The sequence below is a fragment of the Pseudomonas folii genome, assembly GCF_014357575.1.
Classification (GTDB): Bacteria; Pseudomonadota; Gammaproteobacteria; order Pseudomonadales; family Pseudomonadaceae; genus Aquipseudomonas; species Aquipseudomonas folii.
Genome location: NZ_JACONW010000042.1, coordinates 1 through 41,865, shown reverse-complemented (window position 1 = coordinate 41,865; position 41,865 = coordinate 1). Strand labels below are relative to the sequence as shown.

General features: G+C 58.4%; 41 protein-coding genes. 21 read left to right on the top strand and 20 right to left on the bottom strand.

Annotated elements, in window-relative coordinates; genetic code table 11:
* The 7 genes from H8S59_RS11360 to H8S59_RS11330 all read left to right on the top strand — a co-directional run.
* The coding region (locus H8S59_RS11360) for an insulinase family protein (RefSeq protein ID WP_187521464.1) at positions 1-1,310 on the top strand (1,310 nt) is incomplete at its 5' end.
* 153 nt (positions 1,311-1,463) lie between these two features.
* On the top strand, positions 1,464-1,535 hold the full coding sequence (gene pqqA / locus H8S59_RS11355; protein ID WP_008365141.1) for a pyrroloquinoline quinone precursor peptide PqqA: 72 nt from the start codon (positions 1,464-1,466) through the stop codon (positions 1,533-1,535).
* 102 nt (positions 1,536-1,637) lie between these two features.
* Positions 1,638-2,549: a pyrroloquinoline quinone biosynthesis protein PqqB gene (pqqB, locus tag H8S59_RS11350; protein ID WP_095101067.1), complete on the top strand. Its 912-nt coding sequence runs from the start codon at positions 1,638-1,640 to the stop codon at positions 2,547-2,549.
* A 165-nt stretch (positions 2,550-2,714) separates the two neighbouring features.
* The gene (pqqC, locus tag H8S59_RS11345) at positions 2,715-3,470 is read left to right on the top strand and encodes a pyrroloquinoline-quinone synthase PqqC (protein WP_187521463.1); all 756 of its coding nucleotides are present in this window, start codon (positions 2,715-2,717) and stop codon (positions 3,468-3,470) included.
* A complete protein-coding gene (gene pqqD, locus H8S59_RS11340; protein WP_027899483.1) occupies positions 3,467-3,742 on the top strand; it encodes a pyrroloquinoline quinone biosynthesis peptide chaperone PqqD in 276 nt (91 codons plus the stop codon). The genes pqqC and pqqD overlap by 4 nt, the downstream gene beginning before the upstream one ends.
* On the top strand, positions 3,714-4,901 hold the full coding sequence (gene pqqE, locus H8S59_RS11335) for a pyrroloquinoline quinone biosynthesis protein PqqE (RefSeq protein ID WP_176469980.1): 1,188 nt from the start codon (positions 3,714-3,716) through the stop codon (positions 4,899-4,901). The genes pqqD and pqqE overlap by 29 nt, the downstream gene beginning before the upstream one ends.
* Positions 4,867-6,714: an alpha/beta hydrolase family protein gene (locus H8S59_RS11330; RefSeq protein WP_187521462.1), complete on the top strand. Its 1,848-nt coding sequence runs from the start codon at positions 4,867-4,869 to the stop codon at positions 6,712-6,714. Before pqqE ends, H8S59_RS11330 begins: the two co-directional genes overlap by 35 nt.
* A gap of 132 nt (positions 6,715-6,846) precedes the next feature.
* On the opposite strand, the gene H8S59_RS11325 is transcribed toward H8S59_RS11330, so the two are convergent.
* The 9 genes from H8S59_RS11325 to H8S59_RS11285 all read right to left on the bottom strand — a co-directional run bounded on the left by H8S59_RS11325 (position 6,847) and on the right by H8S59_RS11285 (position 17,138).
* Entirely contained in the window at positions 6,847-7,476 is a 630-nt protein-coding gene (locus H8S59_RS11325) for a glutathione S-transferase (RefSeq protein WP_187521461.1), read from the bottom strand.
* A gap of 66 nt (positions 7,477-7,542) precedes the next feature.
* A complete protein-coding gene (locus tag H8S59_RS11320; protein ID WP_187521460.1) occupies positions 7,543-7,719 on the bottom strand; it encodes a hypothetical protein in 177 nt (58 codons plus the stop codon).
* The gene (locus tag H8S59_RS11315) at positions 7,716-8,849 is read right to left on the bottom strand and encodes a PepSY-associated TM helix domain-containing protein (RefSeq protein WP_187521459.1); all 1,134 of its coding nucleotides are present in this window, start codon (positions 8,847-8,849) and stop codon (positions 7,716-7,718) included. The genes H8S59_RS11320 and H8S59_RS11315 overlap by 4 nt, the downstream gene beginning before the upstream one ends.
* Before the next feature lie 312 nt (positions 8,850-9,161).
* Positions 9,162-9,968, bottom strand: a complete 807-nt coding sequence (gene etfB, locus H8S59_RS11310) for an electron transfer flavoprotein subunit beta (protein ID WP_187521458.1) — start codon at positions 9,966-9,968, stop codon at positions 9,162-9,164.
* Entirely contained in the window at positions 9,958-11,178 is a 1,221-nt protein-coding gene (gene etfA / locus H8S59_RS11305) for an electron transfer flavoprotein subunit alpha (RefSeq protein WP_187521457.1), read from the bottom strand. The genes etfB and etfA overlap by 11 nt, the downstream gene beginning before the upstream one ends.
* The gene (gene dgcB / locus H8S59_RS11300) at positions 11,178-13,124 is read right to left on the bottom strand and encodes a dimethylglycine demethylation protein DgcB (protein ID WP_187521456.1); all 1,947 of its coding nucleotides are present in this window, start codon (positions 13,122-13,124) and stop codon (positions 11,178-11,180) included. Before dgcB ends, etfA begins: the two co-directional genes overlap by 1 nt.
* A gap of 337 nt (positions 13,125-13,461) precedes the next feature.
* On the bottom strand, positions 13,462-15,522 hold the full coding sequence (dgcA, locus tag H8S59_RS11295) for a dimethylglycine demethylation protein DgcA (RefSeq protein ID WP_095101057.1): 2,061 nt from the start codon (positions 15,520-15,522) through the stop codon (positions 13,462-13,464).
* Between the two features lie 15 nt (positions 15,523-15,537).
* Entirely contained in the window at positions 15,538-16,068 is a 531-nt protein-coding gene (locus tag H8S59_RS11290) for a DUF5943 domain-containing protein (RefSeq protein ID WP_187521455.1), read from the bottom strand.
* Between the two features lie 92 nt (positions 16,069-16,160).
* Positions 16,161-17,138 carry a dipeptidase gene (locus H8S59_RS11285; protein ID WP_027899496.1) on the bottom strand — a complete coding sequence of 326 codons (978 nt, stop codon included), beginning with the start codon at positions 17,136-17,138 and terminating at the stop codon, positions 16,161-16,163.
* Between the two features lie 231 nt (positions 17,139-17,369).
* Here H8S59_RS11285 and H8S59_RS11280 point away from each other — a divergent pair, with 231 nt between their 5' ends.
* Entirely contained in the window at positions 17,370-17,780 is a 411-nt protein-coding gene (locus H8S59_RS11280; RefSeq protein WP_187521454.1) for a lysozyme inhibitor LprI family protein, read from the top strand.
* Between the two features lie 60 nt (positions 17,781-17,840).
* Entirely contained in the window at positions 17,841-18,260 is a 420-nt protein-coding gene (locus tag H8S59_RS11275; protein ID WP_099268500.1) for a DUF3010 family protein, read from the top strand.
* Between the two features lie 215 nt (positions 18,261-18,475).
* Here the strand turns inward: H8S59_RS11275 and gabP are convergent, their stop codons facing one another.
* Complete coding sequence (gene gabP, locus H8S59_RS11270) at positions 18,476-19,867, bottom strand: GABA permease (RefSeq protein WP_187521453.1); 1,392 nt, start codon at positions 19,865-19,867, stop codon at positions 18,476-18,478.
* Between the two features lie 639 nt (positions 19,868-20,506).
* Here gabP and H8S59_RS11265 point away from each other — a divergent pair.
* The 8 genes from H8S59_RS11265 to H8S59_RS11230 all read left to right on the top strand — a co-directional run bounded on the left by H8S59_RS11265 (position 20,507) and on the right by H8S59_RS11230 (position 27,731).
* The gene (locus H8S59_RS11265; protein WP_187521452.1) at positions 20,507-21,271 is read left to right on the top strand and encodes a transporter substrate-binding domain-containing protein; all 765 of its coding nucleotides are present in this window, start codon (positions 20,507-20,509) and stop codon (positions 21,269-21,271) included.
* Positions 21,272-21,418: 147 nt separating this feature from the next.
* Positions 21,419-22,636: a methyltransferase gene (locus H8S59_RS11260; protein WP_187521451.1), complete on the top strand. Its 1,218-nt coding sequence runs from the start codon at positions 21,419-21,421 to the stop codon at positions 22,634-22,636.
* Between the two features lie 625 nt (positions 22,637-23,261).
* Positions 23,262-24,401, top strand: coding sequence for a homoserine O-succinyltransferase MetX (gene metX, locus H8S59_RS11255; RefSeq protein WP_187521450.1), 1,140 nt, complete (start codon positions 23,262-23,264; stop codon positions 24,399-24,401).
* A 7-nt stretch (positions 24,402-24,408) separates the two neighbouring features.
* The gene (gene metW, locus H8S59_RS11250; protein WP_095101043.1) at positions 24,409-25,029 is read left to right on the top strand and encodes a methionine biosynthesis protein MetW; all 621 of its coding nucleotides are present in this window, start codon (positions 24,409-24,411) and stop codon (positions 25,027-25,029) included.
* Positions 25,030-25,159: 130 nt separating this feature from the next.
* Complete coding sequence (locus H8S59_RS11245) at positions 25,160-25,594, top strand: DUF4426 domain-containing protein (RefSeq protein ID WP_187521449.1); 435 nt, start codon at positions 25,160-25,162, stop codon at positions 25,592-25,594.
* Entirely contained in the window at positions 25,591-26,187 is a 597-nt protein-coding gene (rdgB, locus tag H8S59_RS11240; protein ID WP_187521448.1) for an RdgB/HAM1 family non-canonical purine NTP pyrophosphatase, read from the top strand. Before H8S59_RS11245 ends, rdgB begins: the two co-directional genes overlap by 4 nt.
* A complete protein-coding gene (gene hemW / locus H8S59_RS11235) occupies positions 26,184-27,398 on the top strand; it encodes a radical SAM family heme chaperone HemW (protein ID WP_187521447.1) in 1,215 nt (404 codons plus the stop codon). The genes rdgB and hemW overlap by 4 nt, the downstream gene beginning before the upstream one ends.
* A gap of 9 nt (positions 27,399-27,407) precedes the next feature.
* Positions 27,408-27,731, top strand: coding sequence for a DUF3392 family protein (locus H8S59_RS11230; RefSeq protein ID WP_187521446.1), 324 nt, complete (start codon positions 27,408-27,410; stop codon positions 27,729-27,731).
* A 106-nt stretch (positions 27,732-27,837) separates the two neighbouring features.
* On the opposite strand, the gene trmB is transcribed toward H8S59_RS11230, so the two are convergent.
* The 4 genes from trmB to H8S59_RS11210 form a co-directional block, all read right to left on the bottom strand.
* Positions 27,838-28,485, bottom strand: a complete 648-nt coding sequence (trmB, locus tag H8S59_RS11225) for a tRNA (guanosine(46)-N7)-methyltransferase TrmB (protein WP_214658295.1) — start codon at positions 28,483-28,485, stop codon at positions 27,838-27,840.
* Positions 28,486-28,716: 231 nt separating this feature from the next.
* Positions 28,717-29,511 (bottom strand): thiazole synthase, encoded by a 795-nt coding sequence (locus H8S59_RS11220; protein WP_187521445.1) that lies wholly within the window; start codon positions 29,509-29,511, stop codon positions 28,717-28,719.
* Between the two features lie 54 nt (positions 29,512-29,565).
* Positions 29,566-29,766 carry a sulfur carrier protein ThiS gene (gene thiS / locus H8S59_RS11215; RefSeq protein WP_187521444.1) on the bottom strand — a complete coding sequence of 67 codons (201 nt, stop codon included), beginning with the start codon at positions 29,764-29,766 and terminating at the stop codon, positions 29,566-29,568.
* Positions 29,767-29,964: 198 nt separating this feature from the next.
* Positions 29,965-30,342 carry a DUF423 domain-containing protein gene (locus H8S59_RS11210; protein WP_187521443.1) on the bottom strand — a complete coding sequence of 126 codons (378 nt, stop codon included), beginning with the start codon at positions 30,340-30,342 and terminating at the stop codon, positions 29,965-29,967.
* Between the two features lie 80 nt (positions 30,343-30,422).
* Here H8S59_RS11210 and mtgA point away from each other — a divergent pair, with 80 nt between their 5' ends.
* Complete coding sequence (gene mtgA, locus H8S59_RS11205) at positions 30,423-31,133, top strand: monofunctional biosynthetic peptidoglycan transglycosylase (RefSeq protein ID WP_095101030.1); 711 nt, start codon at positions 30,423-30,425, stop codon at positions 31,131-31,133.
* Between the two features lie 344 nt (positions 31,134-31,477).
* Here the strand turns inward: mtgA and H8S59_RS11200 are convergent, their stop codons facing one another.
* From H8S59_RS11200 to ftsY, 6 genes are all read right to left on the bottom strand, one after another.
* A complete protein-coding gene (locus H8S59_RS11200; RefSeq protein WP_095101028.1) occupies positions 31,478-32,257 on the bottom strand; it encodes a MetQ/NlpA family ABC transporter substrate-binding protein in 780 nt (259 codons plus the stop codon).
* 48 nt (positions 32,258-32,305) lie between these two features.
* A complete protein-coding gene (gene solA / locus H8S59_RS11195) occupies positions 32,306-33,481 on the bottom strand; it encodes an N-methyl-L-tryptophan oxidase (RefSeq protein WP_187521442.1) in 1,176 nt (391 codons plus the stop codon).
* A gap of 352 nt (positions 33,482-33,833) precedes the next feature.
* Positions 33,834-34,688, bottom strand: a complete 855-nt coding sequence (gene rpoH, locus H8S59_RS11190; RefSeq protein ID WP_027899700.1) for an RNA polymerase sigma factor RpoH — start codon at positions 34,686-34,688, stop codon at positions 33,834-33,836.
* A 109-nt stretch (positions 34,689-34,797) separates the two neighbouring features.
* On the bottom strand, positions 34,798-35,823 hold the full coding sequence (ftsX, locus tag H8S59_RS11185) for a permease-like cell division protein FtsX (protein ID WP_187521441.1): 1,026 nt from the start codon (positions 35,821-35,823) through the stop codon (positions 34,798-34,800).
* Complete coding sequence (ftsE, locus tag H8S59_RS11180; RefSeq protein WP_027899698.1) at positions 35,820-36,491, bottom strand: cell division ATP-binding protein FtsE; 672 nt, start codon at positions 36,489-36,491, stop codon at positions 35,820-35,822. The genes ftsX and ftsE overlap by 4 nt, the downstream gene beginning before the upstream one ends.
* Positions 36,488-38,011 carry a signal recognition particle-docking protein FtsY gene (gene ftsY / locus H8S59_RS11175; protein ID WP_187521440.1) on the bottom strand — a complete coding sequence of 508 codons (1,524 nt, stop codon included), beginning with the start codon at positions 38,009-38,011 and terminating at the stop codon, positions 36,488-36,490. The genes ftsE and ftsY overlap by 4 nt, the downstream gene beginning before the upstream one ends.
* 369 nt (positions 38,012-38,380) lie before the next feature.
* Here ftsY and H8S59_RS11170 point away from each other — a divergent pair, with 369 nt between their 5' ends.
* From H8S59_RS11170 to rsmD, 3 genes are read left to right on the top strand one after another with little or no spacing between them, the layout of a single operon-like run.
* Complete coding sequence (locus H8S59_RS11170; protein WP_087268492.1) at positions 38,381-39,733, top strand: M16 family metallopeptidase; 1,353 nt, start codon at positions 38,381-38,383, stop codon at positions 39,731-39,733.
* Entirely contained in the window at positions 39,730-41,208 is a 1,479-nt protein-coding gene (locus H8S59_RS11165; protein ID WP_187521439.1) for a M16 family metallopeptidase, read from the top strand. The genes H8S59_RS11170 and H8S59_RS11165 overlap by 4 nt, the downstream gene beginning before the upstream one ends.
* On the top strand, positions 41,208-41,792 hold the full coding sequence (gene rsmD / locus H8S59_RS11160) for a 16S rRNA (guanine(966)-N(2))-methyltransferase RsmD (RefSeq protein ID WP_087268486.1): 585 nt from the start codon (positions 41,208-41,210) through the stop codon (positions 41,790-41,792). Before H8S59_RS11165 ends, rsmD begins: the two co-directional genes overlap by 1 nt.
* Positions 41,793-41,865: the final 73 nt, after the last annotated feature.

Here is a 41,865-nt window from a genome sequence, read left to right as displayed (position 1 = left end):
CACTGACACAAAACCTCAAAACCCATTGGCCATCCCTGCACAACGACTACAACCGCCTTCAGCAACGGCACCTGGACGTCAGCTCCCCTCTTGAGCTAGCGCACTACCACGCCCGCAACCTGCCAAAAGGCTTATCCGAGCAAGGCTGCACAGCACTGATCGCAATGCTGGAGCAGATTCAACCGGACACACAACCTTCAGAAATCCATTGGCAGTTCCCGAAACCAAACCCTTTCCTGACCGTACCGAGTAACGGCCACGAAGGCGCGATTTTTCTGCGCTGGTCTCTGCCTTGCCCGCACCCCACGCTGTGGCAAATGTTTGATCAGAGCCTTAAACCTCTGGCGCGGGATGCGAAGCAAGCAGGCGTCAACCTTGAGTTCAATGCTTATGGCCATTTCTGGCAACTCAAGCTGACCGGCCTCGACGCCCCCATTCCTGAAATCCTGAAGCATGCGTTACAACAATTGAGTGCTCCAGACGATGCAGCCTTGGCGCGCCGGGGCCAGTCGAGCGATGAACCGGCCCTGATTCCAATCCGGCAGTTGCTCAAAGCACTGCCCGATTGCTATCTGAACGCAGCACCCGCCGGCGAAACCGGCGACGTTCAAGCCTTCTGGCCCACAACGCAGTGGATCAGCTTCATGTCAGGCCTTGCGCAGAAAACGATCACCACGCTGAACACCGTATTACTCAATACGCCGGGCCAGCGCGACGAGCAATCACTGCAAGCGCCAGCACTGGCATCCGGCAAACATTGGCAAGCTGCCGCGCCACACGCCTCGGAAAGCGCCGTGCTGCTGTTCTGCCCCGCGCCCTCTTCCTCCACCGCCGATGAAGCGGCCTGGCGATTACTGGCTCATCTGGCGCAAGGTCCGTTCTACCAGCGCCTGAGGGTTGAGCTGCAACTGGGTTATGCGGTGTTCAGCGGTTTGCGACAGATCGCCGGACGAACGGGAATACTCTTCGGTGTGCAGTCGCCTAACGCCTCAGGCCCGCAACTGGTCGAGCACATCGAACAGTTTCTGAACGATCTGCCTGACTGGATCAATGACGTTGACCTGAATGTTCAGACTGAAGCCTTGCGCGCGCAACTGGACATAAACGCCATGGAAGCCCCGCAAGCGGAGGAGCTACGCTGGCAAGCGCATCTTGCGGGCCAAGACGAGCGGTTTATGTCCGCGCTGGATGAAACATTACGAAACCTCGACAGGCACACTTTGTTGCAAGCCGCTGATAGCCTTCAACGGGCCACGGGCGGCTGGCTTTGCCTGACAAACAGCCCGCAAACACCATGGCGTGTTGCGTGATCATTACCAAAGCTGCAAAAGCTTTGTTCACGAATCCCACAGCCAGAATTTGTTAAATTAAGTAACATAGGTTCCTAATCATCGAACGTATGCCTTTGCAGGTGTACTAACGATTTACCATCCACCGCTGCAATCACCCAGAAGGAGTCTTTTATGTGGACTAAACCTGCTTACACTGATCTGCGTATCGGTTTCGAAGTCACGATGTACTTCGCAAGCCGTTGATGACAACGCGGTGCAAAGCCTCGGTTCGCCGGGGCTTTTTTTATTGGTAAGTCATTTTTTCTTTTTAGATCCTCTTTTCATGCCTCGCCCCAGGGAGCTGACATGCACATCCAGATTCTAGGTTCCGCTGCTGGCGGCGGCTTTCCCCAGTGGAACTGCAATTGCGCGAACTGCGCCGGTTTCCGCGACGGTAGCCTGCGGGCTCATGCCCGGACCCAATCGTCCATCGCGCTCTCTGACGATGGCATCAACTGGGTGTTGTGCAACGCCTCTCCAGACATTCGCGCACAGCTGGCCGGTTTCGGCCCGATGCAACCGGGCCGCGCCCTGCGCGACACCGGGATCAGCGCGATCATCCTGATGGACAGTCAGATCGACCACACCACCGGCCTGCTCAGCTTGCGCGAAGGTTGCCCGCATCAGGTCTGGTGTACCGACATGGTTCACGAAGACCTGAGTACCGGCTTTCCGTTGTTCAACATGCTCAAGCACTGGAACGGCGGTCTGGTCTGGAACCGCATTGAGCTGGAAGGCAGCTTTGTGATTCCTGCCTGTCCGAACCTGCGCTTCACGCCATTTCCGCTGCGCAGCGCCGCGCCGCCCTATTCGCCGCACCGCTTCGATCCGCATCCGGGTGACAACATCGGCCTGATGGTTGAAGACCTCAAGACCGGCGGCAAGCTGTTCTACGCGCCGGGGCTGGGCAAGGTTGATGATCCGCTGATGGAAAAAATGGTCGCTGCTGACTGCCTGCTGGTGGACGGGACTATGTGGGACGACGATGAAATGCAGCGTCGTGGGGTTGGCACGCGGACCGGTACTGAAATGGGCCATCTGGCACAAAACGGCCCTGGCGGCATGCTCGAAGTGCTTGAGCGCCTGCCGAAACAGCGCAAGGTGCTTATCCACATCAACAACACCAACCCGATCCTCGACGAAGACTCGCCCGAGCGTGCAGAGCTTGCTCGCCGTAACGTCGAAGTGGCGTTTGATGGGATGAGTATTGAGTTGTAAGAGGCGTGAACACTGACCTGTGGGAGCGGTGCTTGGTCTGGGCGGCATTCCGACGATAAAGACACCTCGATCTGAAGTGAACCGCGTCCAGCCTTATCGCGGGCAAGCACCGCTCCCACAGGTCCGAGTCATTCAGAAAGAGATGTGTTGTTCACAGGAGCCAACATGAGCGAAGCAACGCCGCTGTCCACCGCTGAATTCGAACAGGCCTTGCGTGCCAAAGGCGCGTATTACCATATCCATCACCCGTACCACGTGGCGATGTACGAAGGCCGTGCGACCCGCGAACAGATTCAGGGCTGGGTCGCCAACCGTTTCTACTATCAGGTCAACATCCCGCTCAAGGATGCCGCCATTCTTGCCAACTGCCCGGATCGTGAAATTCGTCGTGAGTGGATTCAGCGCCTGCTGGATCACGACGGTGCGCCCGGTGAAGACGGCGGTATTGAAGCCTGGCTGCGTTTGGGTCAGGCAGTTGGGCTGGACCCGGATCAACTGCGCTCTCAGGAACTGGTTCTGCCCGGCGTACGCTTCGCCGTGGATGCCTACGTCAACTTTGCCCGCCGCGCCAATTGGCAGGAAGCCGCCAGCAGCTCGCTGACAGAGCTGTTCGCCCCGCAGATCCACCAGTCACGTCTGGACAGTTGGCCGCAGCATTACCCGTGGATCGATCCAGCTGGCTACGAGTATTTCCGTACCCGGCTGGGCCAGGCGCGTCGCGATGTGGAGCACGGCCTGACGATCACCCTGCAGCACTACACGACTTATGAAGGCCAGCAGCGCATGCTGGAAATCCTGCAGTTCAAACTCGACATTTTGTGGAGCATGCTGGACGCCATGAGCATGGCCTACGAGCTGAACCGCCCGCCTTATCACAGCGTGACCGACCAACGGGTCTGGCATAAGGGGATTGCCCTATGAGCTTTGATCGACAACAAGTCCCGAGCTGGCGTCGAGGCTATCGCTATCAGTTTGAACCGGCGCAGAACGGCCACGTGCTGCTGTACCCGGAAGGCATGATCAAACTCAATGAAAGCGCCAGTGCCATTGGTGGCCTGATCGATGGCCAGCGCAGCGTAGCTGCCATCATTGAAGCCCTGAACGAGCAGTTCCCGGGCTTTCCCGAGCTCGGCAGCGATGTCGAGCAATTCATGGAGGTCGCCCGTGGCGAACACTGGATCGAACTTGCCTGAGTCGACCCCGGTTGAGTCAGCCATCAAGATTCCGCCCAAGCCCGCGGTCGGTTTGCCGCTGTGGCTGCTGGCCGAGCTGACGTATCGCTGCCCGCTGCAATGCCCGTATTGCTCCAATCCTTTGGACTTTGCCAAACAAGGCCAGGAGCTGACCACCGAGCAATGGTTCAAGGTCATGGCCGAGGCGCGGCAAATGGGGGCGGCGCAGATTGGTTTCTCTGGCGGTGAACCGCTGGTGCGTCAGGATCTGGCTGAGCTGATCCGCGAAGCCCGTCGGCTCGGTTATTACACCAACCTGATTACCTCGGGTATCGGTCTGACCGAACAGAAGATCATCGATTTCAAGGAAGCCGGGCTCGACCACATCCAGATCAGTTTCCAGGCCAGCGATGAGCAAGTGAACAACATGCTCGCAGGGTCAAAAAAAGCTTTTGCGCAGAAGCTGGAAATGGCCCGTGCGGTCAAGAAGCACGGCTACCCGATGGTGCTGAATTTCGTCACTCACCGGCACAACATCGACAAGATCGATAAAATTATCGAGCTTTGCATCGCCCTCGAAGCCGACTTCGTCGAGCTGGCGACGTGTCAGTTCTACGGCTGGGCGCACCTGAACCGCCAAGGCTTGCTGCCCACCAAGGATCAACTGGTTCGTGCCGAGCGGGTCACCAACGAATACCGCGACAAGCTCGCCGCCGAAAACCATCCCTGCAAGCTGATCTTCGTCACCCCGGATTACTACGAGGAACGTCCCAAAGCCTGCATGAACGGCTGGGGCAATATCTTCCTCACTGTAACCCCGGACGGCACCGCGCTGCCGTGCCATGGTGCGCGGCAAATGCCGGTGCAGTTTCCCAATGTTCGCGACCATACCATGCAGCACATCTGGTACGACTCGTTCGGTTTCAACCGCTTCCGTGGTTACGACTGGATGCCTGAACCGTGCCGCTCCTGCGATGAAAAAGAGAAGGATTTTGGCGGCTGCCGTTGCCAGGCTTTCATGCTCACCGGCGATGCCGCCAATGCCGATCCGGTATGCAGTAAATCACCTCATCACGGGATGATTGTGCAGGCTCGCAAAGAAGCCGAATATGCGACTCAAACCATTGAGCAGTTGGCCTTTCGCAATGACAGAAACTCGCGCCTCATCGCCAAATCCTGACACGTTCACCGCAGCCCAGGCAGTCGCCGCTGGCGTCGATTTCGCCGAGTTGGCGGTCAGCCCACTGGGGTTGTTCTGGAACGAATACCGGCCGGAGGATGGCGCGTGCCGCATCTGGCGCTGGTTTGAAGGCAACACGACCTGCCTGACGCCCGACGGCTTCAGCGTGCGCAGCCGGGTCTATGAATATGGCGGCGGGTCTTTCTGCCTGACCGACGATGGGTTGGTGTTCGTCAACGAAAGCGATCAGCAGCTCTATCGCCAGCCACTGGTGTTTGATGAGTTCGAGGGCGAAGGTCTGCCCGAAGCCATCACCACCGGTAAAAAGCGCTACGGTGATCTGGTATTTGCCAACGGGCAGATTCTGGCCGTCGAAGAAGACAAAGAATTCCATCAACTGGTCAGCATTGACGTCGCCAATGGCAAGCGTCTGGTGCTCGCGCGCGGGGCGGACTTCTACGCATCCCCCACCCTTAGCCCTGATGGCCAGCGTCTGGCCTGGATCGAATGGCAGAAGCCACACCAGCCCTGGACCAGCACATTGTTAATGAGCAGCAAACGTCAGGCGGCAGGCGGTTGGTCCGAGCCGCGTTGCCTGGCGGGCGACCGCGATCAGGAGTCCATTCAGCAAGCACGTTTCGACGCTAACGGGCGTTTGTATTGCCTGAGCGATCAGGGCGGTTTCTGGCAGCCTTGTGTGGAAGGCTCATTCGGCCTGACCCACCTCAAGGCGTCCGACGCCGACCATGCGCCAGCGCCCTGGCAACTGGGCGGCCGCAGTTGGTTGCCGTTACCTCATGGTGCTTACCTGGGTACCTGGTCGGAAAACGGCACAGGCGTGTTGGGGATGCGCGATTCCCACGGCACGCTGGAAGATTTCAGCGGCGAATACAGCCGCTTCCGCAGTCTGGCGCTCGACGATCAATACGTTTATTGCATCGCGGCTTCAGCCACCCGCCCTTCGGCGGTCCTCGCGATCAGTCGCAAAGATCACAGTGTTCAGGTGCTGGCCGGTGGTGTCGCGCCCCTGCCGCCGGAGCAAATCAGCCGCCCACAAACATTGCGCTACAAAAGCGGCGATGGCGAGGCGCACGGTTATTTCTACCCGGCCATGAATGCTGTTGGCACGCCGCCGCTGGTGGTGTTTGTCCACGGCGGACCGACCTCGGCCTGCTACCCGGTGCTTGATCCGAAAATCCAGTATTGGACCCAACGCGGCTTTGCCGTGGCCGACCTCAACTATCGCGGTAGCACCGGATACGGCCGGGAATATCGCCAGAGCCTGCACCTGAACTGGGGTGTGGCCGATGTGGAAGATGCTTGCGCGGTGGTTGCTCACCTGGCCGGACGCGGACTGATCAATCCGGAACAAGCGTTCATTCGCGGCGGCAGTGCCGGGGGTTATACGACCCTGTGCGCACTGGCCTTCAAGAAAGTCTTCCGCGCCGGTGCCAGCCTTTACGGTGTCAGCGACCCACTGGCACTGGCCAAAGCCACGCATAAATTTGAGAGCGATTATCTGGACTGGCTGATCGGCGATCCGGAAGAAGACATCGACCGCTATCACGCCCGTACGCCTCTGCTGCACGCCGCAGACATTCAGGTGCCGGTGATTTTCTTCCAGGGCGAGCTCGACGCCGTGGTCGTTCCTGAACAAACCCGCACCATGCTGATGGCCCTGAAGTCCCGAGGCGTTGTGGCTGAAGGGCATTTTTACGCCGACGAACACCACGGCTTCCGCAAGGCGGTCAATCAGGCGGATGCGTTGACGAAGGAGTGGGCGTTTTATCGGAAGGTGATTGATCAGGTGTGATAAATCGGGGATTTGTTGGAGCGAGGCTTGCCCGCGAAGAACGATCATGCGGTATGCCTGCTCCACCGCGGTGTCTCATTCGCGGGCAAGCCTCGCTCCAACAGGTTGCGCCGCGCCTAAATACCTATCAAATCACACCGAAGGCTGTGTCGCCTGCATCGACGGTCTCTGGCTGATTTCAAAATACCAGTTGGCCAGACGTGGATAGCGGTTGCGCCAGGCCAGGTCCGGCTGGCGGAAGTCGAGGTAGCCCAACGCTGCAGCGACGCTGATGGAGGCCACATCAAAAGCCGAGCTGAGCTCGGTAATCGCTTCCTGCTCGAAGTAAGCCAGGCTGCGCTCGACCTTTTCCTGCTGATTATCGAGCCAGAGGTCCCAGTGTTTTTCAACCGGGCGCAACGCTTGCTCATAACGAATCAACAAGGCCGCATCCAACAGCGCATCCGCCAGGGATGCCAGGGTCAGGCGTCGCCAGCGCGCTGAACCTTCACGAGGGATCAACGGGTTGCCGACATGCTGGCTGTCCAGGTAGTCAAGAATGACCCGGCTGTCATGAATGACGTTGCCGTCCGCCAGCCGCAGCGCGGGAAGCTTGCCAGCGGGGTTATCGTTGTTCAGTTCTTCAACCGGGGCGACAGGCGAAAGCGTGGTGGGCTGAAGCGTTACCCGGTCCAGCTGTCCCGTTTCATGCAGTGCCAGCATCACCTTGCGGGCAAACGGCGAAGCAGCGTTGTAGTACAACGTCATGGTCGGCGCAGACATGGAGGTTCCTCGAATAAGACAGTCCCTCAGACTAGCCAGCGCCACAGCGGTCCGCAATATTTGCTTTCAGGACTTGCGAGCCAGCAAGCCTCTGATGCTGAACACTGCTGCGACTCCCATGCCCAGCCAGGCCAGTGCATCCCACCAGCCATCCCCCAACAACGCAGCGAAAAGCCCCAGCCCGGTCAGCAAGGCAATCACTCCCGGCGCAGCAAAGGTCTTCCATAACGTAGAACGCTTCATTGCAGCGTCTCTTGCAGAGACACATCGATTGGACGTGCAACCCTTCTGCGAACCCACCACAAATACAGCCCGCTGCTCAGGACAATGATCGTCAGCACATCAAGCGCTGCCCACAGCACTTTCATCGGCATACCGCCGTAATCACCAAAGTGCAGCGGTTGGGACATGCCCAACGCATCCATGTACCAGGGCCGTTCGACCACCGCGGTGACGTTCAGAGTCTGCGCATCGATCAGCACCGGGGTCATCAAGTGCGCCGTTAAATGCGTATTCCCTTTCATGAACACCCCATAGTGGTGCTCGCTGGAGAAGCGCGTTCCGGGGAAGGCAATGAAGTCGATCTGCATACCGGGCGCTGCGGATTCAGCAATCTCGACCAGACGCGTTGCGGGGGCAAGTTGAGTCAGCGGCGGCGCACCGCGGTAAGGCTCGATCATGGCGGCCAGCGTGTCGTTGCGCCACGAGGCGATCAACAGGTCGGCGCAGGCGCTGATCACTCCGGTCACGCCCACCACCAATGCCCAGGTCAGGGTCACGACGCCGATCAGGTTGTGCAGATCAAGCCAGCGCATGCGCGTTGATTTGTCGGCGCGCACGGTGGCGAATTTGAGTTTGCGCATGAACGGCGCGTACAGCACCGTCCCGGAAATAATCGCCAGCACGAACATAAGGCCCATGAACGCCAGCAGTAACTTGCCCGGCAGGCCTGCATACATATCCACATGCAGGCGCAACATGACCATCATGAAACCGCCATTGGCAGACGGCGTTTCCAAGGCTTCCCCTGTGCGCGAATCGAGCATGAAAGAGTGCGAATCGTTGGGTTCGGTGCCCGCCGTTTTGGCCATGATCGCCCAGACACCGTTCGGCTCGTCGTCCTCCCAGCCGAAGTACTGCATGACCTCGCCAGGACGATGAGCTTCGGCAGCTTCGACCAGTTGCTGCAGGTTGAGGTGCGGCGTGTCGGCTGGCATTTCCTTGAACTCAGGTGAATTGCCCAGCAGGTGATCAATTTCGTGACTGAACACCAATGGAAGCCCGGTCAGCGCCAGCATCAACAAAAACAGGGTACAAATCAGGCTCGTCCAGGTATGGACGAAGGACCAGCGGCGCACGGTTTGGCTTTTCATGCTGTTCTTCTCGAAAACCTTTATCCAAAACAAAAAGGCCGCTGATCAGCAGCGGCCCTTTAGTACAAAATGAAATAACAAGAACGATTCGCGATTCTGTCAGAGCGTGGGATTACTGGCAAATGCTGGCTGTCGGATGGAATTCTTTGGTAAAACTTTGAGAGAGGTACGCCGTGTCGCTGACGCCGTGGAGCCGGCTTTAGCCGGGAAGACTGCATTACTGACGATGGATATGCAGCGGCTGTACCGGCCCTTTCCCGGCTAAAGCCGGTCCCACGTCAGATTGCAGATAAACATAGATCTCCCACTGGTTCACCTCACCACGCCTTCCTCAATCAACAACTTCAGTATTGCCTCTGCCCCCGCCTCTGGCGTCATGCCTTTGAGCACTTGCCCGCCGCCACCGCTGGCTTTGGCCGTTGCGGCTTTCATGCGGTCAGCACCGCTTTTGGCTTTGATGACTTTCAGGCGTTTGGGCCGGGGTTTGGCCGGTTGCAGGACCGAGCCGCCGAGCAGTTCATCGCTAATGATTTCCACCTGTTCGGCTGCAAGTGTGCCGCGTTGCGCGGGGCCGTAGGCGCTTTGCCGGGGCTTGGGCGCAGCGTTATCCACAGTCGCCAGAAACGGCAGCCGTACTTTCAAACGCCGACGCTGACCACGAGGTAATGCCTGAAGCACCAGAGCACTGCCATTATCCAGTGACTCCACTTCCGCCAAGCCCACTACGAGCGGCCAACCAAGCTTTTCTGCGAGCAAAAACGGCAACATGCCAGAGCCTTCTCCGGTTTCTGCCTGGCTTCCGGTAAGCACCACTTGCACGCCGGACTCTCGGATGTAGTCCGTCAACGCAGGCAATGCGTCAGCGTTTTCGGGTTGCTCCAGTACATGCAGCTCGTCCAGCCCCATGCCCAGATAAGCCCGCAACGCAGGCTCTTCGGCGCTACCCGCGTGCAGCACGTGCAAGTTATCCCCAGCCAGTTGCAGGCCCATTTCGACAGCGCGAGCGTCCTGCTCGGCACGACGTGCGCGGCCGGATGTCGGGTGCGCGCCGATTGAGACCAGGCTGATGACGTGCACGGCAGCGTTACCCACAGAGGAAGCAGTTGGCTCAGGCCGCATCTTGTTTTGCTCCATGGCGATGGGTTTCCACCGCGTCGATCAGCGCCGCGAGGATTGCTGCGCTGTCGCCGATCACAGAAAGGTCAGCGCGTTTGATCATGTCGCAACCCGGATCAAGGTTGATTGCCACGACCTTGTCGCACGCACCAATACCCTGCAGATGCTGGATCGCGCCGGAAATACCCACCGCCACGTAAACCCGCGCCGTGACCCAGGTGCCGCTCGCGCCGACCTGTCGATCACGGCCCATGAAACCGTCATCCACTGCCACGCGGGACGCACCTTCAGTCGCGCCAAGGGCCGCAGCGGTGCGGTGAAACAAATCCCAATCCTTGACGCCATTGCCGCCGGAGAAGATGAACTCCGCTTCCGCCATCGGAATCATGGCCGGGTCGACAGCGACAGCGCCGAGGTCTTCAATCCGCGGCAGGCTGCGCGCTACGCTTGTGGATAACTCAACCGGCAGCGCTTCATGACGGGTTTCGCTGACCGGTTCAGCACACTCCGCAGCAGCGAGGATCAAGCGTGCCAATGGTCTTGAGATATCTTCCTGGCCCGCACCGGCGCGACCGATGCATCGCTCATCCTTGACTTGCCAGACACGCGTGGCAGGACGCTCGCCCAAACTGGCCGCGAAGCGACGACCCAATTCGCCGCCACCGCTTCGACTGTCCGGCAGCAGCCAGTGACGGGGGTTGAACTGGTTATTCACAGCCCGCAGGCCCTGGACACGCTGCTCCGGTGAGTAACCGCTGAACTCGCTACCTTCCAGAACCAGCAAACGATCAACGCCCGCCGTCGTGAAAGCACTCTCTTTATGCTCGCCAAACACCACCGCGAGTACAGCGCCACTCTGACCGGCAAGTTGATGAGCCAGGCCGAGCAGATCACGGTCGTGGCTGCTCAAACGTCCACCGACCATGTCCGGCGCAACGCAAATATAGAAAGCCGGTTGCGGCACTTGATGCAGCGGCAACTGCACTTCGGCTGCGGCTGAGCGTTTCACCGCTCCGCCTTGCTGAGCGCCACTGCGGTCGATTCGTTTGATGCCGTTGGGACCGATAAAACCCACACCATGCACATTTCTGCGCATCAGTCCGTTAGGCCCCATCCAGCTGGATTGCGCCGGTTGCATGGCGGCGTGCAGTGGGTGCAGGCGGTTGCGGGCGATCCATTCAGCGCGAGGATCGCGACGGATAATGTCGCTCATCAGTGCACCTCCGCAGGTTCACGTTTTACTGGCGCAGGTTTGCTGGGGATAACTTCTTCCACCAATGCGTCAGCAACCAATTCAGCAATGTCTTTGATCATCGGTCGCGGCTCGACCACGCCTTCGAGCATCGCGGTGCATTGCGGGCAACCGACGGCTACCAGTTCGGCACCGGTTTCGCGGATGTCTTCCATGCGCATGTCAGGAATCCGTTGCTTGCCGGGAATATCCGTAATCGGCGCACCGCCGCCACCACCGCAGCAACGGGAGCGGAAGCCGGAACGCTGCATTTCCTTGACCTCGATGCCCAGCGCACGCAACACATCACGCGGCGCTTCGTATTCGCCGTTATAGCGGCCCAGATAACACGGGTCGTGATAGGTGACGCTGGAGCCTTTGTGCTGACCCAGATTCAGCGCGCCACCTTGAATCAACTCCGCCATGTAAGTGCTGTGGTGCTGCACGAGGTAATTGCCATCGAACGCGCCGTACTCGTTTTTCAGCACATGGAAGCTGTGCGGGTCGCAGGTGACGATGCGCTTGAAGCTGTATTTGCTCAGGGTCTGAATGTTGCGTCTGGCGAGCATCTGGAAAGTCGCTTCATCACCGAGACGCCGCGCCACGTCGCCGCTGTCACGCTCTTCAAGACCAAGCACGGCGAAGTCGACTTTGGCTGCTTTCAGGACTTTGACGAAGGCGCGCAAAGTACGTTGATTGCGCATGTCGAAAGCACCGTCGCCGACCCAGAACAGCACGTCGACGGCTTTTTTATCCGAGAGCAGATTGAGGTTCAAATCCGCCGCCCAGTTCATCCGCCCGCCCGGAGCGAAACCGCCGGGGTTATCGGTGGCGATCAGGTTTTCCAGTACTTCAGCGCCTTTGTTCGGCGTCGCGCCTTTTTCCAGGGTCAGGTGACGGCGCATGTCGACAATGGCGTCCACGTGCTCGATCATCATCGGGCATTCTTCGACACATGCCCGGCAGGTGGTGCAGGACCACAAGGTTTCAGGGTCTACCAGGCCGTTGACGATAGGTTGATGCGGATTGCCGCCGTGCAGACCGATCTCTTTGCCGGGATACGGGTTACCGGCAAATGTGGCGTCAGTGCCGCCGGCCAGACCCACGACCATGTCCTGAATCAGTTTTTTCGGGTTCAGCGGCTGCCCGGCTGCGAACGCCGGGCACGCGGCTTCGCACTTGCCGCATTGCACGCAGGCGTCAAAACCCAGCAGTTGGTTCCAGGTGAAATCCTTGGGTTTTTCTACGCCGAGTGGCGCGGTTTTGTCATTGAGGTCCAGGGGTTTGAGGCCGGTTGAGCGACCACCGCCAAAGCGTTCGGCGCGACGGTGCCAGGCCAGATGCAACGCACCGGCAAAGGCGTGCTTCATCGGGCCGCCCCAGGTCATGCCGAAGAACATTTCCGACACGCCCCACAGGCAACCCAAGCCCAGCAACGCGACCAGCACCCAGCCGCCAAAATCCTGCGGCAGGATGCCCGCCACTGGCAGCGTAACCAGAAAGAAACTGACGGAAAAAGCCATGAGGCTTTTCGGCAGGCGCATCCACGGGCCTTTTGACAGACGCGCGGGTGGATTGCGACGGCGCAGGAACATGAAGATCGCGCCGATGAACATCAGGGTCGAGGCCAGCAGCAGGGCATAACCGAGGATGCGGCTGTGCAGCCCAAAGCCGTGTACGACGATAGCGAGCAATGCCGACAGCACAAAGCCCAGCGCCGTCGCGACATGGGTGTTGGCGATGTATTTATCCCGAGCCACGACATGGTGAAGATCAACCATGTAACGCTTGGGCATGGCCAGCAGCCCGCCGAGCAGGTCGACTTTAGAGGCCCGCCCGTTGCGCCACATATTCACCCGCCGCACAGCCCCCAGGACAGCAAGGCCCAGAGCAGCGAACAGCAGGATGGGAAGCAGTGTGTTCAGCATGTGAAGCTCCTACGGCTCATGCGGCCCGTAGGAGCGCGCTTGCCCGCGATAATGACGATGCGGTGTATCAGGCGAACCGAGTCATCGTTTATCGCGGGCAAGCGCGCTCCTAAAGGGAAATTCGGTGTTTCCTGTGGGAGCGGTGCTTGCCCGCGATAAGGGCGCTGCGGTTCATCAGGACAACCGCGTCATCGTTCATCGCGAGCAAGCTCTGCTCCCACAGAGGTATTCGGTGCTTTTCCGTAGGAGCGCGCTTGCCCGCGATACAGACACTGCGGAGTGTCAGGCAAACCACGTTATCGTTCATCGCGGGCAAGCGCGCTCCTACGGGATCGACTTAGAAATCCTTACAAAGCCGCAAGCCGTCATAGATCGCCGCATGGGTATTACGCTGTGCCACGCAGTCACCAATGCGGAACAACAGGTACCCGTCACCCGGCTCGCTCAGACACGGTTGCGGCTGAATAGCGAACAGCGCTTCGATGTCGATCTGGCCTTTGTTACGCGAGTCGGCTTTAAGGGCGTAGTAGAGTTCTTCGTCCGGGCGCACGCCGTTTTCGACGACCACCTGATCCACCACCCGCTCTTCTTTCGCACCGGTGTATTCGTTCTCCAGCACCGCCACCAGCTTGTCGCCTTCGCGGTAGACCTTCTCCAGCATCATGTCGCCGGTCATGATCACTTCTTTCGGATACATGCTGCGGTAGTAAGTCGGGAACGATGTCCCGCCAATCGCCACGCCCGGTTTGATATCGTCAGTGACGATCTCCACCTGGCTGCCTTTGTCGGCCAGGAAGTCAGCCGTCGACATCCCGGTAAATTCACAGATGGTGTCGTAGACCAGCACGCTCTTGCCCGGCGCAACCTTGCCGTCGAGGATGTCCCAGCTGCTGACCACCAACCCTTCAGCCGCGCCCCAATGTTCGTTCTGCTCCAGAAACGGGTGACCGCCCACCGCAAGCACGACGATGTCCGGACGCAGATCCATGATGGTGGCCGGGTCAGCCGCCGTGCCCAGACGCAGATCGACTTTCAAACGCGCCAGCTCCAGTTGGAACCAGCGGGTGATGCCTGCAATCTGGTCACGCTGCGGCGCTTTCGAGGCAGTAGTGATCTGCCCGCCGATGAATTCTTTCTTCTCGAATAGCGTCACGTCATGGCCGCGCTCGGCCGAAACCCGGGCCGCTTCCATGCCCGCAGGGCCGGCACCGACAATCACCACCTTGCGTTTCGGCCCGGTGGATTTTTCGATGATGTGCGGCACGCCCATATATTCACGGGAGGTCGCGGCGTTCTGAATGCACAGAACATCAAGGCCCTGATATTGACGGTCGATGCAGTAGTTGGCGCCGACGCACTGTTTGATCTGGTCGATCTGGCCCATCTTGATCTTGGCGATCAGGTGCGGGTCGGCGATGTGCGCGCGAGTCATGCCGACCATATCGACGTAACCGCCTTCGAGAATCCGCGTGGCCTGGTTCGGATCCTTGATGTTCTGCGCGTGCAGCACCGGAGCCTTGACCACTTCCTTGATACCGGCCGCCAGATGCAAAAACGGCTCAGGTGGATAACTCATGTTCGGAATAACGTTGGCCAGGGTGTTGTGGGTGTCACAACCCGATCCGACGACGCCGATAAAGTCGATCATGCCGGTCTGATCGTAATACTTGGCGATCTCCTTCATGTCCTCGTGGCTGAGGCCGTCAGGGTGAAACTCATCACCGCAGATACGCAGGCCCACACAGAAATCCGGACCGACTTCCTTGCGCACAGCCTTGATGACTTCAAGGCCAAAACGCATGCGGTTTTCGAAGCTGCCGCCCCATTCGTCAGTGCGTTTGTTGACCCGCGGGCTCCAGAACTGGTCGATCATGTGCTGGTGCACAGCCGACAGTTCGACACCGTCCAGGCCACCGGCCTTGGCCCGCGCCGCAGCGCTGGCGTAGTTGCCGATCACGCGCCAGATTTCTTCCGGCTCGATGGTTTTACAGGTCGCGCGGTGTACTGGCTCGCGGATGCCCGAAGGCGACATCAGGGTCGGCCAGTGATCACCGTCCCAACGGGAGCGACGGCCCATGTGGGTAATCTGAATCATGATCTTGGCGCCGTGCTTGTGCATGGCGTCGGCAAGGTTCTGGAAGTGCGGGATGATCTTGTCGGTCGCCAGATTGACCGACTTCCACCAGCCTTGCGGGCTGTCGATAGCGACGCTGGAAGAACCGCCACAGATGGCCAGACCAATCCCGCCCTTGGCCTTTTCTTCGTAGTACTTCACGTAACGATCGGTGGTCATGCCGCCATCGGTGGCGTAGACCTCAGCGTGCGCAGTACTCAGTACGCGGTTGCGGATCGTGAGCTTGCCGATTTGAATCGGCTGAAACATCGCTTCGAAAGCCATAACACGATCCTCGACTTACAGCGGCTTGACGATGAACAGGCCGTCGTCGTGGCCTTCTTCCGAACCACCGTAAACCTGCTCGGCGACGGTACGAATCGGGCTGCCCGCTGCGGCGAGAATCTGGTCCATGGCACCGGCAAACCAACCCGTGAACATGTAATCCACCTTGCGGCCGACTTTGCCGTAGACGTACACAAAGCAGGAGTGCTCAAGCTTGACGCTGGCGGTACCCTTCTCCAGGTCGATGTCCTGAATCTTGAACAGACCCCAGCCACGCTGCGATAGACGCTTCATGTAATGCTCGAAAACCGCAACGCCTTCCAGACCGTGGCATTCGGCTTCTTTCTCACACCAGTGCCAGGCTGATTTGTAGCCCGCTTTGTAGAGGATTTCCGCATAGGCATCAGCACCCAGCACCTCTTCAATGCCCATGTGGTTGTTGACGAAAAAGTGGCGCGGCACGTACAGCATCGGCAATGCATCGGAGGTCCAGACGCCGGTTTCGCTGTCGACTTCGATAGGCAGTTGCGGGGCGATTTTAGCCATGGGGTCAAACTCCAGATGTTCGGGTTACGCCCACTGCGCGAAATGGCAGTGGGGTGATCAATTCAGTAAAGGTTTTGCTCGTGATCGGGGTGTTACTCGCCCCAGACATCCTTGAGCACGTTGACCCAGTTCTCGCCCATGATCTTGCGCACTACCCGCTCGGAGTGGCCGCGCTTGAGCAAGGTCTCGGTCAGGTTTGGGAACTCGCCAACCGTGCGGATACCCAGCGGGTTGATGATCTTGCCGAAGCTGGTCAGGCGGCGGGCGTAGCCCTTGTCGTGGGTCAGGTATTCGAAAAAGTCTTGGCCGTGACCCTGAGTGAAGTCGGTGCCGATACCGATGGCGTCTTCGCCGACGATGTTCATGGTGTATTCAATGGCTTCGGCGTAATCGTCAATGGTCGACTCAATGCCTTTGGCGAGGAACGGCGCAAACATGGTGACACCGACGAAACCGCCGTGATCGGCGATGAACTTGAGTTCTTCGTCGGACTTGTTGCGTGGGTGTTCTTTGAGGCCGGACGGCAGGCAGTGGGAGTAGCAGACTGGTTTTTTCGATTCCAGGATGACCTCTTCTGAAGTCTTGGAACCGACGTGGGACAAGTCGCACATGACGCCGACGCGGTTCATTTCAGCAACGATTTCGCGACCAAAACCCGACAGCCCGCCATCACGTTCATAGCAGCCGGTGCCCACCAGATTCTGGGTGTTGTAGCACATCTGCACGATGCCAACGCCCAGTTGCTTGAAGATCTCGACGTAGCCGATCTGGTCTTCATAAGCATGTGCGTTCTGAAAACCGAAGAGGATGCCGGTCTTGCCCAGCTCTTTCGCCTTGCGGATGTCGGCGGTGGTCCGTACTGGCATCACCAGGTCGCTGTTTTCGCGCATCAACTTCTGGCTTTTGCAGATGCTGTCGATAGTCGCCTGGAAACCTTCCCACACCGACACGGTGCAGTTGGCCATGGTCAGGCCACCTTTGCGCATGTCTTCAAACAGCTCACGGTTCCACTTGGCGATGATCAGCCCGTCAATAACGATGCTGTCGGCGTGTAATTCGGCTGGGCTCATCAGGCTGTCCCCTTATTAAGTGCTTGTGCGCCGAATCGTGTGCCGACGCTATTGAGGCCAGCATATGCCTGAGGGTCGGCCGAGCCGGGTGCAAAAACGACAGGGGGTTTGCCGAAAGCGTCAAGAAACGACAAAGGGCGACAGGACGCCGCCGACGTGCATCTCGCCAACCTGTTCTTTAGAGCGCGCTTAGGCCAGAATCCAGCTCATCAAATGGAGTGGAGAGACTCGATGAACAAGGTTTTCCTGGCTTTGGTTCTTTTAGCGACTGGCATCGCGGGCGCTCATGCAGCACCAAACCCTGATGTTTCGCCATGCGACGGCGTCGAAGAGGACCAGCAGACCCTCGAATGCTCCAAGTACAGCCGCGACACGGCTGAGGAATTGCTGAAAGAGAACTTCCAGAACCTGTTGCAGCGGGTCAATACCCAGTTCGGGGCGAACAAGTCGCAGGCCAACGCCTTTGCGGAAAAACTCAAGACTGCCCAGCTGGCCTGGGAAAAGCTTCGCGACGCCGATTGCGCCGTGGAGGTGTTCCCGGCAGCGGCTGGCAGTAAAGCGTTCAACATCGCCCAGAACGATTGCCTGGCGCGTACCAGCGATGAGCGCTCCGAGTATCTGGAGTCGATCGCGCAGGAATGAACACCTGAATGAGCTATGGTGTCTGCCTTTTAACCAAGGCTGTGACGTAAAGGCTCATTCATGATCATTTGTGGTGTAGAAATCAAAGGCAGCGAGGCTATTTTTGCATTGGCGACCCGCCAGCAAGGTGGCCTGGAGCACTTGCCGCTGGCGACCAAGAAGCTGGCCCTCGAAGATGACGACGAGTCTGCCAACGTCAAAACCTTCGCGACCCAGATCGCCAGCTTCGTGCGTGAGAACGGCATCAGTCATGTCGTCATCAAGAAGCGCAGCAAAAAAGGCGAGTTCGCAGGCGGCCCGACGACGTTCAAGATCGAAACGGTTTTCCAGTTGCTGCGCGATTGCGAAGTGACCCTGTTGTCGCCGCAAACCATCAACGCGCAGAACAAGAAACACAACTTCGACCTGCCTGCTTCGCTGAACAAGTATCAGCACGAGGCGTACAAGGCGGCGTGTTCTGGGTTGATGAAGAGTAAGTAGAACTACCGAGCTCCTGCCCCCGGCATTGCACAGGCTCAGGCTTACCGCGCTTAGCTTAAAGGTAGGAGCCAACTTGTTGGCGAGAGGGGCTGACGCGTTTCTTCAGGCACACCGCCTCGCGAACAAGTTCGCTCCTACCAAGCTTTTCAAAGCACAAACAAAACGGCCGCGATCATTGCTGATCGCGGCCGTTTTGGTTGCAGCGGGTCAATCGGTCAATTCAACACAGCCTTGCCAGCCCTTTCGCCCTTGCGACGACGGGAAACCAGGACGCCGGTGGCGATCACCAGAATACTCAGCAGGCCCGTCGCGATGATTTCTACGCGGTGCGACTCCTGGACCAGCATGATGCCCAGCACGCCGACGATGAACACGATCACCAACCAGGTCAGGTACGGGAACAGCCACATGCGGAACGACAGGGTTTCACCTGCAGCAATGCTCTTCTGGCGCATGCGCAGTTGGGAAACCGCGATCACCAGGTACACCAACAGTGCGATCGCACCGGAGCTGGCGAGCAGGAATTCGAACACGGCAGCCGGGGCTACGTAGTTGGCAAATACCGTCAGGAACGCGGCCGCTGTAGACAGGATCACCGCCCAGTAAGGGGTACCGCTTTTGCTGGTGCGAGTCGCAACCGCTGGCGCGTCGCCACGTTTACCCAGCGAGTAAAGCATGCGCGAGGCGGTGTACAGCGCCGAGTTCAGGCAGCTTGTGACTGCGATCAGTACCACGATATCCACAATCAGCTTGGCATTCGGAATACCCATCATGTCCAGCACGGTCTGATAGGAACCCACTTCAGCCAGACGCGGGTCATTCCACGGCACAAGCGAAACAACGATGAAGATCGACACCAGATAGAACAGGCAGATCCGCCAGATCACCGAATTGGTGGCCTTGGTGATCTGCTTTTCCGGATTCTTCGATTCAGACGCAGCGATGGTGACGATTTCGGTGCCCATGAACGAGAACATGGTGGTCAGCATCGCAGCCAGCACAGCGCCCATGCCATTCGGCAAAAAGCCTTGAGTATCGAACAAATGGCTGACGCCGCTGACCTGGCTGTTGGGCAGCAGACCAAAAATAGCTGCAACGCCCAGCACGACAAAGCCGATGATCGCCAGGACTTTGATCAACGCGAACCAGAACTCGAACTCGCCGTAGTTCTTCACACTGAACAGGTTGGTGATGGTGAGCAGCAACGTGATCACCAATGTGAACACCCAGATGGCGATGTTCGGGAACCAGGCATGCAGAATGGTTGCGGCGGCGTTGGCCTCCAGGGGAATTACCAGCACCCAGAACCACCAGTACAGCCAGCCGATGGTGAAACCGGCCCAATGCCCGATCGCGCGATCGGCATACGTCGAGAAAGACCCGGTATCCGGCGCCGCGACAGCCATTTCGGCCAACATGCGCATGACCAGAACCACCAACGTACCGGCAGCGGCGTAAGCCAGGAGTACCGCCGGGCCCGCTTCGGCAATCGCATGCCCGGAACCCACAAACAGACCGGCACCGATGACACCGGCAATGGACAACATCGTGATATGCCGAGGTTTGAGCCCCTGATCGAGCTCTGAAGCGTTAGGGATACTGCTCATTCAAAAACTACCTTTGCGTGGTAATCGACTGCCTGACCGTCTTCGTAAAAAGAAAAAAACGGGGCGTTTTTTATTCTTTACGCAAATTCTGCGCCAGAATGATTCAAAAACGACGTCGCTCACGGAAACGTTAGTGCTAGAGCTCTCGGATTAACGGCGAGAAGAATCGTTTCAGCGAAGAGGTGACATGTTTTGTTACCGATGTGCACAGCATTACACAAAGAAAACGCACCAAAAATACACAGAGCGTTTAAGTGCGCACTATTGGAGTGCTTTGGATGGGTGTATACGGAAAAGCACAAAGCTGCAGGACGAAACAGTGAGTTGATGGCTATCTTGCGACATGTACAGAAGTCCATGGCACCCCGCTATCGCGAAACAAACATCAGACCGGTGGGAGCTGCGGAAGGCTGCGATGGCGGTGTGTCAGTGCTTCGCAGCATTCGGCAGCGCCTACAGAACGTGTATTTCAATTCAGCATTCGTATGTTGTGCATTGATGCGCAAATGCTGAGCAACGCCGATACATGGCTTAACAAATGCTTCGGACGACCAGCGACATTTTGCGGTAATTCGTGTCCAACAGCAGTCGTCTTCACGCCAGCCCGATAAGTCCCGCAATTGCAACGGAGCAACACCCATGCAGATGTATAAAAAATTCCTGCTGGTCGCAGCCGCCACCCTGGCCTTTGCGACTGGTGCTTTTGCGGTGGAGAAGATGAAATTCGGCGTTGAGGGCGCTTACCCGCCATTCAATGGCAAGGATGCCAGCGGGCAGGCAGTGGGCTTTGATGTCGAAATCGGCCATGCACTGTGCGCAAAAATGAAAGTCGAGTGCGAAGTGGTCACCACCGAATGGGAAGGCATCATCCCGGCGCTCAATGACAACAAGTTCGACTTCCTGATCTCGTCCATGTCGATCACCAAAGAACGCGCCGAGCAGGTGGACTTCACCGAGCCGTACTACTCCAACAAATTGCAGTTTGTGGCCGCGAAAGGCAGCGAGCTCAAAACCGACAAGGCTTCCATTCGCGATTCGCTGCTGGGCAAGACCATCGGCGCACAGGCGTCGACGCTTTCCGCGTCGTGGCTGCAGGAGAATCTCGGGATGGACATCACCCTGAAGCTCTACGACACTCAGGAAAGCGCCTTCACCGATCTGGCCGAAGGCCACGTGGACGCGATCCTCGCCGACAAATACGCCAGCTACGAATGGCTCAAGGGCCAGCCCGGCGCAAGCTTCGAGTTCAAAGGCGATCCTGTCCTGGACAACGACAAGATCGGCATAGCCGTACGCCTGAACGACCCGCTGCGCGCGCGCCTCAACCTGGCGATCAAGGAAATCATCGAAGACGGCACGTACAAGAAGATCAACGACAAGTACTTCCCGTTCAGCATTCTGTGATCCAAAGCGCCCGAGTAACACTTACGTATTAATATTTTTATGAGCTCAGACGTCCTTTACGCGTAGACGCCCGATCAGGGCGCTGTTATGAAGAGGGCTGGCTTTCAACAGCCAGCCCTTTTACGCGTTTGAAACCGACAACTGACCATGGCCAACGACCCCGCTTTGCACGACGAACAGCTTCGCAGTCGATTCCGCGCCCTGGACAGCTTTCTGTTCGCCTGGCAGGGACTGTGGCGGCCGCGCCCCTTCACCCAGCTGCATTTACCCTGGGAGCAACAATACCCGGAACTGGCGGGCTGGTTACGCCAACGTTCGCTTGACCAGGCCGAAGCAGCCCACAACCACCCGGAGCAACTGACAGCACCGTTCCCCTTTCCACAGCTGGCGAGTGAGGCACAGGCGTTAAGCCAGGCGCATCCGCTGCCCGCCTTCGAGCTCACCTCTGTAGAGCCACGCATGAGTGTCGACGTGCCAGGCCGCAAATGGCAGCAGATCGAGGCGTTCGCCAGTTGCCTGAGTTTCGAGCACAAACCGGCTCACTGGCTGGACTGGTGTTCGGGCAAAGGCCATTTGGGGCGGCGTCTGCTTGAGCCCAGTCAGAATCTTACTTGCCTGGAACGCGAACCGGCCCTCGTCGAAGCAGGAAAGCAACTCAGCGCGCGCCTGAACGTCGAGGCCGCTCATGTGCAACAGGACGTCATGGCTGACGATGCATGGCGTCGGCTTCAAGCGCATCACACGCCTGTCGCCCTGCATGCCTGCGGGGATCTGCACGTGCAATTGATGCGGCTGGCCAGCCAGGTAGGCTGCTCTCAGTTGGCAATTGCGCCGTGCTGCTACAACCGCATCGAGACCGAGTACTACCAGCCGGTATCAAGTGAGGGACAAGCGTCAGCGTTGAAGCTGTCCCGGGACGATCTTGGCCTGCCTCTGAGCGAAACGGTAACCGCCGGTGCTCGGGTCCGTCGGCAGCGCGACCAATCCATGGCTCGCCGTCTATCGTTTGATTTGCTGCAGAGACGTCTGCAAAACAGTCAGGATTACTTGCCCACGCCGTCGCTGCCCAGCGCCTGGCTGGATAAGCCTTTTGCCGACTATTGCCGCGATCTGGCAGCGCTGAAGGGTCTGCCAGCTGTTGGCGAACAACATTGGTCCACCCTTGAAGCTGCGGGCTGGGAACGTCTGGCACAGGTGCGCAATCTTGAATTGGTGCGCAACTTGTTCCGTCGTCCACTGGAGCTCTGGTTAGTGCTCGACAAGGCGCTTTACCTACAGGAACACCACTATCGCGTGAGCGTGGGCACCTTCTGTGAAAGCCATGTCACGCCACGTAATTTGCTGCTGCTCGCACAGCTGCATTGACGTTCACCCGCTGAATACCCTGTGGATAACTCTGTTGATGAAAAATCGGAAGCAGTGCTAATTACTTAGCAGGCTACTTATCCGAACGGTCAGGTGTACGCTGGCTTTTAAATAAAAAACCTTTTAAAAACATGATCTTGCTTAAAGACGAGAACGTTTCCGGAAATTTCATTCCATTTGGTTATTTTGGCCTGCCACTTGTGCATAAAAATTTGCGCTCAACGCATACAAAAGGCCACCATCCAGCGGGTTAAGCATTTATGGGAAACACAATCCCTGCCTGCTGAAGCGTCTCTCGCGGGAAATTCCATGTCCGCCAGCAAGGTTGATTTTGATCTTGCAGGACCGGCTTTAGCCGGGAGGAAGTCGGGACATCCGCTGAACTTCCTTCGCCTGAAATGCTGCCCTCCCGGCTAAAGCCGGTCCTACGGGACAGAGCGGTCGATGTGCGCTGCTTGCCTCGATATGGCTGAACACGATTCACTTTGGATCGCGGCGTCATTATCGCGAGCAAGCTCAGCTCCCGCAGGGTTTTGCACCACCTTGAGCCCCCACCGAATTCCTCTGTTGCCCCTCCCCCCGGTGGTCATTAGACTTACGCCTCATTTAAGCGAGAGCAGGGTCGATGTCCACGGTCTTTCCCGAAGATTCTGTCGGTCTAGTCACGCCGCAAACGGCACATTTCAGCGAGCCTCTGGCACTGGCCTGTGGCCGCTCGTTGCCTGCCTACGATCTGATCTATGAAACCTATGGCCAACTCAACGCCGCGCGCAGCAATGCCGTGTTGATCTGCCATGCCCTTTCCGGTCACCACCACGCGGCGGGCTATAACAGCGTCGATGACCGCAAACCCGGTTGGTGGGACAGTTGCATCGGTCCCGGCAAGCCTATCGATACCAACCGTTTTTTCGTCGTCAGCCTGAATAATCTGGGCGGCTGCAATGGCTCGACAGGCCCGAGCAGTATCAACCCGGAAACCGGCAAACCCTTCGGTGCCAACTTTCCGGTCCTGACCGTTGAAGACTGGGTACACAGCCAGGCGCGGCTCGCTGACATGCTGGGCATCCAGCAATGGGCAGCTGTGGTTGGCGGCAGTCTGGGCGGCATGCAAGCACTGCAATGGACCATGACTTACCCGGATCGGGTTCGGCACTGCCTGGCGATTGCCTCGGCCCCAAAATTGTCGGCACAGAACATTGCCTTCAACGAAGTGGCGCGTCAGGCGATCCTCTCGGACCCGGAATTCCATGGCGGCGACTTCCAGGAGGTTGGTGTCATTCCCAAACGCGGGCTGATGCTGGCGCGAATGGTCGGCCACATCACTTATCTGTCCGATGACTCCATGGGCGAGAAATTCGGTCGCGGCCTGAAAAGCGAGAAGCTCAACTATGACTTCCACAGTGTGGAATTCCAGGTTGAAAGCTACCTGCGCTATCAGGGTGAAGAGTTCTCCGGCCGCTTTGATGCCAACACTTACCTGTTGATGACCAAAGCGCTGGACTACTTCGACCCAGCAGGCGCGTTCAACGACAATCTGGCTGCCACCTTCGCCAACGTGACCGCAGACTTCTGCGTCATGTCGTTCACCACCGACTGGCGCTTCTCGCCTGCCCGCTCCCGGGAACTGGTGGACGCACTGATGGCGGCAAAGAAGAACGTCTGCTATCTGGAGATCGACGCGCCTCAGGGCCACGATGCGTTCCTGATCCCGATCCCACGCTACCTGCAGGCGTTCTCCAGCTACATGAACCGAATTGTATTTTGAGGACGCCATGAGAGCCGATCTGGAAATCATCCAAGAATGGATCCCTGCGGGCAGCCGCGTGCTCGACCTCGGTTGCGGCGACGGCGAACTGCTGGCCTGGCTGCGCGACAACAAGCAAGTCACCGGCTACGGCCTGGAAAACGACGCCGATAACATTGCCCGCTGCATCACCAAGGGCGTCAACGTCATCGAGCAGGACCTGGACAAGGGCCTGGGCAACTTTGCCAGCGACAGCTTCGATATCGTAGTCATGACCCAGGCGTTGCAAGCCGTGCATTACCCGGACAAGATCCTCGACGAAATGCTCCGCGTGGGCCGCCAGTGCATCATCACCTTCCCGAACTTCGGTCACTGGCGCTGCCGCTGGTATCTGGCGACCAAAGGCCGGATGCCGGTGTCGGACTTCCTGCCTTACACCTGGTACAACACGCCGAACATCCACTTCTGCACCTTCGAAGACTTCGAAGAGCTGTGCCGTGGCCGCCACGCCAAGGTCATTGATCGGCTGGCAGTGGATCAGCAGCATCGGCACGGCTGGGCCAGCAAACAATGGCCTAACCTGTTGGGTGAGATCGGTATCTATCGGGTCAGCAGCCCGGGTTTGCAGGAACACAAGATCGCGGTTTGAGGATTGGACCGCCAGACCAGGATCTGTTGGAGCGAGGCTTGCCCGCGAAGAACGATAACGCGGAGTGCCTGCGTATCCGGGTCGTCCCATTCGCGGGCAAGCCTCGCTCCAACAAATCAGGAGAGTAACCATGCATCGCCTGGCAATCATGTTGATGTGCGCCCTGAGCCTGTCGGCATTTGCTGCTGACTACGCCAAGCCCAACCGGCAGGAAACGTTCGGCGACGTGACCGTCTACTACAACGCTTTTGCTTCAACCACCTTGTCAGCGGACGTGGCGAAAGCATCCGATCTGATCCGCAGCAAACAGCTGAACGTGCTGAATATCACCGTGCTCAAGGCGGGCAAGCCAGCGCCGTCCGTGGTGGCAGGCACCTACAAGGACCTGACCGGACGCCCAAAGCTTCTGACCTTCAAGCAAGTCACGGACAAAGGCTGGATCAGCTACATTGCGCAGTTCCCGCTTGAACAAGCCGGAACCTACACCTTCAACATCGATGTGAAAGCCGGGAATCAAGACAAGCATTCCTTCAGCTTCAATCAAGAACTCTATCCAGGCGAATGATGACCTTCCCGCAGCTCGTATTGGCCAGCCACAACGCAGGCAAGCTCAAAGAACTCCAGGCCATGCTCGGCGACAGCGTGCAACTGCGCTCTATCGGCGAATTCAGCAACGTGGAGCCGGAAGAAACCGGCCTGTCGTTCGTTGAGAACGCCATTCTCAAAGCCCGCAACGCGGCACGGATTTCAGGGTTGCCAGCGCTGGCTGACGACTCGGGGCTGGCGGTGGATTTTCTGGGCGGCGCACCGGGCATTTATTCTGCGCGCTATGCCGATGGAAAAGGCGATGCCGCCAACAACGCCAAATTGCTCGACGCCCTTAAAGAAGTCCCGCAAGAGCAACGCGGCGCGCAGTTCGTGTGCGTACTGGCGCTGGTGCGTCACGCCGATGATCCATTGCCGATCCTCTGCGAAGGCCTTTGGCACGGGCGCATCCTGACTGCTGCCAGCGGCGAGCAAGGTTTCGGTTACGATCCATTGTTCTGGGTACCTGAGCGGGACTGCTCCAGCGCCGAACTAAGCCCCGCCGAGAAAAACCAGCTCAGCCACCGCGCCCGCGCCATGGCCATCTTGCGTCAACGCCTGGCTTTGAAATGACCCACGAAACGCCTGCAACACCGCTGTTCCTCGGCACCACCGGTTTCTCATCGACCGAACCGAGGACAGCCTTGCCGCAACTGCCGCCGTTGTCGTTGTACATCCATATCCCGTGGTGCGTACGCAAATGCCCGTACTGCGACTTCAACTCCCACACCGCCAGCCCTGTGCTGCCGGAAGCGGAGTACATCGATGCGCTGCTGGCCGATCTGGATCTGGACCTGCCTTACGTTTATGGTCGCGAGCTCAGTTCGATCTTCTTCGGCGGCGGCACGCCAAGCCTGTTCAGTGCAGACGCCTTGGGCCGCTTGCTCAAAGGTGTCGAACAACGCATTCGCTTTGCCAGCGACATCGAAATCACCCTGGAGGCCAATCCCGGTACCTTCGAGCAGGTCAAGTTCAGCGCCTATCGCGGGCTGGGCATCAATCGCCTGTCCATCGGCATCCAGAGTTTCCAGGAAGCCAAACTCAAGGCACTGGGGCGTATTCACAACGGCGATGAAGCCATTCGGGCCGCCGACATGGCGCGCCAGGCGGGATTTGATAACTTCAACATGGACTTGATGCACGGCTTGCCGGATCAATCGCCCGAGGATGCATTGGGCGATCTGCAACAAGCCATCGACCTGAAACCGACGCATTTGTCCTGGTATCAGCTGACGCTGGAGCCGAACACTGTGTTCTGGAACCAGCCGCCGACGCTGCCGGAAGATGACATTCTGTGGGATATCCAGGAAGCCGGGCAGTTGCTGCTGGCGCAAAACGGTTACGCGCAGTACGAAGTCTCGGCCTATGCGCAACCCGGCAGACCGGCGCGGCATAACCTGAATTACTGGAGCTTCGGCGACTTCATCGGTATCGGTGCCGGAGCCCATGGCAAGCTCAGCCATCCGGACGGGCGCATCGTACGCACCTGGAAGACCCGCTTGCCGAAGGATTATCTGAACCCGGCCAAGCCGTTCAAGGCCGGTGAGAAGCTGCTCAGCGTCGAAGAATTGCCCTTCGAATTCCTGATGAACGCGCTGCGCCTGACAAATGGAGTGGACGCTGCATTATTTCTCGAACGCACCGGTCTAAGCCTCGATTCGCTGGCCAGTGCGCGCCAGCAAGCCGAGCAACGTGGGCTGCTGCAAGCTGATCCGACCCGATTGGTCGCAACGCCGCAAGGTCAGTTGTTTCTCAACGACCTGCTGCAATATTTTCTTATCTAAGGACCCTGCATGGATTTGATACTGGACCTGCTCGCCACCATCTCCCGCTGGAGCCGCAGCAACCTCTCGGAAATATCTCTCGCCCTGGTGGGCTGTTTGCTGGTGTTGTTTGGCGGTGACTTCAAAGGCTGGGTCGAACAACGCATCAGCAGCTTCGCGGGCGCCTTGCGCATCCCGTTGATGGCCTTGCTAGTCACCATCGGCAGCGGCGCGGCACTGATCTACGCCACTCCGTGGGTGATTCGCGGCCTGAGCCAGTTCAACAACTACAGCCTGGCGCCGGTGTTGGTGGTGGTGCTGGTGTTGATCGGGGTTGTTGCGGACAGGAAGTAACGTTCAGTAGAAACGGTAGGAGCCAACTTGTTGGCGAGACATTGATCCTGCGAACACAGGAATATCGCCTCGCGAACAAGTTCGCTCCTACCGGAGGATCGGCGGATTAATCCACCTTCTCAAATTTCAAATCCCAAACCCCATGCCCCAAACGCTCACCACGGCGTTCGAACTTGGTGATCGGACGCTCCGCTGGTCGTGGCACGCATTTGCCGTCTTCGGCCTGGTTGCGATAGCCCGGCGCGATGTTCATCACTTCCAGCATGAATTCGGCATACGGTTCCCAGTCAGTGGCCATGTGCAGAACACCGCCGACCTTGAGCTTGCTGCGCACCAGTTCGGCAAATGCGGGCTGTACGATGCGGCGCTTGTGGTGGCGGCTCTTGTGCCATGGGTCCGGGAAGAACAGCATCAGACGGTCGAGGCTGTTATCGGCGATGCAACGGTTAAGCACTTCAATCGCGTCGCAATCGTAGACCCGTACGTTGGTCAGGCCCTGAGTCAGCACGCCGTTGAGCAGCGCGCCAACACCCGGATAGTGCACTTCAACACCGATGAAATCCTGATCCGGCGCAGCCGCTGCCATTTCCAGCAGTGAGTGGCCCATGCCGAAACCAATTTCCAGCGTGCGCGGCGCAGAGCGACCGAACACCTGATCGTAATCCACCGGTGCGTCGGTCAACGGCAGCACATACAGTGGACGACCTTGGTCCAGACCACGCTGCTGGCCTTCAGTCATGCGACCGGCGCGCATCACGAAACTCTTGATACGACGGTGCTGGCGCTCTTCGCCTTCTTCGGCAACAGGCAGCTCTGGGTTTGGAACGTCTGGATCAGTCATCAAAAAATCTCATCAAACAACGCGTACATCTGAGTTGGAATGCGTTTGTGGTAGGAGCTAACTCGTTAGCGAGGCGGCGTATCTGGCAAACCACCTCGCCAACACGTTGACTCCTACCAGTTGGTCATTTGTTACGGGGCGCCGCTACCGGATCAACCCATCCAGCGGCGAAGACGCGCTGGCGTAAAGTTTTCTGGGCATACGGCCGGCAAGGTAAGCCATTCGGCCAGCAATCACCGCGTGCTTCATGGCTGCGCCCATAAGGATCGGGTCCTGGGCATGAGCGATGGCCGAGTTCATCAGCACCGCTTCACAGCCCAGCTCCATGGCAATGGTAGCGTCGGATGCAGTGCCGACACCGGCATCCACCAGCACCGGCACTTTGGTTTCTTCCAGGATGATCTGCAGGTTGTAGGGGTTGCAGATCCCCAGGCCGCTGCCGATCAGGCCGGCCAACGGCATGATTGCGATGCAGCCGATTTCAGCCAGCTGACGCGCAATGATCGGATCATCACTGGTGTAAACCATCACGTCGAAGCCTTCCTTGACCAGCACTTCGGCGGCCTTGAGGGTTTCGATGACGTTAGGGAACAGGGTTTTCTGATCCGCCAGGACTTCCAGCTTGACCAGATTTTTGCCATCGAGCAGTTCACGCGCCAGGCGACAGGTGCGCACCGCCTCGATTGCGCCGAAGCAGCCTGCTGTGTTCGGCAGGATGGTGTAGCGATCCGGCGGCAGGACATCCAGCAGATTCGGCTCACCCGGGTTTTGGCCCAGGTTGGTACGGCGAACCGCGACAGTGACGATCTCGGCACCCGACGCTTCGATGGCCAGACGGGTCTGCTCCATATCCACATACTTGCCGGTACCCACCAGCAGGCGCGACTCGAAAGTCCGACCGGCCAGTACAAACGGCTTGTCGCTGCGAACATTGCTCATTGGAAATCCTCTTGGAAGTTGAGGTCTTGCAGTTGAATCAGAAAACGTCGAAGCCTAGCCGCCGCCAATCGCGTGGACGACTTCGACCTGATCGCCTTCGCTCAGGACCGTGGACTCATGCTGGCTGCGCGGCACGATATCCAGATTCAGCTCGACTGCGACTCGACGCCCGACAAGATCGAGGCGGGTCAGCAATGCCAGAACGGTCGCGCCGTCCGGCAATTCAAAGGGTTCACCGTTCAACTGAATGTGCATGCGCGGGAGCAGCCATCATTTTTGGGGCGAGCATTCTAGCCCGATCAGCGGGTATGACCAAGGTAAAGCGATGTGTGGGGCCTCACCCGGTAGGAGCGAACTTGTTCGCGAGGCGTCAGTACAGGCGATAGATGGACTTCGTCAACTAAACCGCCTCGCGAACAAGTTCGCTCCTACCGATCCGTGGTCTGACGAGAATCAAACCCCACCCAACCGCCAAGCGGTCAAGCCCAGCAACGCCCAGCCCACCAGAAACGCCAACCCGCCAAACGGGGTAATAATCCCCAGCTTGCTGATGCCGGTCAGGGTCAACATATATAAGCTGCCGGAAAACAGCACAATCCCCAGCGCAAACGAGAACCCCGCCCAGGTCATGAGCCTGCCCGGAAGCTGAGCGGCCAGCACCGCCACGCCCAGAATCGCCAATGCGTGGATCAGTTGATAAAGCACACCGGTATGGAAAATCGCCAGATACTCAGGGCTCAGGCGGCTCTTGAGGGCATGGGCAGCAAAGGCTCCCAGCGCTACGCCGGTAAAACCAAAGAACGCTGCCAACATTAAAAAGCTACGAACCATAACTAACTCCGTTCAAGAATCGTCCAAAGGCGCACGGTCTGTATAATGGCCCGCTCAACGGGTTCGGCCAAGCCATCTCTATGCTGCGTTCACTAGTAAGTCGTGTCATCAAAGCCCTGCTCTGGTTTGCAGCGGGCAGCGTGTTGCTGGTCCTGATCTTCCGCTTCGTGCCGCCACCGGGCACAGCGCTGATGGTTGAGCGCAAGATTGAATCGTGGGTCGACGGCAAGCCGATTGATCTGCAGCGCACCTGGCAGCCATGGGACAAGATTTCCAATGACCTGAAGGTCGCGGTTATCGCGGGCGAAGATCAGAAGTTCGCTGAGCATTGGGGTTTTGATGTTGAAGCCATTCAGGCAGCCATTGCCCACAACGAGATGGGTGGTTCGATTCGCGGTGCCAGCACCCTGAGCCAGCAAGTCTCCAAGAACCTGTTCCTGTGGTCGGGTCGCAGCTATCTGCGCAAAGGCCTTGAGGCGTGGTTTACCGGACTGATTGAAATCCTCTGGTCCAAACAGCGGATCCTTGAGGTGTATCTGAACAGCGTCGAGTGGGATGACGGTGTGTTCGGCGCGCAGGCGGCGGCGCAGCATCACTTCGGCGTGAATGCCAGTGCGCTTTCGGTGCAGCAGGCCAGTTATCTGGCAGCCGTACTGCCCAACCCCCGAGAATGGAGCGCCAGCCGTCCGACCAGTTACGTCGCAGGCCGCGCCAGCTGGATCCGTCGGCAGATGCAGCAATTGGGTGGGGACGATTACCTGCTCGGCTTGAATAACAGCCGCAAGTTTTAGCGGGCCGACTCGAACCGGTAGGAGCGAACTTGTTCGCGAACGGCTGCGCAGCAGTCGTATCCAGCGACCCGATTCCAGCACATGCACTGAGGCGCGGCCGTTGCTGCCGCTTCGCGCCAGATCGCGAACAAGTTCGCTCCTACCGAGGCCGTCAAGAAGCCGGGATGTTATCCATCTGTGGGGCGCCCCAGATTCTGTAGGAGCGAACTTGTTCGCGAACGGCTGCGCAGCAGTCGTATCCAGCGACCCGATTCCAGCACATGCACCGAGGCGCAGCCATTGCTGCCGCTTCGCGCCAGATCGCGAACAAGTTCGCTCCTACCGAGGGCGCGAACTGATCCCGATTAAAACGCTGGCACCACATCCCCGTGGTATTTCTCCAGGATGAACGCCTTCACTTCAGGTGAATTCAGCGCGGCACCCAGCTTTTTCACAGCAGGCAGATCTGCCTTGTCACGGCGTACGTACAGGTAGTTGGCGTACGGCGATTCAGAGCTTTCAATGAACAGCGCATCTTTATGCGGTTCAAGCTTCGCTTCCAGCGCGTAATTGGCGTTGATCAGTGCGAGATCAACCTGGCTAAGGGCGCGAGGCAGCATCGCCGCTTCCAGCTCTTTGAACTTCAGGTTTTTCGGGTTACTGGTGATGTCCTGACGGGTCGCCATGATGTTGCTTGGGTCTTTCAGGGTGATCAGGCCTTGCTTGGCGATCAGCAACAGCGCACGTCCGGAGTTGGTCGGGTCGTTGGGGATAGCGATGGTTGCGCCATCCTTAAGCTCTGCAATGGATTTGATCTTCTTCGAGTACGCACCGAACGGTTCGATGTGTACCGCAACCACCGGCACTTGATCGCTGCCCGGATGACTCTTCTTGTAGGCGTCGTAATACGGCTTGCTCTGAAAGTAGTTGGCATCCAGTAAACCTTCATCCACCTGACGATCCGGCTGCACGTAGTCCGAAAACACTTTCACATCCAGGGTCACGCCTTCCTTGGCCAGGGTTGGCTTGAGGAATTCGAGAATTTCCGCATGGGGCACAGGCACCACTGCGATTTTCAGGGTGTCGGCATAAGCAGAACCTACAGCGGCGACCAATAGCGCCAGGGACAGAGCAACACGTTTCACGATACTTCACCTTTCAGAGTGGGCAGATAAATACAGAAATCGGGCGTTTCAACGCTGATCGTCGAAACGCTTCAAGGAAAAGGCCGACAGGTCCACATCGCTCTTGCCGTTGATGCACCACTGCGCGAGTGCTTCGCCCAGCCCGGCGGAATGCTTGAAGCCATGGCCCGAGCAGGCGGAAACAACCAGCACGTTTTTCATGGCCGGGTGTTCGTCGATGATGAAGTTGTAATCGGGCGTGACGGTGTAGGCACACACTGAGGATTTGACGACCCGCGAGGTCACGCCAGCGATCTTGCCGCGAACCTGAGCGTCGAACATGTCCTGCTCTTCTGCGGCGCTGATGGTCCTGTCCAGAGAGCCTGCCGAAGAAGCGTCACGATACTGCTCGGTGGCGACTTTCATGCTGCCCTCACCCGGCAGTGGCGGGAAACCGTAGTTGACGTCTACATCACCAGGCCCGTGAGTCAGGATGAAGCTCGGCGATACTGGCGCGAATGTGGCGTCTTCTTCCAACTCGAACCAGAACAGCTTCTGACGACAGACCCGCAACAGCTGGTTGAAAGGCGCACCCAGTAAGTCCGCCGACCACATGCCCGCGCTGACAACGACTTTATTAGCCTGGATTGCGCGTTTATCGGTGGTGACCGTGACGCCCTGCTCGGTCGAACTGATGCCGGTGACGGTTTCACCGGTCAGCAACCTTGCACCATGCTGTCGTGCCAGCTTTAGCTGCACATCGATGCAGCGCTCCGGCCGCACATAGCCGCCGTCCGGCTCGAAATAGCCAATCGCAGTGTCCAGCACGGGGGAAAATTGCGGAAAGCGTTGGCGAATTTCCCCGGCATTTAGCACTTCGTGGTCAATGCCGTAGGTCTTGGCCAGGTGAATGGTGCGATGGGTGAAATCGTTTTCGTCTTGAGGGTCATACGCAGGACTGGACGTCATCACCAAAACGCCACACTGCTCAAACAACGACTCCCCTGTCAGCGCCTCAAGTTCGCGCCAGATTCGGTGAGAGTTGTGGACGATCGGCACATATTCTGCGCCTTCACCCACGGCCAGACGGGTGATACGGGTGTCACCGTGGCTGGAGCCTTCGGTGTGGGGAGGATTGAAGCGGTCAACGCCGATTACATCAATCCCGGCTTTAGCCAGCTGATACGCCGTCGCAGCGCCCATCGCGCCAAGGCCCAACACCGCTACTTCACAACGCTCGCCCATCGATTCATTCGTCCAAAAAGCGGACATTTGAGTATTTATGCTTATGCAAGGCAACGATCAAAAAGCCATAAGCTTATGCCGGAAAAAGCACACTCCTACCTGCGTAAATCAGATAGCGAGTGGTGTTTTACAAGAGGTGCCCAATGTCTCTGAGACCACACTATTGCGAGCAAACGGGTGACCTGTAGGAGCCGAGCTTGCTCGCGATGCAGGCGCTGCTGTCTCTCAGGTCCATCGCGTCATCGTTCATCGCGAGCAAGCTCGGCTCCTACAGAAGATCATCGGTCGCTACAAAACAAAAACGCCCCGACCGATTTCCCGGTCAGGGCGTTTATCTGTCGATGAGCCGGTATTACGCGGCTATCGACAACTTGAGCTTGTTCATCGCGCTCTTTTCAAGCTGACGAATACGCTCGGCGGAGACGTTGTACTTCTGCGCCAGGTCATGCAGCGTGGCTTTTTCTTCCGCCAGCCAGCGCTGGTAGAGGATGTCACGGCTGCGGTCGTCCAGCACTTCCAGCGCCTGATGCAGATTGGCAGTGGAGTTGTCAGTCCAATCGGAATCTTCCAACTGACGTGCCGGATCATAACGATGGTCTTCCAAGTAGTTCGCTGGCGACTGGAACGCGCTGTCGTCGTCGGCTTCAGCAGCCGGATCGAACGCCATGTCGTGACCGGTCAGGCGACTTTCCATCTCGCGCACTTCACGCGGCTCAACGCCTAGGCTTTCAGCCACGCGATGAACTTCTTCATTGTTCAGCCACGCCAGACGTTTCTTCTGTCCGCGCAGGTTGAAGAACAGCTTGCGCTGGGCCTTGGTGGTCGCGACTTTCACGATGCGCCAGTTACGCAGGATGAACTCGTGAATTTCCGCCTTGATCCAGTGAACAGCGAACGAAACCAGACGCACACCCATCTCCGGGTTGAAGCGTTTAACGGCCTTCATCAGGCCAACGTTACCTTCCTGAATCAGATCTGATTGAGCCAGGCCGTAACCGGAATAACTGCGTGCGATGTGCACAACAAAACGCAGGTGGGCGAGGACCATCTGCCGAGCCGCCCCCAGATCCTGCTCATAATAGAGACTCTCAGCCAGTTCACGCTCCTGCTCAGGGGTCAGCAAAGGAATGCTGTTCACCGTGTGCACATAGGCTTCCAGGTTCGCACCCGGGACTAAGGCATACGCAGGTTGCAAAGAAGTGGTCATACGAAATGTTACCTCCGTCACATGACTCGTGCAGTTCAGCACTGCGAAATTGACTCGGGAACCGCTATACAAGTTCCCTGTATGAAAAAGTCAATACATGAAGAAAAATTTACCGAGGTGCCAGCTCTCTCAAATGGCGTGCTACTGCAATCCAGGCACCGATATACCCTAACAACACCGCTCCAAGCAAGAGTGATAGACCATCGGACGCCGGAACGCCAGCCAGAGAAAAATCACTTCCATACAATCCGGCAAGGCCAATGACGGCATCGTTGAGCCAGTCGAGCCCGAAAGCCAGCACGCCCCAGGACAGAAATCCTGCCCCGAGGCCATACAATGCGCCCATATAAAGGAAGGGACGCCGTACATAACTATCGGTGCCGCCTACCAGTTTAATGACTTCGATCTCGGTGCGACGGTTCTCGATGTGCAGACGAATGGTGTTACCAATGACCAGCAGCAATGCCGCGACCAGTAGCACAGTCAGCCCGAATACAAAGCGGTCACCCAACTTGAGAATCGCTGCCAGGCGCTCAACCCAGACCAGATCTAGTTGCGCCTGTTCAACGTTGGGCATGCCTGCCAGCTGAGTACGCAAGGCCTCTAGCGCAGGCTTGTCCACCTCATCAGGCGTGACCAGCACAACGCCCGGCAACGGGTTTTCCGGCAATTCCTTGAGCGCTTCGCCCAGGCCTGACTGCTGCTGGAACTCGGTCAACGCCTGTTCCCGACTGATGTATTCAGCTTCGGCTACGCCTGGCATCAGACGAATTTCGTTACGTAATTTTTCGCCCTGGCTCGCACTGGTATCCAGCTTCAGGTAAATCGAAATCTGCGCAGCGCGCTGCCAGGAACCGCCTAACCGCTCGACATTGTTGAGCAACAACGACAAGCCCATGGGCAGACTCAGTGCAATCGCCATCACCAGACAGGTGAAGAAGCTGCCGATTGGCTGCTTACCCAGGCGCCGCAAGCTGTCGATCAAGCTTGAGCGATGCGCTTCCAGCCAAGCGTTGAACAGCGTACCGAAATCCGGGCCGTCATCGTCATGGCTGTTTTTTGACTTTTTCGGAGCAGGATCAGCGGCTTTCGGCGAGACGCGCTCGGAAACCTTCGGGGAACGTGTAGCACTCATACCCCAGCCTCCCCGTCACCGATGAGGCGACCGCGTTGCAGCGTGAGCATTCGGTGACGCATACGCGCAATCAGCGCCAGATCGTGACTGGCAATCAGCACGCTGGTGCCGAGACGATTGATGTCTTCGAACACACCCATGATTTCCGCTGCGAGCCGTGGATCGAGGTTACCGGTGGGTTCATCCGCCAGCAGCAAAGCAGGGCGATGGACGATGGCGCGAGCGATGCCGACCCGTTGTTGCTGGCCGGTAGACAGATCGCCGGGGTACAGCTCGGCTTTGTCTGAAAGAGCCACACGCTCCAAGGCGGAGTCGACACGCTTGGTGACTTCCAGCTTGGACAACCCAAGAATTTGCAGCGGCAAAGCGACGTTGTTGAACACCGTGCGATCAAACAGCAATTGGTGATTCTGGAACACGACGCCTATCTGCCGACGCAGGAACGGAATCTGTGCATTGCTGATCTGACCGAGGTCCTGCCCCGCCAGCAGCAGTTTGCCGGTGGTCGGGCGCTCCATGGCCAGCAGCAGGCGCAGCAAAGTGCTTTTGCCCGCGCCGGAGTGCCCGGTCACGAACAGAAATTCGCCACGACGCACTCGAAAGCTCAGCTCATGCAAGCCGACGTGTCCGTTCGGATAGCGTTTACCGACCTGTTCGAAACGAATCATGTGCGCTCGCGCTCCGCAAACAGGGCCTGAACAAACGGCTCGGCTTCAAAGGTACGTAGATCATCGATGCCTTCACCCACGCCGATGTAGCGAATGGGTAGATCAAACTGTTTGGCGAGGGCAAAGATCACACCGCCCTTAGCCGTACCGTCCAGCTTGGTCAGTGCCAGGCCGGTCAACGAGACAGCCTGGTGGAAATGCTTGGCCTGACTGATAGCGTTCTGTCCGGTACCCGCGTCCAACACCAGCAGAACCTCGTGAGGTGCGTCTGCGTCAAGCTTGCCGATCACCCGGCGCACCTTCTTCAACTCTTCCATCAGGTTATCTTTGGTTTGCAGACGACCGGCGGTGTCGGCGATCAACACGTCGATACCGCGCGCCTTGGCGGCCTGCACGGCGTCGAAGATCACCGAGGCGGAGTCGGCACCGGTGTGCTGGGCGATGACCGGAATCTTGTTGCGCTCACCCCAGACCTGCAATTGCTCGACGGCAGCGGCACGGAAGGTATCACCGGCAGCCAGCATGACTTTCTTGCCTTCCAGTTGCAGCTTCTTCGCCAGCTTGCCAATCGTCGTGGTTTTGCCTGCGCCGTTGACGCCGACGACCAGAATCACGAACGGCTTTTGCGCAGCGTTGATGACCAGCGGCTGCTCAACCGGTTTGAGCATTGCCGCCAGCTCATCCTGCAGAGAGGCATACAACGCCTGGGCATCGGTGAGCTGCTTGCGGGCTACTTTCTGGGTCAGGCTGCGGATGATGACACCCGTTGCCTCGACGCCAACGTCGGCAGTCAGCAGGCGGGTTTCGATTTCTTCCAGCAGGTCATCGTCGATAGCCTTCTTGCCCAGGAACAGGCTGGCCATACCTTCGCCAATGCTGGCGCTGGTCTTGGACAAACCTTGTTTGAGGCGAGCAAAGAAACCGGCTTTGGTGGCTTCAGGCTGGGCTGCAGCGGGGGCCGCCGGAGTTTCGATGATGGGTGCAACAGCGGCAGCAGCGGCAGGCGCCATGGCAGCAACCACGGGAGGAACAACCGGCTCAGGTTGCGGCTCAGGTTCTACCGCAACTGGCTCTGGCTCTGGCTCTGGCTCTGGCTCTGGCTCTGGAATGATGGTCGATTCTGGCTCGGCAATCGGCACGTCAATACGAGGCGATTCTGGCTGAGGCTCAACCGGAGCAGCAACAGGCGCAATCGGCGGCGTGACGTGCAGCTCGTATTCATTGACCAGCGCGACAGGCTCTTCGGCGACCGGCAAGGTCAGCCAAGGCTCAGGCGTCGGCTCGCCCGGCTGACCAGGTTCAGCAGCGGTGTCCTGCGCTGACTCGGGCGTCAATACCGGAGCAGGCTGCGGCTCAGCCGCCAGCGGAGTCGATTCAATGACCGGCTCGGGCGCTGCTGTGGATAAGTCTTGAGGCTGTTCGGCAGTGGTTTCCTGCGGCTTTTTGCGCAGCCATCCGAACAGGCCTTTCTTCTCACCAGCCGGGGCTGGGGTCTTCTTGTCGTCGTTGGAACCAAACATGGAGGACGGCTATCTCAAGGTAGCGACGCGCCAGAGCGGCGCCTCTGAAAAATTCTGGTATGCGAAACAGACTACATTTCAGTCTGCTTGTTCATCTGCTGGCCGAGCATAATCCGCGCATTACTGTAGGTGCGAGCGGCTTGCCACCATCGCTCGTATGACCGGCTTTAGCCGGGAGGGCGGCATGTGGGCCGATCAAGATGCCTTGAATGTGCCATCCCCCTCCCGGCTAAAGCCGGTCCTACGGTTGCTGCGCAATGCGTTCCTGCATCTTTGTCATGGTCGCAGAGCAAACAGGCCGCTATCCTAACACCCCCGCGCCCGTGGACGCTAAGTTCAAACGGGCCGTCTTACAGGTTCAAATTACGAATGAATGCTCTAGCCCGCCGTGCCGCAGGCCTGCTGTTCGGCACAATTTGTCTGCCATTCGGCGCAATGGCCGCCGATCCGCAACCTACCCATGAATTCACCCTCGCCAATGGCCTCAAGGTCATCGTCCGCGAAGATCACCGCGCGCCGGTTGTGGTGTCGCAGGTCTGGTACAAAGTGGGCTCCAGTTACGAGACCCCAGGCCAGACCGGACTGTCCCACGCCCTTGAACACATGATGTTCAAAGGCAGCTCGAAAACCGGCCCCGGCGAAGCCTCGCTGATCCTGCGGGATCTGGGCGCTGAAGAAAACGCGTTCACCAGTGACGACTACACCGCCTACTACCAGGTATTGGCGCGTGATCGCCTGGCGGTGGCGTTCGAGCTGGAAGCCGATCGCATGGCCAGCCTGACGCTGCCTGCCGACGAGTTCAGCCGCGAGATCGAAGTAATCAAGGAAGAACGCCGTCTGCGCACCGACGACAAACCGACGTCCAAAGCCTACGAGCGCTTCAAGGCCATGGCTTACCCGGCCAGCGGTTATCACACGCCAACCATTGGCTGGATGGCTGACCTTGACCGCATGAAGGTCGAGGAACTGCGCCACTGGTATCAGTCCTGGTACGTACCCAACAACGCCACACTGGTTGTAGTGGGAGACGTCAAGCCCGACGAAGTCAAAGCCCTGGCTGAACGCTTCTTCGGCCCGATTGCGCGCCGTGACGTACCGCCGTCGAAAAAACCACTGGAGCTGGCTGAACCTGGCGAGCGTCGCATCACCCTGCACGTACAGACTCAACTGCCAAGCCTGATGTACGGCTTTAACGTTCCAAGTCTGGCCACTGCCGAAGACCCACGTTCGGTCAACGCCCTGCGCCTGATCGCGGCCTTGCTGGATGGCGGCTACAGCGCGCGCATCCCGACGCGCCTGGAACGTGGCGAAGAGCTGGTTTCCGGTGCAGGCTCGAACTACGACGCTTTTGCCCGCGGCGACAGCCTGTTCATGATCAGCGCCACGCCCAACACCCAGAAGAAGAAAACCCTGGCTGACGTTGAAGCCGGTATCTGGCGTTTGCTCGACGAGCTGAAAACCAAACCGCCAACCAACGAAGAGTTGGAGCGAGTACGTGCTCAGGTGATCGCGAGTCTGGTCTACGAGCGCGACTCGATCACCAGTCAGGCCAGCACCATCGGCGAACTGGAAACCGTCGGCCTGTCGTGGAAGTTGATCGATGAGGAACTGGCCGCGCTGCAAAGCGTGACTCCGGCTGACATCCAGAAAGCCGCCAGCACCTATTTCACCCGTGAGCGCCTCAGCGTTGCGCACGTTCTGCCTGAGGAGAAAGCAAAATGAGTGAGCGCAACGGCCCACGTAAGATGCTGTTTGGCCTGCTGTTGACCACCAGCCTCGGAGTTTTCGCGACCCAATCGGCACTGGCTGAAGAAGCCGCCGGCAATGCCACACCCGCCCGCCCTGCTCTGGAGTCCTTGAAAGAACTCGACGGCAAGGCTCCGGCGCGTCGCACGCTGGATATTCAGACCTGGCAAACCGCGGAAGGCGCCAAAGTTCTGTTCGTCGAAGCTCACGAGTTGCCTATGTTTGATATGCGCCTGACTTTCGCAGCAGGCAGCAGTCAGGATCAGAACCTGCCGGGCGTCGCTGTGCTGACCAACGCCATGCTCAACGAAGGCGTGAAAGGTAAGGACGTGACCGCCATCGCCCAGGGCTTCGAAGGCCTCGGCGCGGACTTCAGCAACGGTGCCTATCGCGACATGGCAGTGGCTTCGATTCGCAGCCTGAGCGCGGCAGACAAGCGTGAGCCTGCATTGAAACTGTTCTCCGAAGTAGTGGGCAAACCGACCTTCCCTGCCGACTCACTGACGCGCATCAAGAACCAGTTGCTGGCCAGCTTCGAATACAAGAAGCAGAACCCGGGTTCGCTGGCAGGCGAAGAGCTGTTCAAGCGTCTGTACGGCAATCATCCTTACGGTCATCCGAGCGAAGGCACTGCCGAGTCCATCAAACCGATCACCCTCGCGCAGCTCAAAGCGTTTCACGCCAAGGCTTATGCAGCTGGCAACGTGGTAATTGCGCTGGTGGGCGATCTGTCCCGCGACGAAGCTCAGGCGATCGCTGCGCAAGTCTCGGCATCGCTGCCTAAAGGCCCGGCACTGGCCAAGTTGCCAACCCCTGCCGAACCCAAGGCTGGCGAAACGCACATCGAGTTTCCTTCCAAGCAGACTCACCTGATGCTGGCGCAATTGGGCATCAAGCGTAACGATCCTGACTACGCGGCGCTGTCGTTGGGCAATTCGGTACTCGGAGGCGGTGGCTTCGGCAGCCGTTTGATGACTGAAGTCCGTGAAAAGCGCGGCCTGACTTACGGTGTGTCATCGGGCTTCACGCCAATGCAGACCCAAGGTCCGTTCATGATCGGCCTGCAGACCCGTGCCGAACTGAGCGAAAACACCCTGAAGCTGGTGCAGGACATCGTCCGCGACTTTCTTGCCAACGGCCCCACCCAAAAAGAACTGGACGACGCCAAGCGCGAACTGGCCGGCAGCTTCCCGCTGACTGCGGCGAGCAACTCGTCCATCGTTGCGCAACTGGGCGCTATCGGCTTCTACGACTTGCCGCTGACGTTCCTCGAAGACTTCATGACCCAGTCGCAAAGCGTGACCGTGGAGCAAGTCAAAGAGGTAATGAACAAGCACTTGAGCGCTGACAAGATGGTCATCGTCACCGCCGGGCCGACCGTAGCGCAGAAGCCGCTGCCGCCGCCCACCGACAAACCTGCTGAACGCCCTCTTGGGGTCCCGGAGCATTAATGGCCAATCCACGCCCGAAGGGCCATAACGGCCTGGGTCAACTGCGCATCATTGGTGGCGAATGGGGCAGTCGCAAGCTGACCTTCCCCGACGCCCCCGGTCTGCGCCCGACGCCGGATCGTGTCCGCGAAACGCTGTTCAACTGGCTGGCGATGGACATCGCTGGCGCCAAGGTGCTGGATGTCTTCACCGGCAGCGGCGCGCTGTTTTTCGAAGCGCTGTCCCGTGGCGCCAGCAAGGGCCTGGCACTGGACAACAGTGCCGCAGCCATCGCGAGCCTGCGCCAGAACCTGAGCATGCTGAACTGCACCACTGGCCAGGTCACACAGGCCGACTCGCTGCGCCATCTGGAAACCCAGACCGCCGAGCCATTCGACGTGGTGTTCCTCGACCCGCCGTTCCACCAGAATCTGCTGGCCTCGGCCTGCGCGCTGCTGGAATCCCACGGCTGGCTGGCGGACAACGCCTGGATCTACACCGAAAGCGAAACCCCGCCATCGACCACCGGTTTGCCGGGTAGCTGGCGTCTGCACCGGGAGAAGAAAGCCGGGCAGGTGTATTACGCGCTTTGGCAGCGTGGGTGAATCTGATCCAACGCCGGTAAGGCTTCGCCTGGGCGGGATTCAATATTTGCTCGCCATCTGATGTTAACGACGT

Excerpts from the sequence above, each read along its gene's own strand:
- pqqB (WP_095101067.1), top strand. The coding sequence starts at position 1,638 with ATGCACATCCAGATTCTAGGTTCCGCTGCTGGCGGCGGCTTTCCCCAG.
- pqqC (WP_187521463.1), top strand. The coding sequence starts at position 2,715 with ATGAGCGAAGCAACGCCGCTGTCCACCGCTGAATTCGAACAGGCCTTG.
- pqqD (WP_027899483.1), top strand. The coding sequence starts at position 3,467 with ATGAGCTTTGATCGACAACAAGTCCCGAGCTGGCGTCGAGGCTATCGC.
- H8S59_RS11330 (WP_187521462.1), top strand. The coding sequence starts at position 4,867 with ATGACAGAAACTCGCGCCTCATCGCCAAATCCTGACACGTTCACCGCA.
- H8S59_RS11325 (WP_187521461.1), bottom strand. The coding sequence starts at position 7,476 with ATGTCTGCGCCGACCATGACGTTGTACTACAACGCTGCTTCGCCGTTT.
- H8S59_RS11320 (WP_187521460.1), bottom strand. The coding sequence starts at position 7,719 with ATGAAGCGTTCTACGTTATGGAAGACCTTTGCTGCGCCGGGAGTGATT.
- H8S59_RS11315 (WP_187521459.1), bottom strand. The coding sequence starts at position 8,849 with ATGAAAAGCCAAACCGTGCGCCGCTGGTCCTTCGTCCATACCTGGACG.
- etfB (WP_187521458.1), bottom strand. The coding sequence starts at position 9,968 with ATGCGGCCTGAGCCAACTGCTTCCTCTGTGGGTAACGCTGCCGTGCAC.
- etfA (WP_187521457.1), bottom strand. The coding sequence starts at position 11,178 with ATGAGCGACATTATCCGTCGCGATCCTCGCGCTGAATGGATCGCCCGC.
- dgcB (WP_187521456.1), bottom strand. The coding sequence starts at position 13,124 with ATGCTGAACACACTGCTTCCCATCCTGCTGTTCGCTGCTCTGGGCCTT.
- dgcA (WP_095101057.1), bottom strand. The coding sequence starts at position 15,522 with ATGGCTTTCGAAGCGATGTTTCAGCCGATTCAAATCGGCAAGCTCACG.
- H8S59_RS11290 (WP_187521455.1), bottom strand. The coding sequence starts at position 16,068 with ATGGCTAAAATCGCCCCGCAACTGCCTATCGAAGTCGACAGCGAAACC.
- H8S59_RS11285 (WP_027899496.1), bottom strand. The coding sequence starts at position 17,138 with ATGAGCCCAGCCGAATTACACGCCGACAGCATCGTTATTGACGGGCTG.
- H8S59_RS11280 (WP_187521454.1), top strand. The coding sequence starts at position 17,370 with ATGAACAAGGTTTTCCTGGCTTTGGTTCTTTTAGCGACTGGCATCGCG.
- H8S59_RS11275 (WP_099268500.1), top strand. The coding sequence starts at position 17,841 with ATGATCATTTGTGGTGTAGAAATCAAAGGCAGCGAGGCTATTTTTGCA.
- gabP (WP_187521453.1), bottom strand. The coding sequence starts at position 19,867 with ATGAGCAGTATCCCTAACGCTTCAGAGCTCGATCAGGGGCTCAAACCT.
- H8S59_RS11265 (WP_187521452.1), top strand. The coding sequence starts at position 20,507 with ATGCAGATGTATAAAAAATTCCTGCTGGTCGCAGCCGCCACCCTGGCC.
- H8S59_RS11260 (WP_187521451.1), top strand. The coding sequence starts at position 21,419 with ATGGCCAACGACCCCGCTTTGCACGACGAACAGCTTCGCAGTCGATTC.
- metX (WP_187521450.1), top strand. The coding sequence starts at position 23,262 with ATGTCCACGGTCTTTCCCGAAGATTCTGTCGGTCTAGTCACGCCGCAA.
- metW (WP_095101043.1), top strand. The coding sequence starts at position 24,409 with ATGAGAGCCGATCTGGAAATCATCCAAGAATGGATCCCTGCGGGCAGC.
- H8S59_RS11245 (WP_187521449.1), top strand. The coding sequence starts at position 25,160 with ATGCATCGCCTGGCAATCATGTTGATGTGCGCCCTGAGCCTGTCGGCA.
- rdgB (WP_187521448.1), top strand. The coding sequence starts at position 25,591 with ATGATGACCTTCCCGCAGCTCGTATTGGCCAGCCACAACGCAGGCAAG.
- hemW (WP_187521447.1), top strand. The coding sequence starts at position 26,184 with ATGACCCACGAAACGCCTGCAACACCGCTGTTCCTCGGCACCACCGGT.
- H8S59_RS11230 (WP_187521446.1), top strand. The coding sequence starts at position 27,408 with ATGGATTTGATACTGGACCTGCTCGCCACCATCTCCCGCTGGAGCCGC.
- trmB (WP_214658295.1), bottom strand. The coding sequence starts at position 28,485 with ATGCGCGCCGGTCGCATGACTGAAGGCCAGCAGCGTGGTCTGGACCAA.
- H8S59_RS11220 (WP_187521445.1), bottom strand. The coding sequence starts at position 29,511 with ATGAGCAATGTTCGCAGCGACAAGCCGTTTGTACTGGCCGGTCGGACT.
- thiS (WP_187521444.1), bottom strand. The coding sequence starts at position 29,766 with ATGCACATTCAGTTGAACGGTGAACCCTTTGAATTGCCGGACGGCGCG.
- H8S59_RS11210 (WP_187521443.1), bottom strand. The coding sequence starts at position 30,342 with ATGGTTCGTAGCTTTTTAATGTTGGCAGCGTTCTTTGGTTTTACCGGC.
- mtgA (WP_095101030.1), top strand. The coding sequence starts at position 30,423 with ATGCTGCGTTCACTAGTAAGTCGTGTCATCAAAGCCCTGCTCTGGTTT.
- solA (WP_187521442.1), bottom strand. The coding sequence starts at position 33,481 with ATGGGCGAGCGTTGTGAAGTAGCGGTGTTGGGCCTTGGCGCGATGGGC.
- rpoH (WP_027899700.1), bottom strand. The coding sequence starts at position 34,688 with ATGACCACTTCTTTGCAACCTGCGTATGCCTTAGTCCCGGGTGCGAAC.
- ftsX (WP_187521441.1), bottom strand. The coding sequence starts at position 35,823 with ATGAGTGCTACACGTTCCCCGAAGGTTTCCGAGCGCGTCTCGCCGAAA.
- ftsE (WP_027899698.1), bottom strand. The coding sequence starts at position 36,491 with ATGATTCGTTTCGAACAGGTCGGTAAACGCTATCCGAACGGACACGTC.
- ftsY (WP_187521440.1), bottom strand. The coding sequence starts at position 38,011 with ATGTTTGGTTCCAACGACGACAAGAAGACCCCAGCCCCGGCTGGTGAG.
- H8S59_RS11170 (WP_087268492.1), top strand. The coding sequence starts at position 38,381 with ATGAATGCTCTAGCCCGCCGTGCCGCAGGCCTGCTGTTCGGCACAATT.
- H8S59_RS11165 (WP_187521439.1), top strand. The coding sequence starts at position 39,730 with ATGAGTGAGCGCAACGGCCCACGTAAGATGCTGTTTGGCCTGCTGTTG.
- rsmD (WP_087268486.1), top strand. The coding sequence starts at position 41,208 with ATGGCCAATCCACGCCCGAAGGGCCATAACGGCCTGGGTCAACTGCGC.